The organism is Vibrio sp. PID17_43 (assembly GCF_002608565.1).
Classification (GTDB): domain Bacteria; phylum Pseudomonadota; class Gammaproteobacteria; order Enterobacterales; family Vibrionaceae; genus Vibrio.
The window spans coordinates 1-45093 of record NZ_LIXM01000030.1 but is presented as its reverse complement, the minus strand read 5'-3'; the positions used below and the strand labels follow the sequence as shown (position 1 = coordinate 45093).

44 protein-coding genes are annotated in these 45093 nt (G+C 46.0%); 24 read left to right on the top strand and 20 right to left on the bottom strand.

Annotated elements, in window-relative coordinates; genetic code table 11:
* Positions 1–139: 139 nt before the first annotated feature.
* Positions 140–610, bottom strand: coding sequence for a zinc ribbon-containing protein (locus tag AK965_RS18100; protein WP_099080926.1), 471 nt, complete (start codon positions 608–610; stop codon positions 140–142).
* A 155-nt stretch (positions 611–765) separates the two neighbouring features.
* Here AK965_RS18100 and leuS point away from each other — a divergent pair, with 155 nt between their 5' ends.
* The 12 genes from leuS (at position 766) to lipA (ending at position 13388) form a co-directional block, all read left to right on the top strand.
* Positions 766–3342, top strand: coding sequence for a leucine--tRNA ligase (leuS, locus tag AK965_RS18095; protein WP_099080925.1), 2577 nt, complete (start codon positions 766–768; stop codon positions 3340–3342).
* Positions 3343–3570: 228 nt separating this feature from the next.
* The gene (lptE, locus tag AK965_RS18090; RefSeq protein WP_099080924.1) at positions 3571–4113 is read left to right on the top strand and encodes an LPS assembly lipoprotein LptE; all 543 of its coding nucleotides are present in this window, start codon (positions 3571–3573) and stop codon (positions 4111–4113) included.
* A 5-nt stretch (positions 4114–4118) separates the two neighbouring features.
* A complete protein-coding gene (gene holA / locus AK965_RS18085; protein ID WP_099080923.1) occupies positions 4119–5138 on the top strand; it encodes a DNA polymerase III subunit delta in 1020 nt (339 codons plus the stop codon).
* A gap of 88 nt (positions 5139–5226) precedes the next feature.
* On the top strand, positions 5227–5544 hold the full coding sequence (rsfS, locus tag AK965_RS18080; RefSeq protein ID WP_099080922.1) for a ribosome silencing factor: 318 nt from the start codon (positions 5227–5229) through the stop codon (positions 5542–5544).
* A 4-nt stretch (positions 5545–5548) separates the two neighbouring features.
* Positions 5549–6019 (top strand): 23S rRNA (pseudouridine(1915)-N(3))-methyltransferase RlmH, encoded by a 471-nt coding sequence (rlmH, locus tag AK965_RS18075; protein WP_099080921.1) that lies wholly within the window; start codon positions 5549–5551, stop codon positions 6017–6019.
* Between the two features lie 29 nt (positions 6020–6048).
* A complete protein-coding gene (mrdA, locus tag AK965_RS18070; protein ID WP_099080920.1) occupies positions 6049–7974 on the top strand; it encodes a penicillin-binding protein 2 in 1926 nt (641 codons plus the stop codon).
* Complete coding sequence (gene rodA / locus AK965_RS18065) at positions 7974–9095, top strand: rod shape-determining protein RodA (protein WP_099080919.1); 1122 nt, start codon at positions 7974–7976, stop codon at positions 9093–9095. Before mrdA ends, rodA begins: the two co-directional genes overlap by 1 nt.
* A 2-nt stretch (positions 9096–9097) precedes the next feature.
* Complete coding sequence (locus tag AK965_RS18060; RefSeq protein ID WP_099080918.1) at positions 9098–9901, top strand: septal ring lytic transglycosylase RlpA family protein; 804 nt, start codon at positions 9098–9100, stop codon at positions 9899–9901.
* 74 nt (positions 9902–9975) lie between these two features.
* The gene (locus AK965_RS18055) at positions 9976–11154 is read left to right on the top strand and encodes a serine hydrolase (RefSeq protein WP_099080917.1); all 1179 of its coding nucleotides are present in this window, start codon (positions 9976–9978) and stop codon (positions 11152–11154) included.
* A gap of 151 nt (positions 11155–11305) precedes the next feature.
* On the top strand, positions 11306–11584 hold the full coding sequence (gene ybeD / locus AK965_RS18050) for a DUF493 family protein YbeD (RefSeq protein WP_038865384.1): 279 nt from the start codon (positions 11306–11308) through the stop codon (positions 11582–11584).
* A 179-nt stretch (positions 11585–11763) separates the two neighbouring features.
* A complete protein-coding gene (gene lipB, locus AK965_RS18045; protein ID WP_099080916.1) occupies positions 11764–12426 on the top strand; it encodes a lipoyl(octanoyl) transferase LipB in 663 nt (220 codons plus the stop codon).
* On the top strand, positions 12423–13388 hold the full coding sequence (gene lipA / locus AK965_RS18040) for a lipoyl synthase (RefSeq protein ID WP_099080915.1): 966 nt from the start codon (positions 12423–12425) through the stop codon (positions 13386–13388). The genes lipB and lipA overlap by 4 nt, the downstream gene beginning before the upstream one ends.
* 344 nt (positions 13389–13732) lie before the next feature.
* On the opposite strand, the gene glyA is transcribed toward lipA, so the two are convergent.
* The gene (gene glyA, locus AK965_RS18035; protein WP_099080914.1) at positions 13733–14983 is read right to left on the bottom strand and encodes a serine hydroxymethyltransferase; all 1251 of its coding nucleotides are present in this window, start codon (positions 14981–14983) and stop codon (positions 13733–13735) included.
* Between the two features lie 347 nt (positions 14984–15330).
* Between glyA and AK965_RS18030 the strand changes: the two genes are divergently transcribed.
* Positions 15331–15933 (top strand): YitT family protein, encoded by a 603-nt coding sequence (locus tag AK965_RS18030; protein WP_099080913.1) that lies wholly within the window; start codon positions 15331–15333, stop codon positions 15931–15933.
* Positions 15934–16002: 69 nt separating this feature from the next.
* Here the strand turns inward: AK965_RS18030 and gmhB are convergent, their stop codons facing one another.
* Positions 16003–16554 carry a D-glycero-beta-D-manno-heptose 1,7-bisphosphate 7-phosphatase gene (gmhB, locus tag AK965_RS18025; RefSeq protein ID WP_099080912.1) on the bottom strand — a complete coding sequence of 184 codons (552 nt, stop codon included), beginning with the start codon at positions 16552–16554 and terminating at the stop codon, positions 16003–16005.
* 332 nt (positions 16555–16886) lie between these two features.
* On the opposite strand from gmhB, the gene metN reads away from it, so the two are divergent.
* The 3 genes from metN to AK965_RS18010 are packed head-to-tail and all read left to right on the top strand — an operon-like array spanning position 16887 to position 19432.
* On the top strand, positions 16887–17921 hold the full coding sequence (metN, locus tag AK965_RS18020; protein WP_099080911.1) for a methionine ABC transporter ATP-binding protein MetN: 1035 nt from the start codon (positions 16887–16889) through the stop codon (positions 17919–17921).
* Positions 17911–18588 (top strand): methionine ABC transporter permease, encoded by a 678-nt coding sequence (locus AK965_RS18015; RefSeq protein ID WP_099080910.1) that lies wholly within the window; start codon positions 17911–17913, stop codon positions 18586–18588. Before metN ends, AK965_RS18015 begins: the two co-directional genes overlap by 11 nt.
* A 34-nt stretch (positions 18589–18622) precedes the next feature.
* The gene (locus AK965_RS18010) at positions 18623–19432 is read left to right on the top strand and encodes a MetQ/NlpA family lipoprotein (RefSeq protein ID WP_099080909.1); all 810 of its coding nucleotides are present in this window, start codon (positions 18623–18625) and stop codon (positions 19430–19432) included.
* Between the two features lie 93 nt (positions 19433–19525).
* Here AK965_RS18010 and AK965_RS18005 read toward each other — a convergent pair whose 3' ends face one another.
* Together AK965_RS18005 and syd are read right to left on the bottom strand one after the other, a co-directional pair.
* The gene (locus AK965_RS18005; protein ID WP_099080908.1) at positions 19526–20302 is read right to left on the bottom strand and encodes a Zn-ribbon-containing protein; all 777 of its coding nucleotides are present in this window, start codon (positions 20300–20302) and stop codon (positions 19526–19528) included.
* A gap of 2 nt (positions 20303–20304) precedes the next feature.
* On the bottom strand, positions 20305–20850 hold the full coding sequence (gene syd / locus AK965_RS18000; protein ID WP_099080907.1) for a SecY-interacting protein: 546 nt from the start codon (positions 20848–20850) through the stop codon (positions 20305–20307).
* Positions 20851–20958: 108 nt separating this feature from the next.
* On the opposite strand from syd, the gene queF reads away from it, so the two are divergent.
* The 5 genes from queF to xni all read left to right on the top strand — a co-directional run bounded on the left by queF (position 20959) and on the right by xni (position 28288).
* A complete protein-coding gene (gene queF, locus AK965_RS17995) occupies positions 20959–21804 on the top strand; it encodes an NADPH-dependent 7-cyano-7-deazaguanine reductase QueF (protein ID WP_099080906.1) in 846 nt (281 codons plus the stop codon).
* Between the two features lie 104 nt (positions 21805–21908).
* Positions 21909–24191, top strand: a complete 2283-nt coding sequence (locus AK965_RS17990; RefSeq protein ID WP_099080905.1) for a lipopolysaccharide assembly protein LapB — start codon at positions 21909–21911, stop codon at positions 24189–24191.
* Between the two features lie 98 nt (positions 24192–24289).
* Positions 24290–25855, top strand: coding sequence for a diguanylate cyclase (locus tag AK965_RS17985; RefSeq protein WP_099080904.1), 1566 nt, complete (start codon positions 24290–24292; stop codon positions 25853–25855).
* Positions 25856–26071: 216 nt separating this feature from the next.
* On the top strand, positions 26072–27448 hold the full coding sequence (gene ppnN, locus AK965_RS17980) for a nucleotide 5'-monophosphate nucleosidase PpnN (protein WP_099080903.1): 1377 nt from the start codon (positions 26072–26074) through the stop codon (positions 27446–27448).
* A 57-nt stretch (positions 27449–27505) separates the two neighbouring features.
* Positions 27506–28288, top strand: a complete 783-nt coding sequence (gene xni, locus AK965_RS17975; protein ID WP_099080902.1) for a flap endonuclease Xni — start codon at positions 27506–27508, stop codon at positions 28286–28288.
* A 100-nt stretch (positions 28289–28388) separates the two neighbouring features.
* On the opposite strand, the gene rlmM is transcribed toward xni, so the two are convergent.
* The 7 genes from rlmM to pomA form a co-directional block, all read right to left on the bottom strand.
* Positions 28389–29480: a 23S rRNA (cytidine(2498)-2'-O)-methyltransferase RlmM gene (gene rlmM, locus AK965_RS17970; protein WP_099080901.1), complete on the bottom strand. Its 1092-nt coding sequence runs from the start codon at positions 29478–29480 to the stop codon at positions 28389–28391.
* Positions 29477–29875: a DUF423 domain-containing protein gene (locus tag AK965_RS17965; RefSeq protein ID WP_099080900.1), complete on the bottom strand. Its 399-nt coding sequence runs from the start codon at positions 29873–29875 to the stop codon at positions 29477–29479. The genes rlmM and AK965_RS17965 overlap by 4 nt, the downstream gene beginning before the upstream one ends.
* Entirely contained in the window at positions 29865–30488 is a 624-nt protein-coding gene (locus tag AK965_RS17960) for an alpha/beta family hydrolase (RefSeq protein ID WP_099080899.1), read from the bottom strand. Before AK965_RS17960 ends, AK965_RS17965 begins: the two co-directional genes overlap by 11 nt.
* Entirely contained in the window at positions 30469–31389 is a 921-nt protein-coding gene (locus AK965_RS17955) for a transcriptional regulator GcvA (RefSeq protein ID WP_099080898.1), read from the bottom strand. The genes AK965_RS17960 and AK965_RS17955 overlap by 20 nt, the downstream gene beginning before the upstream one ends.
* A gap of 516 nt (positions 31390–31905) precedes the next feature.
* Positions 31906–33354: a tRNA uracil 4-sulfurtransferase ThiI gene (gene thiI / locus AK965_RS17950; protein ID WP_099080897.1), complete on the bottom strand. Its 1449-nt coding sequence runs from the start codon at positions 33352–33354 to the stop codon at positions 31906–31908.
* Between the two features lie 219 nt (positions 33355–33573).
* Positions 33574–34518 (bottom strand): flagellar motor protein MotB, encoded by a 945-nt coding sequence (locus AK965_RS17945; protein WP_172438189.1) that lies wholly within the window; start codon positions 34516–34518, stop codon positions 33574–33576.
* 15 nt (positions 34519–34533) lie between these two features.
* On the bottom strand, positions 34534–35295 hold the full coding sequence (gene pomA / locus AK965_RS17940) for a flagellar motor protein PomA (RefSeq protein ID WP_099080895.1): 762 nt from the start codon (positions 35293–35295) through the stop codon (positions 34534–34536).
* A 265-nt stretch (positions 35296–35560) separates the two neighbouring features.
* On the opposite strand from pomA, the gene xseB reads away from it, so the two are divergent.
* The 3 genes from xseB to dxs are packed head-to-tail and all read left to right on the top strand — an operon-like array spanning position 35561 to position 38595.
* Positions 35561–35806 carry an exodeoxyribonuclease VII small subunit gene (xseB, locus tag AK965_RS17935; protein WP_099080894.1) on the top strand — a complete coding sequence of 82 codons (246 nt, stop codon included), beginning with the start codon at positions 35561–35563 and terminating at the stop codon, positions 35804–35806.
* An 18-nt stretch (positions 35807–35824) separates the two neighbouring features.
* Complete coding sequence (gene ispA / locus AK965_RS17930; protein WP_099080893.1) at positions 35825–36709, top strand: (2E,6E)-farnesyl diphosphate synthase; 885 nt, start codon at positions 35825–35827, stop codon at positions 36707–36709.
* A 20-nt stretch (positions 36710–36729) separates the two neighbouring features.
* On the top strand, positions 36730–38595 hold the full coding sequence (gene dxs, locus AK965_RS17925) for a 1-deoxy-D-xylulose-5-phosphate synthase (RefSeq protein WP_099080892.1): 1866 nt from the start codon (positions 36730–36732) through the stop codon (positions 38593–38595).
* A gap of 93 nt (positions 38596–38688) precedes the next feature.
* On the opposite strand, the gene pgpA is transcribed toward dxs, so the two are convergent.
* The 8 genes from pgpA to nrdR form a co-directional block, all read right to left on the bottom strand.
* Positions 38689–39192 (bottom strand): phosphatidylglycerophosphatase A, encoded by a 504-nt coding sequence (gene pgpA / locus AK965_RS17920; RefSeq protein ID WP_099080891.1) that lies wholly within the window; start codon positions 39190–39192, stop codon positions 38689–38691.
* Between the two features lie 46 nt (positions 39193–39238).
* Entirely contained in the window at positions 39239–40204 is a 966-nt protein-coding gene (thiL, locus tag AK965_RS17915; RefSeq protein WP_099080890.1) for a thiamine-phosphate kinase, read from the bottom strand.
* A 63-nt stretch (positions 40205–40267) separates the two neighbouring features.
* Positions 40268–40735, bottom strand: a complete 468-nt coding sequence (gene nusB / locus AK965_RS17910) for a transcription antitermination factor NusB (RefSeq protein WP_099080889.1) — start codon at positions 40733–40735, stop codon at positions 40268–40270.
* Positions 40735–41205 carry a 6,7-dimethyl-8-ribityllumazine synthase gene (gene ribE / locus AK965_RS17905; RefSeq protein WP_099080888.1) on the bottom strand — a complete coding sequence of 157 codons (471 nt, stop codon included), beginning with the start codon at positions 41203–41205 and terminating at the stop codon, positions 40735–40737. Before ribE ends, nusB begins: the two co-directional genes overlap by 1 nt.
* Positions 41206–41376: 171 nt before the next feature.
* Positions 41377–42486: a bifunctional 3,4-dihydroxy-2-butanone-4-phosphate synthase/GTP cyclohydrolase II gene (ribBA, locus tag AK965_RS17900; RefSeq protein ID WP_099080887.1), complete on the bottom strand. Its 1110-nt coding sequence runs from the start codon at positions 42484–42486 to the stop codon at positions 41377–41379.
* A 160-nt stretch (positions 42487–42646) separates the two neighbouring features.
* Positions 42647–43300, bottom strand: a complete 654-nt coding sequence (locus AK965_RS17895; RefSeq protein ID WP_099080886.1) for a riboflavin synthase — start codon at positions 43298–43300, stop codon at positions 42647–42649.
* Positions 43285–44430 carry a bifunctional diaminohydroxyphosphoribosylaminopyrimidine deaminase/5-amino-6-(5-phosphoribosylamino)uracil reductase RibD gene (ribD, locus tag AK965_RS17890; protein WP_099080885.1) on the bottom strand — a complete coding sequence of 382 codons (1146 nt, stop codon included), beginning with the start codon at positions 44428–44430 and terminating at the stop codon, positions 43285–43287. The genes AK965_RS17895 and ribD overlap by 16 nt, the downstream gene beginning before the upstream one ends.
* A gap of 7 nt (positions 44431–44437) precedes the next feature.
* The gene (nrdR, locus tag AK965_RS17885; protein WP_099080884.1) at positions 44438–44887 is read right to left on the bottom strand and encodes a transcriptional regulator NrdR; all 450 of its coding nucleotides are present in this window, start codon (positions 44885–44887) and stop codon (positions 44438–44440) included.
* Between the last annotated feature and the right edge of the window lie 206 nt (positions 44888–45093).

The following is a 45093-nucleotide window of genomic DNA, read 5'->3' as shown; positions in this document are numbered from 1 at the left end:
TGGTTAATTGCAAAATAAAAGGCTCTAAGTTTTGGGAACTTAGAGCCTTTATAAGCCATCTGTAGGATCGTTCAACCGATCATTTATCTCTTAACTGATCGGCATTAGCGATGATAGCCTCTTTTTTGTTTAATCAAGACTAAGGTTTGAGGGACTGACGACTAAAGCCCGTATGACCGCACTTTATGCATGGAATAATAACCGTCGGATGATTGTACGTTGTCTTATGACCACACTCATCACAGACTAACGTCCCTAATCCAATCACTTCTCCCGCCTCATACAAACCTTGGTGTTCTAGATCATCAAACAACTCAACCCACTCCACTTTGGTTCGGTCGGTAATATCGAGCAACCCTTGCCAGATTGAATCAGCAATGGTGAGGTAAAAAGGCCCACTCTTACCTTCTTCATAACTCTCAGAGAACTCTTTCAAATCGGCTTTTACGTAGGCGGAAATCAACGAAAGTTCATCCTTGGTCATATCGTTGGCGGCATCGACGACTTTGCCCGACGTTTCGAATACTTTGTTAACTTCATCCGGACTATGCTTCAATGTTTCAATCACATCTTCGAGCATTTCCTCATAACCTGCTTTACGTTTAGGCATAACTGACCTCCATCTTTCTACTTCCAAGCGTCACTTCAAGGCGCATGGGTATAGATTGGCTATTGTTGTGATCCCTTGCTTTAGGTATTCTATGATGATCTATATAAGTCTGTTCTAACCGAACTCACAAATTCCAAGATAACCGGATACCATCGATGCAAGAACAATATAACCCGCAAGAGATTGAACAAAAGGTTCAACAACATTGGGACAACAACGAGACCTTCGTTGTAAGTGAAGACCCAAACAAAGAAAAATTCTACTGTCTTTCTATGTTCCCTTACCCAAGTGGTCGCCTGCACATGGGTCACGTGCGTAACTACACTATCGGTGATGTGGTATCTCGTTTCCAACGCCTGCAAGGTAAAAATGTTATGCAACCAATTGGTTGGGATGCATTTGGTCTGCCTGCAGAAAACGCCGCAGTAAAAAACAACACTGCACCAGCCCCATGGACTTACGAAAACATTGAGTACATGAAAAACCAACTTAAGCTACTTGGCTTTGGTTACGACTGGAACCGTGAATTCGCAACCTGTACTCCTGAATACTACCGTTGGGAACAAGAGTTCTTCACTAAGCTTTACAATAAAGGCTTAGTTTACAAGAAGACGTCTTCAGTAAACTGGTGTCCAAATGACCAAACCGTTCTCGCAAACGAGCAGGTTGAAGATGGCTGCTGCTGGCGTTGTGACACGCCTGTAGAGCAAAAGAAAATCCCACAGTGGTTCATTAAAATCACAGAATACGCACAAGAGCTACTTGATGATCTAGACAAACTAGATGGTTGGCCTGAAATGGTAAAAACCATGCAACGCAACTGGATCGGTCGCTCTGAAGGTGTTGAGCTTTCATTTGAAGTGAAAGGCGAAGATGCACCACTAGAGGTATACACGACACGTCCTGACACCCTAATGGGCGTAACCTACGTTGGTATCGCTGCTGGTCACCCTCTTGCTGAAAAAGCAGCAGAGAACAATCCTGAGCTTGCCGCCTTCGTTGAAGAATGTAAGAACACCAAAGTAGCGGAAGCAGAACTTGCGACAATGGAAAAGAAAGGTATGGCGACTGGCCTTACTGCTATTCACCCATTGAACGGCCGTGAAGTACCTGTTTTTGTGGCTAACTTCGTACTGATGGACTACGGTACAGGGGCTGTAATGGCAGTACCTGCACACGACCAACGTGACTTTGAATTCGCAACAAAATACGGTCTAGACATCGTGCCTGTAATCAAGCCAGTTGATGGCAGCGAGCTAGACATCTCTGAAGCAGCATATACAGAGAAAGGTGTACTGTTCGATTCTGGTGAATTCGACGGTCTAGAATTCCAAGCCGCTTTCGATGCAATCGCAGCGAAACTAGAAGCGCAAGGCAAAGGCACTAAGACCGTTAACTTCCGTCTACGTGACTGGGGTGTATCTCGTCAACGTTACTGGGGTGCGCCAATCCCAATGGTAACCACTGAAGACGGTGAAGTTCACCCAGTACCAGCAGACCAACTACCTGTAATTCTTCCAGAAGACGTGGTAATGGACGGCGTAACAAGCCCAATCAAAGCTGACAAAGAGTGGGCGAAGACCACATTCAACGGCGAACCAGCTCTACGTGAGACTGATACGTTCGATACCTTTATGGAATCGTCTTGGTACTACGCACGTTACTGTTCACCACAAGCTGACGACATCTTAGATCCAGAAAAAGCAAACTACTGGCTACCAGTAGACCAGTACATCGGTGGTATCGAGCACGCTTGTATGCACCTACTGTACTCTCGCTTCTTCCACAAACTGCTACGTGATGCGGGCTACGTGACTTCTGACGAGCCGTTCAAGCAACTACTATGTCAAGGCATGGTACTAGCAGATGCGTTCTACTTCGAGAACGAGAAAGGCGGTAAAGAGTGGGTTGCACCAACAGATGTTGCTGTTGAGCGTGACGGTAAAGGCCGTATTACTTCAGCTAAAGATACTGAAGGCCGTGATGTAACACACTCAGGCATGATCAAAATGTCTAAGTCGAAAAACAACGGTATCGACCCTCAAGAGATGGTAGACAAGTACGGTGCAGATACCGTTCGTCTATTCATGATGTTCGCGTCTCCAGCAGACATGACGCTTGAATGGCAAGAGTCTGGTGTAGAAGGGGCAAACCGTTTCCTTAAGCGTGTATGGAAACTGGTTCACGCGCACTCTTCAAAAGGTGCTGCTGAATCTGTAGACGCATCAGCGCTGTCAGGTGACCAAAAAGCACTTCGCCGTGATGTGCACAAAACCATCGCTAAAGTGACTGACGATATTGGCCGTCGCCAAACGTTCAACACTGCGATTGCCGCTATCATGGAACTAATGAACAAGCTTGCAAAAGCACCTCAAGAGTCTGCACAAGACCGTGCAATCCTTGATGAAGCACTTAAAGCAGTCGTTGCAATGCTTTACCCAATCACTCCGCACATCTCATACGAACTATGGGCTGCGCTAGGTGAAGCAGACATCGATAACGCAGTATGGCCAACGTTTGACGAGAAAGCGCTCGTTGAAGATGAAAAAACTATCGTTGTAATGATCAACGGTAAGCTACGTGCGAAGCTAACGGTTGCGGCTGACGCAACAGAAGAGCAAGTTCGCGAGCTTGGCCTAAACGATGAAAACGCTAAGAAGTTCCTAGATGGTCTAACCATTCGTAAAGTCATTTATGTACCAGGTAAACTGCTGAACATCGTTGCAAACTAGCCTATCGCAAAAAACGAAACGCAGCTTGTAATAACTCGACGCAAAGCGAACTAATTCGCTCGCTAAGAGTCATTAAACAGGGTGAGCTATCACCCTGTTTATTTAACTCAACCATTCACACCAAGTGGTTTGAGGTAAATATACCCAAGTGACTTCAAAATACCGGGCTCAGAACCTCTTGAGGTTACTTAGGTATATAACCCCTTCAATTTAGGATGAATACAATCAATGCGCTTTTTCTCTTTGATTAAACTACCAGTGATATTGGTATTAGCAGGGCTTCTTTCTGCCTGTGGTTTTCACCTTCGTGGCGAGTATTCCGTTCCGGAAGAGCTACATACCATGTCATTCAGTAGTTACGATGAGTACAGCCCGTTAACTCGTTACGTGCGATCTCAGTTAGCACTCAACAAAGTAGACATCGTGCAGCCTTCATCTAGCGTACCAAATCTACATCTAATTGAAGCAACGATGGATGAGCGCACGCTATCCCTTTATCAAAATAGCCGAGCAGCAGAAAAAGAACTGACTTACGTAGTGAAATACCGTGTCACTATTCCTGGTCTCGGTTCCAAAGGCTTCACCACAACCGTGAACCGTAACTACTTAGACAACCCACTAACGGCACTGGCTAAATCGGTAGAACGCGACGTTATCGAAGATGAGATGCGTCAACAAGCCGCTGGCCAAATGATGCGACAATTAGGTCGTGTACGTGCAGAATACGAACATGACCATATTGATATCAATGCGAAAAATACCAACTCATAACTAACATGCGAATTTTTGCCGACAAGCTGGCTGATCATCTAGCGAAACACCTCAAGCAGGTTTATCTGATCTTTGGTAATGAGCCGCTATTGATTCAAGAAAGCCGCCAAGCAATTCAACAAACTGCTCGCCAACATGGCTTTGAAGAAAAACATCGTTTTGCGGTTGACGCAAGCTTAGATTGGAACCAAGTTTACGACTGCTTCCAAGCACTAAGCTTGTTTTCAAACCGTCAACTGATTGAACTTGAGCTACCTGAAAGTGGCGTGAGCGCTACCATCAGCAAAGAGCTTCTTTCACTGTGTGACCTACTGCACGACGACATCATGTTGGTTATCGTTGGCACTAAATTGACCAAAGCGCAAGAAAACGCGAAATGGTTTAAAACGCTGAGTACGAAAGGCGATTGGATTAGCTGCTTAACGCCTGATCTACAACGCTTACCAATGTTCATTCAAATGCGTTGCCGCACGCTTGGTTTAAAAGCCGATCCACAATCATTGCAGATGTTAGCGCAATGGCATGAAGGCAACCTATTCGCGCTATCGCAAAGCTTAGAGAAACTCGCTCTGCTTTACCCGGACGGAGAATTGACCGTCGTGCGCTTGGAAGAGTCGCTAAGTCGCCACAACCACTTCACGACTTTCCATTGGATTGATGCTCTGCTCGCTGGTAAAGCAAACCGTGCACAACGAATTTTGCGCCAATTAGAAGCAGAAGGCGTTGAAACAATTATCCTAATCCGTAGTGTACAAAAAGAGTTCACTCAACTGCTAAACATGCACCGTGACTTAACTCAGATGAACATGAGTCAAGTATTTGAAAAGCATCGCGTGTGGCAAAATAAACGCCCCTTTTACAATGCAGCGCTGATTCGTCTGTCGGCCAACCGAATTTGTGCACTTTTGTCTCTTTTAGCGCACGCAGAGATAAAAGCGAAAACCCAGTATGATGACCCTGTGTGGCCAACGATCCATCAATTGAGCCTAGAAACCTGCTCTCCTGATATTAAGCTGGCAATTTAAAACTCAAAGCATGATATAGTGCGCGACCAGTTTTAACTCAACAACGTTAAAACTCCCACAGATTGAAAAGAAAATCGAGGAAAACCGAGTGCTTGGCGAAGAACTTAAAGACTTTTTAGCTGATAAAGCCGACGATATGAAAGCGGAAGAGATTGTCATTCTAAATGTAGAAGATAAGTCTAGCGTGACAGACTATATGATCATCTGTACGGGCACATCTAAGCGTCATGTGTCATCTATCGCTGATCACGTTGCGTCTGAAGTGAAAAAAATCGGCCTAGAACCGCTAGGCATGGAAGGCGAAAACGAGGGAGAATGGGTTGTTCTAGATATGGGCGACGCCATGCTACATGTCATGCAAGACGAATACCGATCTCTATACCAGCTAGAAAAGCTCTGGGGTTAATCTTTTGAAGATTCAGTTAATTGCCGTTGGTACAAAAATGCCAAAATGGGTCGAAGAAGGTTTCCAAGAATACCGCCGTCGCTTCCCTCATGATATGCCACTTGAATTGGTTGAAATCCAGGCCGGAAAACGTGGAAAAAATGCGGATATCGCACGCATCCTGCAAAAAGAAGGGGAAGCGATGTTGGCAGCCGTGCCGAAAGGCAACCGAATTGTGACACTTGATATTCCAGGTAAGAAGTGGGATACACCACAACTGGCAGAGCAGTTGGAAGCATGGAAACTGGACGCACGTGACGTTTCAATTTTAATTGGTGGTCCAGAAGGCCTTGCTCCCGCATGTAAAGCCGCCGCTGACCAAAGCTGGTCATTATCCGCTCTGACATTGCCACACCCGCTCGTGCGCATTGTCATGGCAGAAAGCTTATACCGAGCGTGGAGCATCACTGCTAACCACCCTTATCACCGCGAATAATCGCAGCTTAAGTCCAGAGACAAGCGTTAATGATCCGTAAACGCCGTAGTCAGATCCGAGATTATCAAGCCGAAGCGCGCCTGTTTGCCAGTCGTGCTATTGTTGCGTTCCTCGGAATCGCCGTTTTGATGGGTTTGTTGGTCGCCAACATGTACAACATCCAGGTGAACCAGTTTCAAGATTATCAAACTCGTTCCAACGACAACCGTATCAAAATTGTTCCTATTGCACCAAACCGTGGGCTGATCTACGACCGTAATGGCGTATTGCTTGCTGAAAACCGTCCTGTCTTTAACTTGGAACTCACTCCAGAAAAAATTAAAGACATTGATGGCACGATCAAAGAGCTACAAAACATTCTCGAGATCACTCCAGAGCAAGTCGCGCGTTTCCAGCGTGAACGTAAACGCACGCGTCGCTTTAAATCAGTGCCTCTATTAACTCAGTTAGATGAAAAGCAAGTAGCGGTGTTCTCAGTCAATCAATACCGTTTCCCTGGTGTTGAGATCAGCGCGACACTCAAACGCTATTACCCGTTCGACGAAGTACTCACCCATGTGATTGGCTACGTATCGCGTATTAACGATCGAGACATGCTGCGCCTGATTCGCGAAGAGAAAGATGCCAACTACCAAGCAACACGAGACATCGGCAAGTTAGGTATTGAGAAATACTACGAAGATATTCTCCATGGTACTGCTGGGTATCAAGAAGTTGAGGTGAATAGCCTCGGCCGAGTGATCCGCACCCTGAAATACGTGCCACCGATACCTGGCGAAGACATCGTCTTGAACCTTGATATCAACCTGCAACTGTACGTTCATCAACTGCTCGATGGGCGTCGCGGTAGCGCTGTTGTGCTTGATCCAAGAGACAATGGTGTGTTGGCAATGGTCTCTAGCCCAAGTTACAATCCAAATGCCTTCGTACACGGCATTTCTGGTAAGGCCTACCGAGCTCTACTGAACGATAAGAACCGCCCGTTGGTAAACCGTTCTACATTAGGCATCTACCCTCCCGCTTCAACCATTAAACCATTTATGGCCGTTGCAGCATTGGAAGAAGGTGTGGTAACACCGAAAACCACACGAAACGATCCTGGATACTGGCGTATTCCAAATTCAGATACTCGTCCGTTTCGTGACTGGTTACGTTGGGGGCATGGACGCGTTGATATCATTAAGTCGATTGAAGAATCTGTGGATACCTTCTTCTACCAAATCGCTTATGACATGGGGATCGACCGCATCTCAAATTGGATGATGATGTTTGGCTTTGGTGATTACACTGGCATCGATATTTATGAAGAAAGTAGAGCCAACATGCCAACACGTGAATGGAAGATGTCTCGTCATAAAACGCCTTGGTACAAAGGCGATACAATTCCGGTAGGGATTGGGCAAGGTTACTGGACCGCGACACCAATGCAAATAGCAAAAGCAACGTCAGTGTTAGTCAATGACGGGACGGTTATAGCTCCACACTTGCTAAAAGCAACCATCGATAACGGTGGTGATTTTGAACAGCAAGAGGCGTCTGAGTACGTCATTTATCCACCTATCCAAAACGTACCAGACAAGTACTGGAACATGGCGAAAGAAGGGATGCGTTTGGTTAACCATGGCCCAAAAGGTACCGCACGTCGTTCGTTCTATAACATGGACTACCAAACTGGGGGCAAGTCCGGTACTGCACAGGTATTCGGATTGGGTGAAGATGAAGAGTACAATGCAGACGATGTTGCTGAGCATTTACGTGACCACGCACTCTTTACAGGATTTGCGCCATTCAATGATCCTAAAGTGGTTGTTACTGTCGTACTGGAGAATGCTGGTGGTGGTTCAAGCAACGGTGCACCTGTAGCAAGAAAGATCTTCGACCGCGTCATTCTTGGACCGGAAAAAGTGGCCCCCGACAATGATAACGCCAACGAAAAACAAGAGGTAACGCAGTAATGAAAATGGATCCCTCTACAGGCAAGAACCGCGCCCTGTTTGAACGCTTCCATATCGACTTACCACTACTACTCGGCATATTATCTTTGATGGCTTTTGGCTTGGTCATCATGTATAGCGCAAGTGGCCAAAACTTGGCGATGATGGATCGCCAAGTCATGCGCATGACCCTCTCTTTGGGAGTCATGCTTGTGTTGGCTCAACTCTCTCCCAGAACTTATGAGAGCCTTGCCCCCTTAATGTTTATCGGGGGTTTAGTGTTACTGTTTGGTGTTCTCTTCTTTGGAGAGGCATCAAAAGGCGCGCAGCGCTGGCTAAACCTTGGCTTTGTCCGTTTTCAACCATCAGAACTGCTTAAACTGGCAGTGCCTCTCATGGTTGCGCGCTATATCGGTCGTCAACCCCTTCCTCCAACCTTTAAAACGCTAATAGTTGCTCTGATTATGGTGTGCTTGCCAACCATCCTGATTGCTAAGCAGCCCGACTTAGGTACATCGATTCTCATCGCCGCATCTGGAATTTTCGTGATCTTCCTTGCCGGCATTAGTTGGAAAATAATTGCAGGGGCAGCCATCGCGCTCGGAGGATTTATTCCGATCTTATGGTTCTTCTTAATGCGCGAGTACCAAAAGGTGCGGGTACGTACCCTATTCAATCCAGAATCGGATCCACTCGGTGCTGGCTACCACATCATTCAAAGTAAAATCGCCATTGGCTCTGGCGGAATTTCAGGCAAAGGTTGGTTGCAAGGTACGCAATCACAACTCGAATTCCTACCGGAGAGACACACTGACTTTATCTTTGCAGTAATTGCTGAGGAATGGGGTATGATTGGCTTCCTTTGCCTATTAACCATCTATCTATTCATCATTGGCCGTGGTCTCTACCTCGCTAGCCAAGCGCAAACCGCGTTCGGTCGAATGATGGCAGGCAGTATTGTACTCAGCTTCTTCGTGTATATTTTTGTAAATATCGGCATGGTAAGCGGTATCCTACCCGTGGTAGGCGTACCATTACCACTCATCAGCTACGGAGGCACTTCTATGGTGACCCTAATGGCCGGCTTTGGTATTCTCATGTCGATTCACACACACCGAAAAGCATTCTCTAAGGCGACCTAGACATGCAAAAACGCGCTTTATATTCCTTCGTTTTTTCTGCTGTGATTTTGGCAGGCTGTTCTTCTACCAACCAAAAAACACAGGAAGGCCGTTATGAACTTGAATCCGATGTAGCACCCGATAAACCGCTGTCGGTTGAGCACATCGAAGATGCGCACCCTAAATATGAACCATACAGCTTAGGCGGTAATAGTGATTACCATCTACGTGGACAAGATTACAAGATTATCCGCGATGCCCACGGTTTTACACAGACAGGTAAAGCCTCGTGGTATGGTAAAAAATTCCAAGGTCACTTAACGTCTAATGGTGAAATCTACGATATGTACTCAATGACAGCGGCACACAAAACATTGCCCCTGCCAAGCTACGTGAAAGTTACCAACACCGATAATGGAAAGTCGACGATTGTACGCGTCAATGACCGTGGCCCTTTCCATGAAGGGCGTATCATTGATTTGAGCTACGCCGCAGCACATAAGTTGGATGTCGTAAAGGCGGGGACTGCAAACGTACAGATTGAAGTTATCGCTGTCGATAAACCGACCGATGAAAAATCACTCGCGGCACACCCTAAATACGTCATTCAGGTCGCCTCTTCAAAATATGAAGATCGCGCACGAACTTTAGGCTCAGAACTGGGTCAAAAGCTCGATACTGAAACCTTTTTGGAGACTTCAAAAGAAACCTATCGTTTATTGCTCGGGCCATATAGTGACTACTCTCTGACTCAGGCAACCTTAGATAAAATAAAGTTGCTTGGTTATGCATCTGCATTTATCAAAAAACATAAAACTGACAAATGACCGATAAAGCCCCCTCTGATATAAGAGGGGATTCTGTTAATATGTCGCCAGTTAACCCAAAAATTTGAATTACCATGAATAAAAATATGTTTGTGAGATCCATTCTCGTTTCTTCGGTTGCCCTATCTGCAACCATCGCTCAATCTGCTTTTGCATCACCAATTGTTGTGCCGGATGCACCTCAAATCGCAGCGAAAGGCTACGTACTGATGGATTACCATTCAGGTAAAGTACTGGCTGAAAAAGAGATGAATGAAAAATTGTCTCCTGCTAGCCTGACAAAAATGATGACCAGCTACGTCATCGGTCAAGAACTCGCGCGTGGTAATATCTCAGAAGACGATGACGTCACCATCAGCAAAAATGCATGGGCGAAAAACTTCCCAGACTCGTCAAAAATGTTTATCGAAGTTGGTACGACAGTAAAAGTTAAAGAACTGAACCGTGGCATCATCGTTCAATCAGGTAACGATGCTTGTGTTGCAATGGCCGAGCATATTGCTGGATCTGAAGATGCATTTGTTGACCTAATGAATGCTTGGGCTAACACCCTAGGCATGAAAAACTCACACTTCGCCAACGTTCACGGCCTAGACAACTCAGAGCTATATTCAACACCATACGATATGGCACTACTGGGTAAAGCACTTATCCGCGATGTGCCGGATGAGTACCGCATCTACTCAGAGAAGAAGTTCACTTACAACGGCATCACCCAATACAACCGTAACGGCCTATTGTGGGATAAAAGCATGAACGTTGATGGCATCAAAACTGGCCACACAAGCAACGCAGGTTACAGCCTAGTGAGCTCAGCAACAGAAGGTCAAATGCGACTCATTGCAGTAGTAATGGGCACCAAAGACTTGAATGCACGTAAAGCAGAAAGTAAAAAACTGCTGAGCTATGGCTTCCGCTTCTTCGAAACCGTTGCGCCACACAAAGCGGGTGAAACCTTCGTTGAAGAAAAAGTATGGATGGGTAGTCAAGATACGGTTGCACTGGGTCTTGACCAAGACACTTACGTAACGCTACCTCGTGGTCAAGCGAAAAACCTAGAAGCAAGCTTCGTACTTGAGAAAGAGCTCGAAGCACCAATTAACAAAGGCGATGTTGTGGGTACGCTATACTACCAAATTAATGGTGAAGATATTGCAGAATACCCTCTAATGGCGCTAGAGACCGTAGACCAAGGCAGCCTATTTAGCCGCATGTGGGACTACATCGTATTGTTGTTTAAGAGCTTCTTCTAAAACAAGCTTCTTAAACACAATAACGTCCACAAAGCCGCCTAATTTGGGCGGCTTTGTTATACCCCTTTAAGCCACTTAGTATGATCTTGAGTTCAACCGAATTTGACTGTACTATTTCGCACCGCAACGAATACCAACTGGAGTTACCGAAATGCTAACCATCAACTCTGATGCAAAATTGAAAGACCTGCTTGAGTTTCCTTGTTCATTTACTTACAAGGTAATGGGTCATGCAAAACCTGAGCTTCCAGAACTTGTTCTTGAAGTTATCCAGCGTCATGCTCCAGGTGACTACAGCCCAGCAGTAAAACCAAGCGCTAAGGGCAACTACCACTCGGTGTCTATCAACATTACTGCGACTTCTATTGAGCAGGTTGAAACCCTTTATAAAGAACTGGGTGAAATCGACATCGTGCGCATGGTTCTATAATTTTTTGATGCATTAAATTTTTTTTTTTGAAAGCAGCTTAGGCTGCTTTCTTTTTATTTATCAGATAGATAATAAAGTCCCATCCCACTTCCAGTTAAAAATCTGTTACTCAACTGTAGAGCATCAGGTTCATCCAGTTTATAATCCAAAAACTTTATATATTAGTGACAGGAATTCCCATGCAACACCAACTTGTTGTAAAACGACTTGACCGCCAAGATTATGAGCCGGTATGGAAGGCGATGCATGAGTTTACTGACCAACGCACGGACGACACGCCTGATGAAGTTTGGTTGGTAGAACACAACCCAGTGTTCACTCAAGGGCAAGCAGGTAAAGCGGAGCACCTTCTTAACACTGGCGACATTCCTGTTGTGCAAAGCGATCGCGGCGGACAAGTCACCTACCACGGCCCGGGCCAGTTGGTTGTTTACTTCCTGATCAACCTACGTCGTAAAAAATTAGGAGTGCGAGATCTCGTTACGCACATTGAGAATCTCGTGATCAATACCCTAAAGGCATACAATATCGATTCCGCTGCGCGACCAGACGCACCAGGCGTTTATGTCGACAGCAAAAAAATATGTTCTCTCGGTCTTCGTATCCGCAAAGGATGTTCATTCCATGGCCTCGCACTAAACGTGGATATGGATTTAACCCCATTTTTGCGTATAAACCCATGTGGTTATGAGGGAATGGAGATGGTTCAGGTTAGCCAAGTTGGGGGACCTGACGACATCGAAACCGTGGAAAAACAATTAATACAAGAACTCGTTACTTTGCTTGATTATGAGCAAGTAAAATTCAGCACAGAAGCACCTTCTCAAGGTAATAAAGCATGAGCAAACCAATCCAGATGGAAAAAGGCGTTAAATACCGCGACGCCGACAAAATGGCATTGATTCCCGTAAAGAACATGCCTACAGAGCAGAAAGAAGTGCTACGTAAGCCTGATTGGATGAAGATCAAGCTACCAGCCGACAGCCAACGTATTCAAGACATCAAATCGGCAATGCGTAAGAACAAACTTCACTCCGTATGTGAAGAAGCGTCTTGCCCTAACCTCGCAGAGTGTTTTAACCACGGCACCGCGACGTTTATGATCCTAGGTGCGATCTGTACTCGTCGTTGCCCTTTCTGTGACGTTGCTCATGGCCGTCCTCTACCTGTTGAAGCAGAAGAACCGAAGAAACTGGCGAAAACCATCGCCGATATGAAGTTGAAATACGTCGTTATTACTTCGGTAGACCGTGACGACCTGCGTGATGGTGGTGCAGAGCACTTTGCTAACTGTAACCGTGAAATCCGCGAATTGAACCCACACATCAAAATTGAAACCCTCGTTCCTGACTTCCGTGGTCGTATGGACGTGGCACTTGATCTGATGAAAGACAACCCACCAGATGTCTTCAACCACAACCTAGAGACGGCACCTCGTCTGTATCGTAAAGCTCGCCCAGGCGCGAACTACAATTGGTCGCTACAGTTACTGCAAAAATTCAAAGAGCAGCATCCAAACGTACCGACTAAGTCAGGCCTGATGATGGGACTGGGTGAGACGAAAGAAGAGATCGTTGAAGTACTGAAAGACCTTCGTGCACACGGCGTAACCATGCTAACTCTAGGCCAGTACCTTGCGCCAAGCCGCCACCACCTGCCAGTAGAGCGTTACGTTCCACCTTCAGAGTTTGACGAGCTAAAAGAGATCGCACTAGAGCTTGGCTTCACCCATGCAGCGTGTGGTCCATTCGTTCGCTCTTCTTACCATGCCGACATGCAGGCGCAAGGTATTGAAGTGAAATAAGCACTGACTTGCTTTGATGAGAAAAGGTTGGCTCTATGCCAACCTTTTTTGTATCTAACTTATATACTCCCAGAATTGAAGCGTTGATAAGAGATTTTCTCGAACAAAAAGCGCATCATTCTGACGAGCCTAAGCGATATCAGGAATCTGCTTTCAACGCACTCTAATTAACAGTGGTAACAAGAGATTCCCTATTCTAGAAAAACAAAAAGGCCCTCAAATGAGGACCTTTAAATTGGGTGAACTTTCGAAATAGATGGGGCGAGTTCTAGGAGAACACACGAAGTTTGCTTCTAGCAAATGAGTATGTTCGACAACGAAATCAGCTCACTCTACGAAGAAAGTTATGCGTAAACTGGTAGACGCTTACAGATCTCTAAAACTTTCTGTTTCGTTGCTTCGATAACTTCCTCGTTGCCGATGTTATCTAGAACGTCACACATCCAGTTCGCAAGCTCTTTCGCGTCTTCTTCTGTGAAGCCACGACGAGTGATTGCTGGCGTACCAACACGAATACCAGACGTTACGAATGGGCTACGTGGGTCGTTTGGTACAGAGTTCTTGTTTACTGTGATGTTTGCTGCACCTAGCGCTGCATCTGCATCTTTACCAGTGATGCCTTTGTCGATGAGATCAACGAGGAACAGGTGGTTCTCCGTGCCGTTAGATACGATCTTGTAGCCACGCTCTTGGAATTGACCTACCATCGCTTTCGCATTTTTCACTACGCGCGCTTGGTACTCTTTAAACTCAGGCTCCATTGCTTCTTTAAACGCCACTGCTTTACCAGCAATAACGTGCATTAGAGGGCCGCCTTGACCGCCTGGGAATACGGCTGAATTCAGCTTTTTGTACATATCTTCGCCAGCGTTTGACAAGATAAGACCACCGCGAGGGCCTGCCAGTGTTTTGTGTGTAGTCGTTGTTACTACGTGAGCGTGTGGAACTGGCGTTGGGTACTCCCCTGCAGCGATAAGACCAGCAACGTGCGCCATGTCTACGAATAGGTAAGCGTCAACTTTGTCTGCGATTTCACGCATGCGTTTCCAATCAACGATTTGCGAGTAAGCAGAGAAACCACCGATGATCATCTTAGGCTTGTGCTCAAGCGCTAGCTGTTCCATCTCGTCGTAGTTGATTTGACCAGCTTCGTCGATACCGTAAGGAATCACGTTGTAGTGCTTACCAGAGAAGTTCACTGGAGAACCGTGAGTTAGGTGGCCACCGTGTGCTAGGCTCATACCGAGAACTGTGTCGCCTGGGTTTAGAAGCGCCATGTACACTGCGCTGTTTGCTTGAGAACCTGAGTGAGGCTGTACGTTCGCGTACTCACAACCGAACAGTTGACATGCACGATCGATAGCGAGTGCTTCAGCTTTATCTACGTACTCACAACCACCGTAGTAACGCTTGCCTGGGTAGCCTTCAGCGTATTTATTCGTTAGCTGAGAACCTTGCGCTTCCATTACACGTGGACTTGTGTAGTTTTCAGAAGCGATAAGTTCAATGTGTTCTTCCTGGCGAAGGGTTTCTTCCTGGATAGCTGCGAACAGTTCCGCATCGTAATCTGCGATGTTCATATCACGCTTAAGCATCTGTATCTCCTGACTCAGATTAGTACTGAAAGTTGCAAAAAAAACCGAATAATGACCTAACGCAAACGTTTTCGTCACTCTGATAGCGCGCATTCTACAGAATTTGATCTAGGTCATAAAGAGAAATTTACAATTTTCTCATGCAGTTTTTTCATGATGACATGTATGGTTTATCATAGTGATATTGCAATCGATTCACTATGTAAACCTGAGTGTCAATTTTACGCTTTACACCCTGTAAAACGATAATTACATAGGTTTACCGCAAATTTTACCCCCTAGCTACCGAAAAGATCATCTTTTTACTACTATGCATGCCCCAAAACTTAGCAATAAATACAATATTGATGGAAAAACACTCAAATAAAGAAGATTGGATTGCGATTTTAACTGGCACATTTCTGGTTGCTCAAGGCGTATTCTTTTTACAGTCTACTAATCTGCTAACGGGCGGCACCACTGGACTGGCTCTTTTAATTACCCAATTTACGCCGTTTAGCTTTGGTGTTCTGTATTTTATCGCCAACTGCCCATTCTACTTATTGGCATGGAAACGCTTCGGGGGCCGTTTTGCGATTAACAGTGCTATCTCTGGCGCTTTGGTTTCCGTGTTTGCTGACCACTTATCTCTGCTGATTTCACTTGAATCCATCAATGAAGTTTACTGCGCCATTGCAGGAGGCTTACTGATGGGCTTAGGCATGTTAATCTTATTCCGTCATCGCTCCAGCTTGGGTGGCTTTAATGTCCTGTGTTTGTTCATTCAAGATAAGTTTGGCATTTCTGTCGGCAAATCTCAGATGGCCATTGATGCGTGCATCCTGTTTGCCTCTTTCTTCTTCGTCACGCCTTGGATTATTGGCCTGTCTATTCTTGGCGCTTTTGCCTTAAACCTTGTACTCGCAATGAATCACAAGCCGCATCGCTATTCTGTGACCTATGGGTCTTAACCAAAAAGACAAAAAAAAGCCAGCAATCAATATGCTGGCTTCTTAATAAATCTTACGTTTGATATAGCGTTAACGACTTAAATATGCAGGAACGTCTGCAATGCTATCAAGTACAACCGTCGCGAGCGCTTCACCTTGTTCAGTGACAGGCTTACCTGTGCGAACCAAAATCTTAGTGCCAACGCCAGCCGCTTCTGCAGCCATCATGTCTTCGGCTTTATCGCCGATCATCACAGATTTCTCCATGTCGATCTTCAAGAAGTCACGCGCAGAAATGAACATGCCTGGTTTTGGCTTGCGGCAATCACAATCTTGTTTGTATTCGCCAATGCCATGTTCTGGGTGATGTGGACAATAATAAAAACCATCGAACTCAACGCCATTATCGACGAAGTTCCAATCCATCCACTGAGTTAAAGATAAGAAACGGTCTTCACTGTATTTACCACGCGCGATACCCGATTGGTTGGTTACAAGTACCAATAGGTAACCTTTATCTTTCAGTGCTTTCGTCGCTTCAAACACACCATCAATGTACTCAAAATCATGTTCATCATGAACATAGCCGTGGTCAACGTTGATCACGCCGTCACGATCGATAAAAACAGCAGGTTTTGCCAAAACGTATTTCTCTATTAACTCGGTTTAATCTGATTATTACACACCTTATAAACTTCAACACTATCTAATTCGTGTGAAGCCGACACAAAACAGTTGATTTGTTAGCAGAGAATCGGTAAATCTGGAAAACCACTCTTTTTTCATACTTCTTCTTGTTTACGTACTGAAACAAAACATCCACACGCTTAGACGTCTAGACGTAAAAATATCTATTGACTTCATTTCGCTTACCCCATAGCATCAACTGAGAATTGAGATAGAGTTCAAAATTTACTCCTGTTAAAAGCCGTTTTTAACAGTGAAGGTCCCAGTATCTCTGTGCAGGTTGAAACATGATAGAAATAAAAAACGTCAATAAAGTGTTCTACCAAGGAAGCAAAGAAATTCTTGCCCTCAAGGACATTAACCTAGATATCGCGAAGGGCACCATCTTTGGTGTGATCGGCTCATCGGGCGCGGGTAAAAGTACCCTGATCCGTTGTGTCAACATGCTGGAAGCCCCAACATCAGGCTCAGTCATCGTTGATGGCGTTGATCTAACTACATTAAGCAAAAAGCAGTTGGGAGAAACTCGCCGCAACATCGGCATGATCTTCCAACACTTTAACCTGCTGTCGTCTCGCACCGTTTTCGACAATGTCGCCCTTCCTCTTGAGCTTGCAGGCAAAGACAAATCACAGATCACAGCAAAAGTGACTGAGCTACTTAAGTTGGTTGGCCTAGAAGATAAGCATGAAAGCTACCCAGCAAATCTAAGTGGTGGTCAAAAGCAACGTGTCGCCATTGCACGTGCACTCTCATCCGATCCAAGCGTTCTATTGTGCGATGAAGCGACTAGCGCACTGGATCCAGCGACAACGCAATCCATTCTAGAGCTACTAAAAGAAATCAACCGCAAACTGGATATCACCATCCTATTAATCACTCATGAAATGGAAGTGGTAAAAAGCATCTGCCACGAAGTGGCAATCATCGGTGGTGGTGAGTTAGTTGAGAAAGGTAGCGTGGGTGACATTTTTGCGCACCCAAAAACAGAACTGGCGCACGAGTTCATTCGCTCTACTTTGGATCTGTCTATCCCGGAAGATTACCAAGCACGCTTACAAGCAACCCGCGTTGACAATAGCTACCCACTGGTTCGCCTAGAATTTACTGGCGCAACAGTGGATGCCCCACTGATGACACAAATCGCTCGTAAGTTCAACATTGATGTGAGCATCCTAAGTTCCGATCTAGATTACGCTGGCGGTGTGAAGTTCGGCATGATGGTCGCCGAGCTATTTGGTAATGAAGAAGACGATAACGCTGCGATTGAATTCCTGCGTGAACACAACGTAAAAGTAGAGGTACTTGGCTATGTCCTTTAATGCAATTTCTGAATGGCTGAGCCTAAACAGCAATCTACTTTTAGGTGCAACATGGGAAACCCTGTACATGGTTGCCGTTGCGGGCATCGTTGGCTTCGCAGTAGGCATTCCATTAGGTGTCATTCTGCACACCACTAAAAAAGGTGGTTTACTAGAAAACAACAAACTGAACCGCATTCTTGGCGCGATCGTCAACATCGGTCGCTCAGTACCATTCCTCGTACTGATGGTCGCAATCATCCCTGTAACGAAACTGTTGGTCGGCACGTTTATCGGCACGACCGCAGCGATCGTCCCGCTGACTATCGGCGCTATCCCATTCGTTGCGCGATTAATTGAAGGTGCCCTATTAGAAGTTCCAACAGGGCTGGTTGAAGCGGCACAATCAATGGGAGCAACACCGATGCAGATCATTACAAAAGTGCTACTACCAGAAGCAATGCCGACTATTGTTAACTCAGTAACCATTACCCTAGTAACACTTGTGAGCTACTCAGCGATGGCAGGCACCGTGGGTGGTGGTGGTCTTGGTGACGTTGCCATTCGATATGGTTTCCACCGCTACGATGTGGTTATCATGGCAGTAACTGTCGTGATGCTAATTGTACTTGTTCAAATTATTCAGTCCATCGGCGACACAATCGTACGCCGCGTGGACCACAGATAGCCTAAACATTTCTAAAAATTATAAGGAGATAACCATGAAATTTAGCCTTAAGAGTCTTTTGACTGCAGCAACCGTTGCTTCAACTCTCGCGCTTGCAGGTTGCGGTGACAAACAGTCTGACGAAAACAGCATAAAAGTTGGTGTCATGGCCGGCGCGGAAGCACAGGTGGCAGAAGTTGCCAAAAAAGTGGCGAAAGAGAAATACAACTTGGATGTTGAGCTCGTTACCTTTACTGACTATGTAACACCAAATGCCGCACTGGATGATGGGTCAATCGATGCGAACGCGTTCCAACACAAGCCATACCTAGACCAACAAGTAGAAGATCGTGGTTATAAGCTGGTCACGGTTGGAAACTCTTTCGTCTATCCAATTGCTGGCTACTCTAAGCAAGTGAAATCAGTGGATGAAATCGAAGATGGTGCGCGCATCGCAGTGCCAAACGATCCAACCAATTTAGGTCGCTCTCTACTGCTGCTTGAACAACAAGGCCTGATCGAACTGCGTGATGGTGCAGATCTGTTGGCAACGGTTCGCGACATTGTTGGCAACCCGAAAAACTTAACTATCGTTGAGCTAGACGCTGCACAGCTTCCTCGCTCTCTTGATGATGTTGCGGTTTCTATCATCAACACGACTTACGCAAGCTCAATTGACCTCACACCAGAACGCGATGGGCTTTTCGTTGAAGATAAAGAGTCACCATATGTGAACCTAATTGTCGCTCGTGAAGACAATGCTCAAGCGACAAACGTACAAAACTTCGTAAAAGCTTACCAAACCGAAGAAGTGCACCAAGCGGCAAAAGAAACCTTTAAAGGTGGCGTTGTTAAAGGTTGGTAATTCAACACCAATACGTCACAAAAACAAAAAGGCTGATGAGAATACATCAGCCTTTTTACTGTCTCATGTCGATAAACGCTATCGCTTGAAGCCTTATTTTATATGGTCCCACGACATATTCGATACGATTCGACAGTCATCGCACTTAAAATGGAAGATGTCATGCAGCGGCTCATCAAGTCGCCACTCCCCACCACACTTGGGACATTTGCGTGCTTTTTCTGACTCTACCGACTCACCACCGACGCGATACTGATAGTAATACGTCGGAATTTTTGTAATGTACTCAATACGACCACGTAAATCCCAACCTCGACGGAATAACACACTGTCCGCATCACAAATTTCATGCAGTGCCGCGTGTTCAGCACGGCAGCCACCTGCCATCTGGATTTCATCACACGCTTGCCATTCGGTTTGCCACTTCACCACAGCTTTGTGATCACCGTTTAACGTAGGACCATTGCGGTAAAGAGGGATCGGCAATAGCGTTTCTCCACTACGTAGTGGAGAACAGGTATGCACGTAAGTAGTGTATAATACTTGCCAGCTCGGTTGCTCATCTTCCGCCGCTTCTTCTGAGTTCAAGTCTCGCCCTAACATGCGCATTTTCGGTGCTAGCAATGATGCTTCGGTCAAACGATTCATACACACTTTTACAAAGTCTGAATGATAACGTGGATGTAAACTGTCTTGCTCAGGGCAAACTACGCGAACGAAGAACTCGCCATCGCCCATCACGATAGGGAACTCACGACCTAACACTTGGCCGTTATAACGCAACGCATCCATCAAACCATTGATGGCTTTATCGACCGCACTCACTGTCGTGTTATCAAAGCATTCAAACTGCAACTCAACCACGTACATACTTACACCGCTGCCTCTAGCTTAGTCAGAAACTCCGAGATGCTTTCTGCTAACACGTCACGCTTATCCGTGCCTAGACGCTCAAGAATCACATTACCCGTTAGGTTACAAATGGAAATCACATCCAGCTCCGCATCGGTCGCAGCGATAAACACCGTTGGCTTTAACTTGAGACGACGCTGAGTAACTAAGTGGCCAAGAATATTCTCTTGCAGACGAGTAAAATCCTCATCACTCCATACTTGCAGTAACGTCAGCTCGTTACCTTGCCAAGCCGCGTCCATGTCTGCGCTGTATTGAGAGCCATAGAAAGTTTTGATGTCTTCATGCAGCGTTAATTCAATTGCGTTCTCAACATTCGTGAAATCCGCCATTTCTTCACGTGGGAATGCTTTCCACAATACTGCCCCATCGCGTTTCTCTTCTACACATGGAGAAACAAGATCAGCAAGCTCTTCACTGCGTGGCAGTTCATTGTGCTCATCTTGCCAAGCTTGTTGATAGCGCAGGCTAAACTCCTGTAGAGCCTGAGTAACGGTCTGGGTCATGAAGGTCTCCTCATTCCTTATTTATCAGATAGCGGTGTCTGCCAGATGGCAATTATTCAGCGGATTAAGTAAAATTCTCGCTATTCTAATCGAAAATGACCACAAAGTATGAGCAAATATTCTGACGCTAAAGAGCTTGCCAGCCTGACTCTGGGTAAAAAGACCGAGTACGCAAACCAATACGATGCGAGTTTGCTGCAACCCGTTCCTCGCAGTTTAAACCGTGATGACTTAGAACTGGGCGATAGCCTACCGTTTTTGGGCCATGACATCTGGACACTCTACGAGCTTTCTTGGCTAAACAGCAAAGGCTTACCTCAAGTTGCGGTAGGTGAAGTGTACATTCCAGCAACCAGCGCAAACTTGATTGAGTCAAAGTCGTTCAAACTGTATCTAAACAGCTACAACCAAACGCGTTTTGCAAGCTGGGAAGAAGTAACAGAGCGTCTCACTCAAGATTTGTCAGCATGCGCAGGCGAACATGTACTTGTGGAAGTAAACCCGGTAACTCACTACGCCAATCAACCTATCGTAACGATGGAAGGTGAATGCATTGACGATCAAGACATCGAAATCGATAGCTACGATTTTGATGCCACATTACTTGAGGGGGCTGCGGGTGAAGAGCAGGTCGAAGAAATTCTTCACAGCCACCTATTAAAATCAAACTGCCTGATCACTAATCAACCAGACTGGGGCAGCGTAGAAATTCGTTACCAAGGCGCTAAGCTTGATCGTGAAAAGCTGCTTCGTTATCTCGTCTCTTTCCGTGAGCACAACGAATTCCATGAGCAATGTGTGGAACGTATTTTCACCGATTTGATAAAATACTGCCAGCCAAGCACGCTGACGGTTTTTGCTCGTTACACTCGCCGTGGTGGGCTGGATATCAACCCTTACCGCTCAACTGAACAAGATAAACCAGCACACAATAATCGCATGGCTCGTCAATAATGATCTAAAACACCCAGCTATCTGTTGGATTGCTGGGTGTTTTTCTCTAATATTGCTCGATTAAATATACGTGCATTACGACACAGTTCGAGGGAACGAAAACGATGTTTTGGGACAGTTCGCGTCTATACTGGCTGATTGGCTTTCTTTGCTTATTGCTAGCACCGCCACTTCACGCGACCATTTTATCTTCTGCTTTGCTGAATGAAGCTCAACAATTGACTGAGTTTGAACCTTCCCAAGCTAAACAAGCGGCCAAAAACTACCTACTTCAACGCGAACTCATTGAGCGCATAGAAAACAGCAGCCCCTCCGCGATGTCCCGTGAAGAGACCGATCGTAGTATCCGCACACCAAGCAGTACCATCGAAGCGTACAAAATCATTGCTCAAGCCGACTATGTTATGGGCGATTTGCGAAGTGCGATTAAGAGCTTAGATGAAGCGGAGCGCCTTGCGAAAGAGTATCAATTGCCGTACATGGAACTGGGTGTGCAATTGACTCGCAACCAAATGGTGTGGATGTACGACAAAAACTATGCGGCGGCAGAGAAAAAGCTGAATCAAATTGAGCAACAGATTAACGAGGCGAAACCCGCACTACAACGCGCAAACAGCATTCGTTACCATTTAGTAATGCAACGCGCCCTGCTTGCTTCACATAGAGGCGAAACTGCGAAAGCCGAGCAACTTTACATCGAAGCAAAAGCGATGCTCAAAGAAAAGCGTTCTGATCTAATTTTAATTGATTACTACACGACTTTAGGCGAGTTCTATCTCAACAACAAGCAATACAACCTTGCTCTTTCTGAGTTACTTTATGGCTATTGGCAATCAATTGAGAGTGATAACGGAGCCAAACTAGCGAAAGTAAACCGTTTATTAGCACGATTGTTCCAAGAGCGTCGCGTATACGATAAAGCGATGGAGTACTTATCTCAGGCCGCAGATTTTTATGATAGTTATCCTAACTCGCCAATTTTGGCAGATGTCCTTGAAAATATGGGGGATGTTTACTTCTATCAAGGCAAATTTAATCTTGCTTTAGTGCACTACTTCAACGTGTTAGATCATAAGAGCACTAGCCAAGATATTCACCGAGATATCAATCTTCGCTTAAGTCTTGCCGCGACCTATTTACAACTCTATAACTACCCTTTAGCAGAACAATATCTAAAGCGTGCCAACGAGTTATTGGAATATTCCGACTTAACCAATTTAGAAGCCAAAGCGGCTTTGCTTCAGTCCGGCTTGGCTTATCACCAAAATGACAGCCAAAACGTAATTAAAAACGCTCAATACGCACTCGATCTTCTTGAGACGTTGCCCAACGCATCCGACTTCATTAAGCAGCAATCTTACCGTTTATTAGGCTTAGGCTACGAGCAGGCTGGTGAGTATCACTCCTCTCTTCAAGCATTTAAAAAATACATCAACCTAGTGCGCGTAGAACAAAGGCACCTTAACCAAATCAGTGAAGATGCCTTCCGCCAGCAAAAAGAATTTGCCGAGCAAAGCATCCATCACGTTGGCCAAGCCGACAAACTGGCGTTGGTTGAGATGGAACACCGCAAATTCCAGAAGATCTCATTCGCGCTATTTATTTCGGTACTATTCATGTTCTTATTTATCATGCGCCGAGGTGTGATTATACAGCGCCAAGCGAGTGAAATAGATAAGCTTCGTAGCGATCTATTCACGCACTCTCGCTCTCGCTTAAATAACCTACGCATGTTGAACGTGAAGTTATCTGGTTCATTAAAAAAATCCAGCGATACGTTTGAGCAATGGCAGATGGGGGAACTGATCCACGAACCTCTGAATGATCGTTTGCGCTTTGTCATGATAGACCTACCATTCCTACGCAGTATGTATGTACAGCACGGATACAAAGCTGGCCTTGAATTGGAACGAGCGTTTGGTGACTTCCTTGCTGAAAAAATTAAGAAACCAACACGCTTGTATCATTTTTCCGATGCCAATTTACTTTACATTGAGCCCAATGCTGACCGAAATACCTCTGGCGAAGCCACCTTTGAAAAGTTCCAGAAGTGGATAGATGAATTTGCTCAGCAACATAACGTTAGCCGCATCATTCGTATGGGGATCAGTGATTATCCATTTTTACCACGAGCTTATACCGCGATTAACGGCGAAGAGCTGCTCGACTTATTGCTTCTTGCAACCCATGTTGCTCGTGAGGTCAGCCTAAAAGATAAACGCAGCCATTGGGTATTCTTAAAGGCCATCGACAATGCTCCTGCTGCGAGTTTTGCAAGTCATGACATAAGAACGGCGTGTCTACACGCTATCCATCAGGGACTAATAAAAGTTCATTCTTCTTACAAGAATGAGGAGGACATCAAAAAAATATTAAAAAGTGGATAATTTACTAACTGTTGTTCTTAAACAATGATGACGCTAATACGTTTTTTGTTATTATGACATAATTATCAGCAGTTCATGGACTTAGTTGTAGTCACTTCATGGGAATCTTGGAATCCGATATTCAGTCACATCTTCATCAGCTGAGTTGTCAACTTGACAAGCTCAGACTGACTCATCGTGACACTTCACTCAAATTTAAGCGTGAGCAACAGGTTCTAAAACGCGTCGTGGCCGCATTGTCTTCTGCTTGTCAGGGGGCAAACTCTCAAGTCACTAGCTATCTGTTTGAAGTTCAGCAAGAGCTGGAGCTTCAAAAAGATGTCAGTATTCTGATCCCTCGCTTGGCCGTACTAGAAAGAATGCTCAAACAGCAGTCAAAGGCAATGGATAAGCAGAGCGATTACCTCAACGAGCAAGTGAAGCACAGTGCTGCGACACTACAACGTGCTCCGGGTTTACCAGCACAACTCAAGCGAGAGTTGCGTAACCTAATGAGTTGCTCCGGCACTCATGCTTGTAATAATGTTGACCAAGCGACAAAATTACTTAGCATCTACGAACGTTCGCTGAAGATAATGACTGCCAATTCGCGCCTCAACCTCTCTGAGCTTGAAAACAACCCAGATAGATCTCAATTAGAGTGCCTTGCTAGCGATCTGCAGCGTACCATTACGGAACTCAATTTCGAAGGTGACTCTGGTGATCAACTGCTTGATATCCGCTCAAAGCTACTGTTAGGTGTGAATGCCGAGTCGTTGATTGAGCTGACTTTAAATACGCTGAAGTTAGTCGTCGAAGCAACCAAATCGGAACGTAAGACATCCGAGCAATTTTTGGTGCAGTTAAACGCGTCTCTTTCAAGTAATCTTAAAACCGCACATCAGAACGTCGATCAGCATCAAAACTACTTTGAACATCGCCAAGAGTTGAATGCTGAAATGAACGATTTAGTAGGGCTCAGCCAAAAATCGCTCGAGCAAGCACAAGATTTAGCCGCGCTGAAGCAAGAGATCGCTCCACTACTTGCACAAATAGCATCACTATCTGAACGGTTAAAGATGACGGAAGAGCGTGAGCAAACCCTCCAAGAACGTTTAAATTACAATAAAAATCAACTCGCATTGGTGTTTGAAACTACCCAGGAGTATCATCGTCGCCTAGAAGATCAAGCACAACGCATGTTGCTTGATCCTTTGACCAAAGTATACAACCGCGCGGCGTTCACTGACCGAATGGAACACGAATACCGCCGTTGGATCCGCTCACAACAAAACCTTCGAGTGGTGATGTTTGACGTCGACAACTTTAAAGCGATTAACGACAGCTATGGTTATACGGCCGGTGATAAGGCTTTAAAAATCATCGCTCGTACCATTCAAAAACGAGTGGGAAAAACCGAAACCGTTGCTCGTTTTGGCGGTGAAGAGTTTATTATTCTTATTCCAGAGCAATCCGAAGAGTACACGCTAGAACTGATGAAAAATATCCAAAAAGACATCAACGCATTACCATTTAAGTTCCGTGAACAAAACATCATGATCACGCTCACAGCTGCTTCCACTGCCTTTAGAGAAGCCGATACCCCAGAATACGTACTCGATCGCCTAGGTATTTTGTCAAAAGATGCAAAGCAGCGTGGTCCTAACCAAATTAACTGGAATTAAAACCGCTCAAAAAAACGCCAAGATCGCACTTTTGATGCAATCTTTCACCATATTGCCGAAAATTTCAATGAGTTATCACATTTCTCTTCTCCCAGTCTGCTAAGCTAACTACACACCCTAAAACAAACTCCACCAACCATTTGAGTCAAACTATACGTACAAACAAACAGATGCGTTGGTTTCTTTCCTCTAAAAAAGCATTAGCAAGGAGGCCCTATGATTACCCATATCAGCCCCGCAGGTAGTATGGACTTGCTATCCCAACTTGAAGTCGAACGTCTAAAAAAAACCGCATCAAGTGACCTTTACCAGCTTTATCGTAACTGCACGCTAGCAGTGCTTAACTCTGGTAGCCACACAGACAACTCAAAAGAATTGTTAGATAGATATCAATCTTTTGATGTCAACGTGGTTCGCCGCGAACGTGGTATCAAGCTAGAACTCTCTAACCCACCAGAGCATGCGTTCGTAGATGGAGAGATTATCAAAGGCATCCAAGAACATCTGTTTTCAGTACTTCGAGACATTGTGTACGTCAACATGCACTTAGCAGATAATCAACGCCTAAATCTAACCAACGCGACCCACATTACCAATTTGGTGTTTGGCATCTTACGTAACGCAGGCACACTAACGCCAGGTATTGAACCAAACTTGGTCGTCTGCTGGGGAGGACACTCGATCAATGCCACCGAATATCAATACACACGCGAAGTGGGACATGAGCTCGGGCTACGAGAGCTGAATATCTGTACCGGTTGTGGCCCAGGTGCGATGGAAGGCCCAATGAAGGGGGCGGCGATTGGACATGCGAAGCAACGCTATACCGAGCAACGCTACCTTGGCCTTACCGAGCCGTCAATCATCGCGGCCGAGCCACCAAACCCGATCGTGAATGAGCTGGTGATCATGCCAGATATTGAGAAACGCCTTGAAGCCTTTGTTCGAATGGCACACGGCATCGTGATCTTCCCTGGCGGTCCAGGTACTGCCGAGGAATTACTGTACATTCTTGGTATTATGATGCATCCAGAAAACGCCGACCAGCCCATGCCAATCGTATTAACTGGTCCAAAAGAGAGTGAAGCTTATTTCCGATCTATAGATGCTTTTATTGCAGATACGCTAGGTGAAGAGGGCCAGAAGCATTATCAAATCGTCATCGATGATCCTGCGGAAGTCGCACGCATCATGAAGTACTCAATGGAAAAGGTTCGCCTTCACCGTAAAGAGAAAGGTGACGCATACAGCTTTAATTGGTCACTTAAGATTGAACCAGAGTTCCAACTGCCATTCGAGCCCAACCATGAATCAATGGCAAGTTTAAACTTGAACTTGAACCAAAAACCGCAAGTATTGGCCGCCACGCTGCGCCAAGCGTTTTCCGGTATTGTTGCTGGTAACGTTAAAGCCGAAGGGATTAGAGAGATCGAGCAACAAGGTCCCTTCACTATCCATGGTGAATCAGCATTGATGAAAAAACTCGACACGTTACTCTCAGACTTTGTAGAGCAGCACCGTATGAAGCTACCAGGCGGTAGCGCGTACGAACCTTGTTATCGAATCGCTCATCCAGAAAATGCAACTCGATAGAAAGAGCTACATTGGTTACACTAGGGGCATTACGCCCCTTTTTACTGCTAAGTCATTATGTCTATTCATCTTGTTATCATTGATGCCCTAAACCTGATCCGCCGCGTGCACTCTGCACAGCCCGATCCCACTGACATAGCAAGAACCATTACCACGACGAGCAGAACACTGACTCGCATCCTGTCTGAAGCGCAGCCAACTCACATCATCGCCGTATTCGATCACCACGAACAAGACCGTGGCTGGCGCGCTGAAATCCTTCCTGACTACAAACAAAACCGCAAGCCAATGCCAGAGCCGCTCATGCAAGGCTTAGACGCGATTCAACAAGCATGGTGGGAACAAGGGATCGACTCATTGCTGTCTGAAGGCGATGAAGCAGATGATTTGGTCGCAACACTGGCCACCAAAGTTGCGAGCCACGGCGAGAAAGTAACGATTGTCTCGACCGACAAAGGTTACTGCCAACTATTATCTCCGACTCTACAGATCCGAGATTACTTCCAACATCGTTGGTTAGATGAGCCATTTATCGAAAAAGAGTTTGGCGTAAAACCATCTCAGCTTGCCGACTACTGGGGTTTAACGGGTATCAGCTCAAGCCAAGTGCCGGGCGTACCGGGTGTTGGTCCAAAAGCAGCGAAAGACATTCTGACTCAATTTGAGGATATTGAAGCGGCATACGCGAGCGAAGAGCTGGCCCCAAAATATCGCAAAAAGTTAGATGAGCACATTGAATCTGCGCGTTTATGCAAACGAGTAGCAGCACTGAAATGCGATATCGAACTCGGCTTTAACCTGCAAGACATTCGCTTTACTGGTCCAAACAAAGCAGAATAACCACCCGTTTGGTGAGAAGCCCTATCTTCCAGACAAGAAAAAAGCGCCCAATTTAAGGCGCTTTTCTTATTCTGCTCTACTGCTTAAGTGAATGCGTAGATTAATGCGGAGAGATGTTAGACAGACACTGAATGTGAATCGTGATCTCTTCACGATCATGGTACAAGTGTTTTGCTTGCAGCTTGAATTTCACCTTATTCTCAATCAAGAACGTTTTTAGGTTCTCAAGATCTTGCAACACTTCGTCGTAACGACCTTTCATTGGTAGCTTCAGGTTGAAGATTGCCTCTTTCGCCCAACCTTTTAACAACCATTGACCCATAAGGTGCGCAACGCGAGCTGGTTTCTCAATCATGTCACACACAATCCAAGTCACGTTCTTACGATCGGGTTCAAACTTAAAACCATCCACCATATGGTGCTTGATTTGACCCGTTTCCATTAGGCTATCTGCCATCATGCCGTTATCAACGCAATGAACGAACATCGATCGTTTAACCAATTGGTAAGTCCAACCACCTGGACACGCACCGAGATCAACCCCCCACATGCCTGGAGCAAGACGCTCATCCCACTCTTCACGTGGAATAAATACGTGGAACGCTTCTTCCAGTTTTAGTGTTGAACGACTTGGTGCATCCGCAGGGAACTTTAAGCGAGGAATACCCATAAAGAACTGCGAGTTATTGCCTGGGTATGAATAACCCACGTAACAATGACCTGGTGCAATAAAACAGATGTGCAGCACTGGCTTCTTCGCGTTGTCTTTATTCCACATCAGACCTTTGCCACGTAGAGCTTGGCGCATTGGAACCGTGAATTTACGGCAAAACTTTAGCAATTCTTTCGCTTCGTTGGTGTCTGGCGTTTCGATACGTAGATCGCCACAACGCGGAAAATCTTCCACTTCAGACAGTTCTGCAAGAATTGGACTGATACGGTCTTCGCTTGGTAGCGCTTCAAACTCGGCTGCAACAGCAAACATCTGACGTGCAAAAATCAATGCACTAAAGTCCAAGCCTTTGACTAACTTATCTGCGTCTCCATCTTGGTAACACTCGAAGACAACATAACCTGAGTTTTTCTTCACACGAGGGAAGCCGTACACTTCCAACTGTGTCGCTTTGTCCTGAATTTCACCAGCACACTCTTTCTCAAAGCCAGAACGGCAATAGAGCATTAGTTGTTTCACTCGGAGACCTCTTTGATATTAAACGCAGCAAAAAAGAACAGACACCAGCCGAACATGAACAACACCCCGCCCATCGGAGTAATTGGTCCAAACCACTTAATGCCCGTCAGCGCCAGCGCATAAAGACTGCCGCTAAAACAAAAGATGCCGATGATAAAGCAAATCGCCGCGATGAAAAAATACTTTTGTGCTTTTTGTCCCAAATTGACCAGTAGCAAGATGGCACAAAACGCGATAGCCAAAGTATGGATGAATTGGTACAAAACGCCGGTTTCAAATACGCCAAGTAAATAGGGCGACAATTTGGCTTTTAAACCGTGTGCGGCAAACGCACCTAACGCTACCGATGTCAGACCCGAAATACCAGTAAACGAGAGTAACCACTTACTTTTCACGGTATACCTCTTTAATAAACGCCGCTAACTGCTCAATCGTCTGCGCTATATTATCCGCCTCGGTATACCCTGAGCGCTTACGCGGTTTAAAGCTGTGGTCACCATCTGGCAGAAAGCTCACTGTGACCTGCTCTGATAACGCGAAGCCTTCGAACTCTTCGCGCTTGCCGAACGTATCGCGCTCGCCTTGTAGAATTAAGGTTGGCTTGTCGATGCTAGCTAAATGCTCGCCTTTGTATTTCTCTGGTTTACCCGGTGGGTGGAATGGAAAACCCAAACACGCAATGCCCGCCACTAGCTCATTATCTGCGAGCAAACTCGACATTCGACCGCCCAGCGATTTACCACCAATAACGATGGGAGCGGAAGTAAAGTGAGTGATCACTTCTTGGTACGCTTCAAGAAGCTTTGGCGCGCGATCTGGCGGACGCTTTTTGCCGTCTTCGGCACGCTTGACCATGTAAGGGAAATTGAAGCGCACCACACGAATACCCTGATCAACCAATCCTTTGGCAACGGCCGCCATGAACTCATGCTCCATGCCTGCGCCTGCACCGTGAGCAAAAATAAACAATGGTCCGTTTTCTGGACCCTCAGCTATCCAATGGTTCATCGAGTACTTCCTCTTGTTCTTTTCTCGCGGTTGCCAACATCCAATCTCGGAAAGTCGCGATACGCCCCATCTCCGCTTGCTGTTCGTGACATACCACGTAGAACGCATTCTTAGAAACCAAAACCTGGTCAAATGGCGCAATCAAGCGTCCCGCTTCCATCTCTGGTTTGGCTAATACGTTGTTTCCTAATGCAACTCCCTGCCCATGAGCTGCCGCTTGCAAGACCATGGTTGAGTGACTAAATATTGGACCATGATTCACATTAATCCCGTCAACATTGTAGTGTCGAGCAAACTGTTTCCAATCTTTTCGCGACGTATCATGTAACAAAGTATGCTGTTTTAGATCACTTAGAGATTCCAATGGTTTGCTACCTAAAAGTAGCGAAGGTGAACAAAGTGGGATCAAATACTCTTGGTAGAGTTTATCTGCACGCAAACCTGGCCAATTACCACGTCCATAATAGATCGCGACGTCGACATCATCCGTCAATGAACCTTCATCCATATCCACCGCTTTGATACGTACATCAATGTCCGGTTCTTGAGCATTGAAGTCGGCCAAGCGAGGCACCAACCACTGGATAGCAAAACTTGGTGGCAAACTGATAGTCAACGCCCCTTTTTCACTGCGTTCTAATACCTTATCGGTCGCATCTGCAATGGAAGTGAAGATATCTTTAATGTCTAAGAAGTAGCTTTGCCCCTCTTCTGTGAGCAGCAGTGAACGGTTACGGCGACGAAAAAGCTTCAATGATAAGAATTCTTCTAGTGCTTTTATTTGATGGCTCACTGCTGCTTGAGTCACAAACAGCTCTTCGGCTGCACGGGTAAAACTAAGATGGCGAGCTGCCGCTTCAAATACGCGAAGCGAATTCAGTGGAGGCAATCGACGAGACATAAGGAACCTCAAATAGGATTAGTTTTTTTAATCTGAAACATTATAAAATGTTCATTGTCGAACAGCCAGATAAATTCTATATTTCACCTCGCAATACGAGCCTGAACGGCTTGATTTTTTATGAATCAATTGGCTTCGTTATTGCGATGTTGTGTTTGCAAACTCGCATTTCGAGTTAGGTAGATTTCTACCGTGATGTTTTGTCGACATTCCCTGTGACAAAACAGATACTTCCTGTATTTATTTTGACCTGTCTGTCAAATTTGTTACACCGCCTGGTTCAGGCGGTGTTTTTTTATCTAACAAATTCATGCTTCTCCCCCTAAAAATCTTGCACTAAGGTCACCTTTCCAACCGAATTTCGGATTAATTATCGTTATATCAATACAGCACTAAAACGGTGCGAAGCATCTCTATATTTTAACGTCTTACACATAAATTTTAGGCGTCCAACAACGAAAAAAGCGCAAGCTGATTCCTCAGGTTGCGCTTTGTGGTCATTCCTATCGAAGGAGGTTACGGGCGATAAACTTTCACGTTGTTGAAGCCTTGCTCTTGTAAGTAAAGCGCTTGAAGGCGACTCATGACACCACGGTCACAGTACAACAGGTAAGTCTTAGACTGGTCCAAGTCACCAAACTGAGTACTCAACTTGTAGAACGGGATGTGCTTAACATCAACACCATCGATTTCTAATGGGCTATCGTCTTCCTCTTCAGGGCTACGAATATCTAGCACAATGGCATGCTCTTCTACCGCTTGAACTTGCTCAACTTCTGGGGCGGCTTGTTCAGATTCTTTCGCAATGTCACGAATGTCCATTTGACGAGCTTCAAGAACCACTTTTTCTAGAATACTGAAATCGAATTTCGCTTCTTCTGTTTCTAGCTTATGTTTCACTGCTTTTACTGTTGGTTTCTTCGAGATAACACCACAGTATTCCGGCATGGTTTTAGCGAAGTCTTCCGTGCCGATATCGCGCGCTAGGTTAATGATGTCTTCTTTATCCCAGTTGATAAGTGGACGCAGGATTAGCGTATCGGTGACGTTATCAATGTGACGAAGGTTCGTTAGCGTTTGGCTCGATACCTGACCTAGAGCTTCACCAGTGACCAAAGCTTCAATCTTCAACTTCTCAGCAATCATTCCCGCCGCACGCATAAACATGCGCTTGAGGATAACACCCATTTGACCGTCATCCACTTTTTCTAGGATTTCTGCCACAACTGGTTCGAAGTCCACGGAGATAAAGCGTACTTTTGCTGAAGAACCGTATTTGTTCCATAAGTAGTGAGAAACCTGCTTAACACCGATTTCGTGTGCAGGACCTCCTAGGTTAAAGAAACAGTAATGGACTTTTGAACCACGTTTGATGTGCAGATAGCTTGAAACACCAGAGTCAAAGCCGCCGGAGATCAAGCTGAGTACGTCTTCTTGAGTACCTAGAGGGAAACCGCCAAGACCTTTATGACGCGCCAATACTTGGTTTAGCTTGTCGTTTGATACTTCGACCTTGATCGTTACTTCTGGGTTGCTCAACTTAACGCGTGCGCTCTCAACCGCTTGGTTAAGACCACCACCGACATAACGCTCAAGTTCAAGCGAAGTAAAATCATGCTTACCGCGGCGCTTAGCGCGTACCACAAAAGTTTTACCTTCGATCGACGCACCGCTAAGTTCTAGCACTTGCTCGTAAATATCGTGCAAATCTTTAAACTCAGACTGTTTTACTTCTAATACGTGGTGGATGCCTGGTGTATGCGTCAGGATTTCCAGTACTTCAGCGTAAAATTCGTCACTCTCGGAGGTCACTTCAATGTGATCACGACGGTTAAAAACCGCAACAGATTCCGTACGGTTCTTCACAATGTTACGAATGTTGCACTCTAAAATCTTTGTGAAGCGCTTACGCACAGATTCACTTTTTACAAAAATTTCTGGATGGGGCTTTACAATAAATTTCATAGTTTCGTTCGCAGGTTAGTTTCGCAATCAACAGTGAGTGATACTCCACCTCGGTCTATTTTACGTCGCAATGGAGAGCGTCGTTCACTACCGGTAGCCTGAGCTCACTTCAAAGGCGCAAGATTATACACCCAAGTAACCTCTAGGTGCTAGTTTCCGCGTAAATGTCAAAAAAAAAGCGAGCTAAACGCTCGCTTTAGTATAAGAATAAATACCGAATTATTGAATGACGGGGACTTCATCACTGTAAAGCGGTTCACCTTGCATAATACTGATCTCTACTCGGCGGTTAAGCGCACGGTTAGTGTCAGAATCATTCGCTACCAGAGGTTCGGTATCCGCCATGCCTCGCACACGCAATCTTTGACGTGAGAAGCCCCTGACTTTCTCCATCTCCTGCGCGACAGAAACCGCTCGCTGGGAAGATAGGTCCCAATTAGAGCGATAAAGCTCAGAATCGATTCTCTGGTTATCGGTATGACCAGAAATACGTACTATGCCGGGTACATCCTTTACTAATTCCGCTATCTGACGCACCAGAGGACGAAACTTGGGCTGCAAGAACGCCGATCCCTCAGGGAAAGCGCCTTTCTCGCGCATTCGAATCACGATTTGTTGACCAAGGTTTTCTACTTCGATCGCTCCTTGTTCAATCTCTCGCTCCAGTGCCTTCTTGATGCTTTCCATCAAAGTATCCATCGACTGCGAGGTCGCTTCAGACTGCTGCTGTTGCATATCAGCTTCTGACGATTGGTTGCTTTGCGTCGAGGTTTCTGGCGATTGCCCCCCGGTTAACTTACCTTGATCACGCTTTGTCCCCCCCGCACGATCAGATTCGCCTTCATGAAACTCTAATGTTTGCTGAGTGATGTCCATGGTTTGCTGCATGATGACATCAATCGGTGTCGGTTCAGGTCGCCCTGGACGAAACTCTTGCGCGATAATACTCGTCCCCTTTGGAATATCTTTCACCTCAAGTTGGTTTTGCACACCAAAGGCGAACTTCATCGAACCAGCGATCTGCTTGAACTTTAGGACATCCATCTCAGAGAAAGAGAGCAACAGTACAAAGAAACACATCAGCAGAGACATCAAATCAGCAAATGTCCCCATCCACTGGGGGAGCCCAGGTGGCGGGCAATCACATTTGTTATCTTCATCCATCAGATGACCTCCGGGTTAATCGTCAATCTCAAGAACGCGCTTACCCTCGTTGAGGTAGTTCTTGAGGTAACTGTCGATAACTCGTGGGTTCTGACCATCTTGAATGGCAAGTACACCATCCATAATCAAACGACGATTGAGTGTTTCTTGATCACGACGTAGAGAAAGCTTGTCTGCAATGGGGAAAAACACCATGTTGGAAAGTACCGCGCCATAGAGCGTGGTCAATAGAGCAACCGCCATTGCCGGACCGATCGCTTTAGGATCATCCATGTTCGAAAGCATGGCTACCAGACCAACCAATGTACCAATCATCCCCATCGCGGGTGCAACCTCGCCAAACGCACGGAACACTCCCGTACCTTGTGTATGACGCTCATCCGTTAGGGCGATGTCTTTTTGCAGTGCGGCACGTACGACGTCCGCATCATGGCCATCAACCAATAAATCGATGCCCTTTTGCATAAAGCTGTTGTTGATTTCCATTTCTTCTAGCGCAAGAAACCCACCTTTGCGCGCGGCGTCAGCCATTTCAACGATCTTAGCAATTAAATCTTCTGACTCATCCGCTTTAAACATGAATGCTTTACCCGCAATTTTGGTCGCACCGAAGAACTGCCCCATGGTGAACTTCATCAATACAACAAATGCAGAACCACCAACGACGATTAGGATTGAAGTGACGTCGACGAACATACCGATGCTGCCACCAAGCACCATCGCCATAATGACGAATGCAAAACCACCGATCAAACCTATTAGGGTTGCTAAATCCACAAAGCACTCCTCACGCTAAATTCAAATATTGCCAAGTCAGGCGAATTATTACTTGTATCGACAGCGAGAGCAGAATTTTTAGAGAAATCTTGGTTAATAAGTCACAAAAAGATCGTTATCTCCCTAATTAGATAATGGGCATCGCCTATTCTGCCTGGTCGAAAGCCAAATTTGTGACAATTATATGAGGTTAAATTTGACCAAGTTAGTAGGCTAAGGTAACTTTCGTGGATTCGATTAGAGGCTTGATTAAGGCAAATAAAAGATGGCGGTCAAAAAACCAGAAAATATGACCTTCGAAGCAACCATTGAAGAGCTGGATAGCTTGGTTGATCAATTAGAAAACGGCGATCTTGCCCTAGATGATGCCCTACGCAAATTTGAACGTGGCATTGCGTTGGCTCGTGCTGGCCAAACCAAACTGAGTGACGCAGAATATCGCGTTAGTATTCTTCTTAGTGAAGATGATGAAGCACCGCTGAGTGACTTCACCCCTGAGTCAGAATCATAATCAGTAGTGAGCAATGTAATGCAAGAGACATTGACGTCTTATCAACAAAGAAATAACCAGCAACTGAATCTGTGGCTTGAGCAACTGCCTCACCAGGAACAGCCATTGATCCAAGCAATGAAATATGGCCTATTACTTGGAGGTAAACGGGTTCGCCCATTCCTTGTTTACATCACAGGTCAAATGCTTGGTTGCGCACCAGAAGATCTCGATACCCCAGCCTCTGCTATCGAGTGTGTCCACGCCTACTCGCTCATCCATGACGATTTACCTGCAATGGATGACGATGAGCTGCGCCGTGGCCAACCAACTTGCCATATTAAGTTTGATGAAGCGACGGCCATTTTGACCGGTGATGCACTGCAAACCCTCGCGTTCACCATCATCGCTGAAGGCGCACTGAACCTAAATGCGGAGAAGTACCGTATCAAGATGGTACAAACCTTAGCGCAAGCGTCTGGGGCGAGCGGTATGTGTGTCGGTCAAGCGTTGGATCTTGCTGCTGAAAATCGTCGAGTCTCTCTCACAGAATTAGAAAAAATCCATCGCAATAAAACCGGTGCCCTGATTAACTGTGCGATTAAACTTGGCGCGTTAGCCGCTGGTGAAAAAGGCCTAGAAGTCTTGCCACAGCTAGAACGCTACTCGCAAGCGATCGGTCTGGCGTTTCAAGTTCAAGACGATATTCTTGATATTATCAGTGACACTGAAACACTGGGTAAGCCTCAAGGCTCAGACCAAGATCTGAATAAGAGCACTTATCCATCTTTATTGGGTTTGGAGGGAGCAATGGAGAAAGCTCACACTCTACTACAGGAAGCGCTTCAAGCATTGGAAGCGATCCCATACAATACTCAGTTACTCGAAGAGTTCGCCCGATATGTCATCGAGCGCAAGAACTAACTCTATAAGCGCGCATTTATATGACTCTTGATATTTCAAAGTACCCAACACTGGCGTTAGCAAATACACCGGAAGACCTGCGTCTTCTTCCGAAAGAAACATTGCCTACTTTGTGTGATGAACTGCGTACGTATCTGCTAAATTCAGTGAGCCAATCAAGCGGACACCTAGCGTCTGGCTTAGGCACCGTAGAACTCACTGTGGCTCTACACTATGTATACAACACACCTGTTGATCAGTTGATCTGGGATGTGGGTCATCAAGCATACCCACATAAGATCCTGACTGGTCGTCGTGACCAAATGCCAACTATCCGTCAAAAGGATGGCCTACACCCATTCCCGTGGCGCGAAGAGAGTGAATACGACACCCTATCCGTTGGACATTCATCGACTTCGATCAGTGCCGGGCTTGGCATGGCCATAAGTGCCCAGAAAGAGGGCCAAGGTCGCAAAGTAGTCAGTGTGATTGGTGATGGTGCCATCACGGCAGGCATGGCATTTGAAGCGATGAACCACGCTGGTGACGTGCACACTGACATGCTGGTTATTCTCAATGACAACGAGATGTCGATTTCAGAAAACGTCGGCGCACTAAATAACCATTTAGCCAAAGTCCTTTCAGGCAGCCTATACACCTCTATCCGTGAAGGCGGTAAAAAAGTGCTTTCTGGTGTGCCACCAATCAAAGAGTTGGTTCGTCGCACGGAAGAACACCTAAAAGGCATGGTAGTTCCGGGCACGCTATTTGAAGAGCTCGGCTTCAACTACATTGGTCCTGTGGACGGTCACGATGTCAATGAACTGGTCAAAACCCTCAAGAACATGCGTGAGCTGAAAGGCCCTCAGTTCCTGCACATCATGACCAAGAAAGGCAAAGGTTACGAACCTGCAGAGAAAGACCCTATCGGCTACCACGGAGTTCCAAAGTTCGACCCATCACACAACAGTTTGCCAAAGAGCAATGGTGGTAAGCCTAGTTTCTCTAAGATCTTTGGTGACTTCCTTTGCGATATGGCCGCGCAAGATCCTAAACTGATGGCAATTACGCCAGCAATGCGTGAAGGCTCTGGCATGGTGCGTTTCTCGAAAGAGTACCCAAACCAATACTTCGATGTTGCGATTGCAGAGCAACACGCAGTGACGCTTGCAACCGGTATGGCGATAGCTGGCGATCACCCGATCGTTGCGATTTACTCAACCTTCTTGCAGCGTGGTTACGATCAGTTGATCCATGATGTTGCGATCATGGATTTACCCGTGATGTTCGCTATCGACCGTGCTGGTTTGGTTGGCGCAGATGGTCAAACTCACCAAGGCGCGTTCGATCTTAGCTTTATGCGTTGTATCCCAAACATGGTGATTATGGCGCCAAGCGATGAAAATGAATGTCGTCAAATGCTGTACACCGGTCATAAGCACACGGGCCCAAGTGCGGTTCGATATCCACGTGGCAGCGGCATAGGTACAGAAATCAAACAAGACTTCACAGCGCTTGAGATTGGTAAAGGCCGTGTCGTTCGTAAAGGTGAGACAGTCGCAATTCTAAGCTTCGGTACCTTCCTAGGTAATGCACTCGAAGCAGCGGAAAACCTAAATGCAACTGTGGCTGACATGCGCTTCGTGAAGCCTTTGGATGAGGAGCTGATTCGTCAACTTGCCTCTGAGCACGATGTTCTTGTGACACTAGAAGAGAACGCAATTGCAGGTGGCGCAGGTGCGGGTGTCATTGAGTTTTTGATGCAAGAGAAGATCATTAAGCCAGTGCTAAATCTTGGCTTGCCAGATCGCTTCATTCCTCAAGGTACACAAGACGAGTTGCATGAAGAGCTTGGCTTAGATGCGAAAGGCATCGAGCAGTCGATCAACGACTATCTAGCGAAATAAGCGAACACAAAAAAACGCAGCAAAATAAACACAAAAGGGATGTCGCTGCATCCCTTTGGTTTATCTGTTGATTTTAGAGCTTGAGGGTAGGTATTACATCCAACCTGCGTATTTTGCGATGAAGAAAAGCGCGATGCCCGCCATGCCTCCTGCAACGATATCATCGATCATAATACCCAAGCCGCCGTGGACACGTTTATCTAACCAACCGATCGGCCACGGCTTTACCATGTCGAAGAATCGGAACAAGACGAAGCCCGTTAATAGCCACTTCCACTCGGTCACTGGAATATTCAATGCAGGCATTAGGCTCATGGTGATCCAAAAACCGGCGAACTCATCCCACACAATTGAGCCGTGGTCATGAACGCCCATATCATCTGATGTCACTTGGCAAATCTTAATGCCAATCACACAAGAGAAAAGTACGACAATCACATAAAGCGGGAAAGGCAGTTGTGCCAGAAGGAGAAACAATGGCACCGCCGCAAGCGTCCCCATTGTTCCAGGAATCACTGGTGATAAGCCGCTGCCAAAGCCCGTCGCCAAAAGGTGCCACGGATTCTTTAATGAAATCAGAGAAAGAGGGTTGGTCATTTCCTTAAACCTTTACTGCTAGTTTGGTTTCAATCTTAAGTTCAGATCACTTGAAGTGATCAAAACCACTAAGATCCCAATCAAGAGGCTGATTATTATCATGTAACTCAAACGTTCCCATCGGTCGAATTTGACCAATACACGTCACTTTACATCCTATGTGTGCCAATGCACTCGGTAGTGAGCCTCGGTTCTGCTCTGGCACAGTAAAGCACAATTCGTACTCTTCGCCACTAGATAAAGCATACTGCTGCGCGCTGATCTTATCATCTAAAAACTGAACCAACTCTGAGGATATGGGTAGTAGGGAGGCATCCAAACTGACGCCAACTTCAGATCGCTTAAGAATGTGTTTAATGTCAGAAATCAAACCATCGGAAATATCAATCGCTGAAGACGCCAATCCCACTAAGGCTTGCCCTGCCAATACACGCGGTGTACTGAGATAATGAGCTTTCTCAAGCTCTGCCGCAGCGACTCGAGAACGTAAAGATTCATCTAGGATAACATCCAAGCCCGCTTTCGCATCACCAAGGTTGCCCGTCACGTAAACCCAGTCTCCTACTTTCGCTCCAGATCGAGTTAATGCTTTCCCTTCAGGGACGAAGCCTTGCACTGTCAACGTTAAACTCAATGGACCTTTGGTGGTATCGCCACCAATAAGCTGAATGCCAAAGTAATCCGCCAACTCAAAAAACGCATCACAGAAAGGGGCCAACCACGTCTCATCCGGCTCTGGCATCGTCAATGCGAAGCTTACCCAGGCTGGCGTTGCGCCCATCGCGGCAAGATCACTGATATTTGAAGCAAGGGCTTTATGTGCTACCCAGGCAGGATTCGCATCAGCAAGAAAGTGAGTACCGGCGACAAGTGTATCGGTACTGATAGCAATCTGAACATTCGCGGGGGCTTGAACTAGCGCGCAATCATCACCAGCCGCTAGGTGTACATCTTTGCGTTGGTTTTGACGACCAACGAAATACTTTTCGATTAGACTAAATTCACCAGACATCTTTTATTTATCTTTTAATACAAAAAAGGTCAGCATCTGCTGACCTTTTTATTTAAGAAATTATTATTTCTTACGTACGTGTGGTGCGGCCTTATCTAGCACACCATTCACAAATTTGTGGCTGTCTTCTGCTGCGAACACTTTTGCAAGTTCAATCGCTTCATTGATAACCACTTTGTAAGGAACATCTTCGCGACGAGTCATCTCGTACATAGCTAGGCGAAGAAGAGCAAGTTCCATCATGTCTAAATCCTGCATTGGACGAGACACGTATGGACGGATTTTGCTATCTAGCTCTGAGTGGCTAAGTACAACACCGCTTAGTAGTTCACGGAAGTAAGCTACGTCAGTTTCTGGAGCAGCTAGTGCAGGCTCAGAGGCATGAAGTTCTTCTTCATCGTATTTGTCGCCAGACAAAAACTGTTCTTCAATCGTGGCAACATTCTCTTTAGTAATTTGCCATGAATAGATCGCCTGTAGAGCGAATTGACGTGCGTTACGACGTGCGGCTGGTTTCACACTGGCCCCCATTAGGAATCAATTTCAGATAGTACGTTAATCATTTCAAGTGCGCTTAGTGCAGCCTCTGCACCTTTATTACCAGCCTTGGTTCCCGCGCGTTCAATCGCTTGATCAATAGTATCAACTGTCAATACACCAAATGCCACTGGAAGACTATATTCCATAGACACTTGTGCAAGACCTTTGTTACATTCACTACAAACATAGTCAAAGTGTGGTGTACCGCCACGGATTACTGTACCTAGAGATACGATAGCATCGTATTTGCCTGTTTTAGCAACACGCTGAGCTACCAAAGGCAGTTCTACCGCTCCTGGGCAACGAACAACAGTAATGTTGTCTTCGCTTACTTGTCCATGACGCTTTAGTGTATCGATCGCACCAGAAAGTAAGCTTTCGTTAATAAAACTATTAAAACGCGAAATAACGATAGCAATTTTTGCATTTGGCGCTGGGAAGCCACCCTCGATCACTTTCATAAGCTTTCCTTTAACTCTATTTATAAGTGAAAATTGTTCATCAAGTGAGAATCGACGGATTCTAGCACAAGTCTGTGAGCAATATCTAATGGAAATTGGAGGCGAGCCACAAGTTACTAGCCGTAAGCAAACTAAGCTCACTCACGGCTAAGGCTCTATTGTGGAGTGTTGTTACTCGCAAACGTATTCAACCACGTTCAGGCCAAAGCCACCTAACGCGTGGTATTTTTTGTTGGTCGACGACAACAAACGCATATCATGTACCCCCAAATCTGCAAGGATCTGTGAACCAACACCGACACGACGTGACGTGCCCTGTCTTTTCGCCAACGTTGGTGCTTCGCCTTTATCTTGTGCTTGAAACATTTTTACACGGTGGATGAGAAGATCGGTCGATTCTTCATGACCAAGCACTACGAGCACGCCGCCTTCTTCACCAATGCGTTTCATCGCTTTGTCTAGCGTCCAGCTGCGCTCTGCGTTACGATCACTGCGCAGTAAATCCGTAAACACATCCTGCAGGTGCACTCGCACCAATGGCGCTTCACCTTGCAACTCCCCCTTGCACAGCGCGTAATGCACTTGGTTATCAATCGTGTCTTTGTAGGTCACTAGCGTGAATTCACCGAACTCGGTTGGCAGTTTACATTCAGCAACACGCTCAATGGTGGTTTCTGTGTTGTTGCGGTACTCGATCAGATCCGCAATGGTACCAAGCTTCAGGCCATGTTTTTCAGCAAACACTTCAAGATCGGGACGACGTGCCATGGTGCCGTCGTCATTAAGGATCTCAACAATAACTGATGCAGGCTCTAAACCAGCAAGGCGAGCTAAATCACACCCCGCTTCGGTGTGACCTGCGCGAGTCAGAACGCCGCCATCTTGCGCAGCAAGAGGAAAGATGTGACCAGGTTGAACCAAATCCGCCGCTTTCGCATTTGATGCCACTGCGGCTTGGACCGTACGTGCACGGTCTGCTGCAGAAATCCCGGTCGTCACCCCTTCTGCCGCTTCAATTGATACGGTGAAGTTAGTTGTGTACTGAGCGTTGTTGTCCTGCACCATTGGCGGCAAGCCTAAACTCTCACAACGTGTTTTTGTCATGGTGAGACAGATCAAGCCACGGCCATAAGTCGCCATAAAATTAATCGCTTCCGGCGTGATATGCTCGGCAGCCATGATCAAATCACCTTCGTTCTCACGGTCTTCATCATCCATTAGAATGACCATTTTACCCGCGCGAATTTCATCGATAATTTCTTGTGGTGTGCTGATTGGCATAGCCTGTTTCCCCGTTATTCAGAATTTATTTTTGTAGCAGCAATGCGCTTGACATGTTGCTGTGAGTCCATACTTATGGCTACAGTAAGCTCCGAGTTTGAACGGCCGTTCTGTTAAGTCAATTAACCTAATGGCGTTCTGTGACTATGGTCAGCTAAGATTATGCAAAACCATTTTGCTGCAAGAATTCCATTGTGATGCGTGATTCTTGCGGTTCTTCTCGTTGCACTTGCAGCAAGCGCTCCATATAACGAGCTAACACATCGACTTCCAAATTGACTTTGCGACCAACTTGAAATTGATCAATCGTTGTTTCTTCACTGGTGTGGGGAACGATCGTCAACTTAAAAGCATGCTTACGTAAATCATTCACCGTCAGACTGATACCATCGACGGTAATCGAGCCTTTTTCTGCTACGTACTTAGTGATTTCAGCCGGCATCGCGACCCAAAACTCTATCGCACGTCCCACTTGGTTGCGCTCTACGATTTCACCCACGCCATCGATGTGGCCAGAAACGATGTGACCACCAAAACGCGTTGTAGGTAGCATCGCTTTTTCTAAGTTCACTTTGTCGCCAACTTGGTAAGCGGCAAAGCCTGTTTTGTTAAGTGTTTCCAGTGACAAATCGGCACTGTAGTAGTTGCTACCGAAGTCTACGACCGTCAAGCACACACCGTTGGTAGCAATACTGTCGCCTAACTTAACGTCAGACATATCCAACTTGCCGACTTCTACCGTTACGGTCATGTCTTCGCCTTTTGGCATGATTGCAGTGAGTTTGCCAACTGCTTCTATTATTCCTGTAAACATATTGCTTCTTTCTTCGCTGTCGTGATCGTTGCGGTGAGGCGAATGTCCACCCCCACCATACGAACGTCGGTAATATTAAGATCGATAACCTGCGCCATCTCAGTTAAACCTAAAGCACCGATAAGCCCACGCCCATCGCTACCCATCAATTTAGGTGCAAGATAAACTATGAGCTCATCAACAAGGTTCGCTCTGATTAGCGAACTCGCAAGTGTCGCCCCGGCCTCCACCCATAAGTGATTGATATGATATTTACTCGCGACCGCTTTGAGTGTCGCAGTAAGGTCAATTCGACCAGCTTCATCCAGTTGAGGGGAAAAGTCGCCATCTGGGCTGACAACAATCCGCTCACCATCGGTGTTAAATAACTTTAGGTCAACACTCAGTTGAGATTGGCGATCCAAAATCACACGTGGCGGCTGACGCACATCATCTTTGGGATAGAGCGTTTGTACACTTTTAGGCAAATCATCCCAACGTACATTCAGTGACGCATTGTCATCAATCACCGTTTTACTGGTCGAGAGAATGCCACCACTCTGTGCGCGATAACGCTGCACATCTTGACGAGCCTTTGGGGAGGTGATCCATTGACTCTGGCCATTACTGAGTGCACTTTGCCCATCTAAACTGGCTGCCATTTTCAACTGTATGAAAGGCATGCCAGTTTTCATAAATTTGATAAAACCTTGATTAAGTGCGATGGCATCGCTTTCCAATAGCCCCACTTGAACCTCAATACCAGCATCACGAAGCATTTGAATACCACGCCCAGCCACTTTCGGGTTAGGGTCTTGCATTGCGCAAATCACTTTCGCCACGTTGGCGCTAATCAGCCCTTCTGCACAAGGTGGTGTTCGTCCATAATGAGAGCAAGGCTCAAGCGTCACATAAGCGGTGGCACCTTCAGCATTACGCCCAGCCATGCGTAATGCATGCACTTCTGCATGAGGCTCTCCCGCACGATGGTGGTAGCCTTCCCCTATAATCTCGCCATTGCGCACAATAACGCAACCTACATTTGGATTAGGTGCCGTTGTGTATATGCCGCGTTTGGCGAGTTTTAGTGCACGCGACATCATGTTGAAATCTTGAGAAGTAAATTCTGAGGAAGGCAAGTATTGCGTCATGATTTAATCAGTCTTCGAGGCGAGCAATTTCTTCACCGAACTCTCGGATATCTTCGAAACTGCGATAAACCGAGGCAAAACGGATGTAAGCGACTTTATCCAACTCTTTGAGTTGATCCATCACTAAATTACCAATCATTTCACTCGGAACTTCGCGCTCACCAGTGGCACGCAACTGCGATTTAATCATGCTAATGGCTAGCTCTATCGCATCCGCACTCACTGGACGTTTTTCTAAAGCTCGTTGAATGCCGCCTACCATTTTGTCTTCATCAAACGGTTCACGGTTTCCATTCGACTTAATCACTTTTGGCATCACCAATTCCGCGGTTTCAAACGTAGTAAAACGTTCATTACATGCCAAACACTGACGACGGCGGCGCACCTGGTGGCCGTCCGCAACTAAGCGGGAATCAATTACTTTTGTATCGTTCTCAGAACAAAAAGGACAATGCATATCACCTCCAAATAAAGTGCTTTCAAGTTCGTCCTAAAAGCAAGACTAGTGTAGCGGAATTGCCATGTTAGAGAAAACAAAAAGGGGCATTACTGCCTAATGCCAGTCAGTTAAGCTGACTGGCTTTCTTTTTATTGGGGTATTTCTTTGCCTTTGCTTTTATTGCTCTCGGATATATCCGATCTTCTCGTTTAATGGGCAAGACA

Excerpts from the sequence above, each read along its gene's own strand:
- ribD (WP_099080885.1), bottom strand. The coding sequence starts at position 44,430 with ATGACGCAATACTTGCCTTCCTCAGAATTTACTTCTCAAGATTTCAAC.
- pgpA (WP_099080891.1), bottom strand. The coding sequence starts at position 39,192 with ATGACCAACCCTCTTTCTCTGATTTCATTAAAGAATCCGTGGCACCTT.
- AK965_RS18010 (WP_099080909.1), top strand. The coding sequence starts at position 18,623 with ATGAAATTTAGCCTTAAGAGTCTTTTGACTGCAGCAACCGTTGCTTCA.
- AK965_RS17985 (WP_099080904.1), top strand. The coding sequence starts at position 24,290 with ATGGGAATCTTGGAATCCGATATTCAGTCACATCTTCATCAGCTGAGT.
- AK965_RS18060 (WP_099080918.1), top strand. The coding sequence starts at position 9,098 with ATGCAAAAACGCGCTTTATATTCCTTCGTTTTTTCTGCTGTGATTTTG.
- xni (WP_099080902.1), top strand. The coding sequence starts at position 27,506 with ATGTCTATTCATCTTGTTATCATTGATGCCCTAAACCTGATCCGCCGC.
- lptE (WP_099080924.1), top strand. The coding sequence starts at position 3,571 with ATGCGCTTTTTCTCTTTGATTAAACTACCAGTGATATTGGTATTAGCA.
- AK965_RS18005 (WP_099080908.1), bottom strand. The coding sequence starts at position 20,302 with ATGTACGTGGTTGAGTTGCAGTTTGAATGCTTTGATAACACGACAGTG.
- AK965_RS18055 (WP_099080917.1), top strand. The coding sequence starts at position 9,976 with ATGAATAAAAATATGTTTGTGAGATCCATTCTCGTTTCTTCGGTTGCC.
- mrdA (WP_099080920.1), top strand. The coding sequence starts at position 6,049 with ATGATCCGTAAACGCCGTAGTCAGATCCGAGATTATCAAGCCGAAGCG.
- AK965_RS18015 (WP_099080910.1), top strand. The coding sequence starts at position 17,911 with ATGTCCTTTAATGCAATTTCTGAATGGCTGAGCCTAAACAGCAATCTA.
- AK965_RS17955 (WP_099080898.1), bottom strand. The coding sequence starts at position 31,389 with ATGTCTCGTCGATTGCCTCCACTGAATTCGCTTCGCGTATTTGAAGCG.
- nusB (WP_099080889.1), bottom strand. The coding sequence starts at position 40,735 with ATGGGGGCCAGTGTGAAACCAGCCGCACGTCGTAACGCACGTCAATTC.
- queF (WP_099080906.1), top strand. The coding sequence starts at position 20,959 with ATGAGCAAATATTCTGACGCTAAAGAGCTTGCCAGCCTGACTCTGGGT.
- AK965_RS18030 (WP_099080913.1), top strand. The coding sequence starts at position 15,331 with ATGGAAAAACACTCAAATAAAGAAGATTGGATTGCGATTTTAACTGGC.
- ispA (WP_099080893.1), top strand. The coding sequence starts at position 35,825 with ATGCAAGAGACATTGACGTCTTATCAACAAAGAAATAACCAGCAACTG.
- lipA (WP_099080915.1), top strand. The coding sequence starts at position 12,423 with ATGAGCAAACCAATCCAGATGGAAAAAGGCGTTAAATACCGCGACGCC.
- rodA (WP_099080919.1), top strand. The coding sequence starts at position 7,974 with ATGAAAATGGATCCCTCTACAGGCAAGAACCGCGCCCTGTTTGAACGC.
- glyA (WP_099080914.1), bottom strand. The coding sequence starts at position 14,983 with ATGCTTAAGCGTGATATGAACATCGCAGATTACGATGCGGAACTGTTC.
- ribE (WP_099080888.1), bottom strand. The coding sequence starts at position 41,205 with ATGAAAGTGATCGAGGGTGGCTTCCCAGCGCCAAATGCAAAAATTGCT.
- lipB (WP_099080916.1), top strand. The coding sequence starts at position 11,764 with ATGCAACACCAACTTGTTGTAAAACGACTTGACCGCCAAGATTATGAG.
- xseB (WP_099080894.1), top strand. The coding sequence starts at position 35,561 with ATGGCGGTCAAAAAACCAGAAAATATGACCTTCGAAGCAACCATTGAA.
- ribBA (WP_099080887.1), bottom strand. The coding sequence starts at position 42,486 with ATGCCAATCAGCACACCACAAGAAATTATCGATGAAATTCGCGCGGGT.
- AK965_RS18100 (WP_099080926.1), bottom strand. The coding sequence starts at position 610 with ATGCCTAAACGTAAAGCAGGTTATGAGGAAATGCTCGAAGATGTGATT.
- thiL (WP_099080890.1), bottom strand. The coding sequence starts at position 40,204 with ATGTCTGGTGAATTTAGTCTAATCGAAAAGTATTTCGTTGGTCGTCAA.
- thiI (WP_099080897.1), bottom strand. The coding sequence starts at position 33,354 with ATGAAATTTATTGTAAAGCCCCATCCAGAAATTTTTGTAAAAAGTGAA.
- nrdR (WP_099080884.1), bottom strand. The coding sequence starts at position 44,887 with ATGCATTGTCCTTTTTGTTCTGAGAACGATACAAAAGTAATTGATTCC.
- AK965_RS17990 (WP_099080905.1), top strand. The coding sequence starts at position 21,909 with ATGTTTTGGGACAGTTCGCGTCTATACTGGCTGATTGGCTTTCTTTGC.
- AK965_RS17960 (WP_099080899.1), bottom strand. The coding sequence starts at position 30,488 with ATGAACCATTGGATAGCTGAGGGTCCAGAAAACGGACCATTGTTTATT.
- holA (WP_099080923.1), top strand. The coding sequence starts at position 4,119 with ATGCGAATTTTTGCCGACAAGCTGGCTGATCATCTAGCGAAACACCTC.
- AK965_RS17945 (WP_172438189.1), bottom strand. The coding sequence starts at position 34,518 with ATGGATGAAGATAACAAATGTGATTGCCCGCCACCTGGGCTCCCCCAG.
- dxs (WP_099080892.1), top strand. The coding sequence starts at position 36,730 with ATGACTCTTGATATTTCAAAGTACCCAACACTGGCGTTAGCAAATACA.
- leuS (WP_099080925.1), top strand. The coding sequence starts at position 766 with ATGCAAGAACAATATAACCCGCAAGAGATTGAACAAAAGGTTCAACAA.
- ppnN (WP_099080903.1), top strand. The coding sequence starts at position 26,072 with ATGATTACCCATATCAGCCCCGCAGGTAGTATGGACTTGCTATCCCAA.
- metN (WP_099080911.1), top strand. The coding sequence starts at position 16,887 with ATGATAGAAATAAAAAACGTCAATAAAGTGTTCTACCAAGGAAGCAAA.
- AK965_RS17895 (WP_099080886.1), bottom strand. The coding sequence starts at position 43,300 with ATGTTTACAGGAATAATAGAAGCAGTTGGCAAACTCACTGCAATCATG.
- ybeD (WP_038865384.1), top strand. The coding sequence starts at position 11,306 with ATGCTAACCATCAACTCTGATGCAAAATTGAAAGACCTGCTTGAGTTT.
- syd (WP_099080907.1), bottom strand. The coding sequence starts at position 20,850 with ATGACCCAGACCGTTACTCAGGCTCTACAGGAGTTTAGCCTGCGCTAT.